This window comes from Burkholderia sp. Bp9031 (assembly GCF_003857965.1).
Taxonomy (GTDB): Bacteria; Pseudomonadota; Gammaproteobacteria; order Burkholderiales; family Burkholderiaceae; genus Burkholderia; species Burkholderia ambifaria_A.
In genome coordinates, this window is sequence record NZ_QTPW01000001.1 from 286058 (window position 1) to 343278 (window position 57221).

Annotated in this window: 50 protein-coding genes and 2 pseudogenes (2 of these 52 running past the window's edge); 18 read left to right on the plus strand and 34 right to left on the minus strand. The window is 66.3% G+C overall.

The genetic code is table 11. From position 1 onward, the window contains the following. On the plus strand, positions 1-176 hold the 3' end of the coding sequence (locus DIE15_RS01290) for an acyltransferase (protein WP_124832114.1). It extends 1051 nt beyond the left edge of the window; the window shows 176 of its 1227 coding nt (coding positions 1052-1227); its start codon lies beyond the left edge, outside the window; it ends in the stop codon at positions 174-176. A 12-nt stretch (positions 177-188) separates the two neighbouring features. Here the strand turns inward: DIE15_RS01290 and DIE15_RS01295 are convergent, their stop codons facing one another. After that, complete coding sequence (locus DIE15_RS01295; RefSeq protein ID WP_082664610.1) at positions 189-866, minus strand: hypothetical protein; 678 nt, start codon at positions 864-866, stop codon at positions 189-191. 1106 nt (positions 867-1972) lie between these two features. On the opposite strand from DIE15_RS01295, the gene DIE15_RS01300 reads away from it, so the two are divergent. Next, complete coding sequence (locus DIE15_RS01300) at positions 1973-2698, plus strand: hypothetical protein (protein WP_175824888.1); 726 nt, start codon at positions 1973-1975, stop codon at positions 2696-2698. Between the two features lie 48 nt (positions 2699-2746). On the opposite strand, the gene DIE15_RS01305 is transcribed toward DIE15_RS01300, so the two are convergent. From DIE15_RS01305 to DIE15_RS01335, 7 genes are all read right to left on the minus strand, one after another. Continuing rightward, the gene (locus tag DIE15_RS01305; protein WP_124832118.1) at positions 2747-3520 is read right to left on the minus strand and encodes an SDR family NAD(P)-dependent oxidoreductase; all 774 of its coding nucleotides are present in this window, start codon (positions 3518-3520) and stop codon (positions 2747-2749) included. 36 nt (positions 3521-3556) lie between these two features. Next, positions 3557-5143, minus strand: coding sequence for a FadD3 family acyl-CoA ligase (locus tag DIE15_RS01310; protein ID WP_124832120.1), 1587 nt, complete (start codon positions 5141-5143; stop codon positions 3557-3559). Between the two features lie 44 nt (positions 5144-5187). After that, positions 5188-6240, minus strand: coding sequence for a ferredoxin--NADP reductase (locus DIE15_RS01315; RefSeq protein ID WP_124832122.1), 1053 nt, complete (start codon positions 6238-6240; stop codon positions 5188-5190). A 15-nt stretch (positions 6241-6255) separates the two neighbouring features. Then, positions 6256-6774, minus strand: coding sequence for a flavin reductase family protein (locus DIE15_RS01320; RefSeq protein WP_124832124.1), 519 nt, complete (start codon positions 6772-6774; stop codon positions 6256-6258). Continuing rightward, positions 6774-8531, minus strand: a complete 1758-nt coding sequence (locus DIE15_RS01325) for an FAD-dependent oxidoreductase (RefSeq protein ID WP_124832126.1) — start codon at positions 8529-8531, stop codon at positions 6774-6776. Before DIE15_RS01325 ends, DIE15_RS01320 begins: the two co-directional genes overlap by 1 nt. 10 nt (positions 8532-8541) lie before the next feature. Then, positions 8542-9735 carry an acyl-CoA dehydrogenase family protein gene (locus DIE15_RS01330; protein WP_124832128.1) on the minus strand — a complete coding sequence of 398 codons (1194 nt, stop codon included), beginning with the start codon at positions 9733-9735 and terminating at the stop codon, positions 8542-8544. A gap of 169 nt (positions 9736-9904) precedes the next feature. Next, positions 9905-11044 (minus strand): LLM class flavin-dependent oxidoreductase, encoded by a 1140-nt coding sequence (locus DIE15_RS01335; RefSeq protein WP_057925051.1) that lies wholly within the window; start codon positions 11042-11044, stop codon positions 9905-9907. 258 nt (positions 11045-11302) lie between these two features. Between DIE15_RS01335 and DIE15_RS01340 the strand changes: the two genes are divergently transcribed. Further along, positions 11303-11653, plus strand: a complete 351-nt coding sequence (locus DIE15_RS01340) for a VOC family protein (RefSeq protein ID WP_057925050.1) — start codon at positions 11303-11305, stop codon at positions 11651-11653. 116 nt (positions 11654-11769) lie between these two features. On the opposite strand, the gene DIE15_RS01345 is transcribed toward DIE15_RS01340, so the two are convergent. Continuing rightward, on the minus strand, positions 11770-12639 hold the full coding sequence (locus DIE15_RS01345) for a LysR family transcriptional regulator (protein ID WP_124832130.1): 870 nt from the start codon (positions 12637-12639) through the stop codon (positions 11770-11772). A gap of 183 nt (positions 12640-12822) precedes the next feature. On the opposite strand from DIE15_RS01345, the gene DIE15_RS01350 reads away from it, so the two are divergent. Next, on the plus strand, positions 12823-14211 hold the full coding sequence (locus DIE15_RS01350) for a DHA2 family efflux MFS transporter permease subunit (protein WP_057925048.1): 1389 nt from the start codon (positions 12823-12825) through the stop codon (positions 14209-14211). A 25-nt stretch (positions 14212-14236) separates the two neighbouring features. Here the strand turns inward: DIE15_RS01350 and DIE15_RS01355 are convergent, their stop codons facing one another. Further along, positions 14237-14530 (minus strand): DUF4377 domain-containing protein, encoded by a 294-nt coding sequence (locus DIE15_RS01355; protein ID WP_260428156.1) that lies wholly within the window; start codon positions 14528-14530, stop codon positions 14237-14239. Between the two features lie 79 nt (positions 14531-14609). Between DIE15_RS01355 and DIE15_RS01360 the strand changes: the two genes are divergently transcribed. Next, the gene (locus tag DIE15_RS01360; protein ID WP_124832132.1) at positions 14610-15803 is read left to right on the plus strand and encodes a tyrosine-type recombinase/integrase; all 1194 of its coding nucleotides are present in this window, start codon (positions 14610-14612) and stop codon (positions 15801-15803) included. Between the two features lie 22 nt (positions 15804-15825). On the opposite strand, the gene DIE15_RS01365 is transcribed toward DIE15_RS01360, so the two are convergent. Genes DIE15_RS01365 through DIE15_RS01375 form a run of 3 tightly spaced genes read right to left on the minus strand, consistent with a single transcriptional unit; the run spans position 15826 to position 18663 of the window. Continuing rightward, on the minus strand, positions 15826-16044 hold the full coding sequence (locus DIE15_RS01365) for a YXWGXW repeat-containing protein (RefSeq protein ID WP_124832134.1): 219 nt from the start codon (positions 16042-16044) through the stop codon (positions 15826-15828). A gap of 58 nt (positions 16045-16102) precedes the next feature. Beyond that, complete coding sequence (locus DIE15_RS01370; protein WP_057925045.1) at positions 16103-17266, minus strand: DUF1501 domain-containing protein; 1164 nt, start codon at positions 17264-17266, stop codon at positions 16103-16105. A 2-nt stretch (positions 17267-17268) separates the two neighbouring features. Then, positions 17269-18663, minus strand: a complete 1395-nt coding sequence (locus DIE15_RS01375; RefSeq protein ID WP_124832136.1) for a DUF1800 family protein — start codon at positions 18661-18663, stop codon at positions 17269-17271. Positions 18664-18947: 284 nt separating this feature from the next. Between DIE15_RS01375 and DIE15_RS01380 the strand changes: the two genes are divergently transcribed. The 3 genes from DIE15_RS01380 (at position 18948) to DIE15_RS01390 (ending at position 21166) form a co-directional block, all read left to right on the plus strand. Next, on the plus strand, positions 18948-19871 hold the full coding sequence (locus DIE15_RS01380; protein ID WP_124832138.1) for a DMT family transporter: 924 nt from the start codon (positions 18948-18950) through the stop codon (positions 19869-19871). 137 nt (positions 19872-20008) lie between these two features. Further along, a complete protein-coding gene (locus DIE15_RS01385; protein WP_124832140.1) occupies positions 20009-20224 on the plus strand; it encodes a hypothetical protein in 216 nt (71 codons plus the stop codon). Between the two features lie 186 nt (positions 20225-20410). Continuing rightward, entirely contained in the window at positions 20411-21166 is a 756-nt protein-coding gene (locus DIE15_RS01390) for an alpha/beta hydrolase (protein WP_057925041.1), read from the plus strand. A gap of 131 nt (positions 21167-21297) precedes the next feature. Here DIE15_RS01390 and DIE15_RS01395 read toward each other — a convergent pair whose 3' ends face one another. From DIE15_RS01395 to DIE15_RS01415, 5 genes are all read right to left on the minus strand, one after another. Beyond that, positions 21298-22143, minus strand: coding sequence for a GNAT family N-acetyltransferase (locus DIE15_RS01395; protein ID WP_124832350.1), 846 nt, complete (start codon positions 22141-22143; stop codon positions 21298-21300). Between the two features lie 75 nt (positions 22144-22218). Beyond that, positions 22219-22722 (minus strand): periplasmic heavy metal sensor, encoded by a 504-nt coding sequence (locus DIE15_RS01400; RefSeq protein ID WP_057925039.1) that lies wholly within the window; start codon positions 22720-22722, stop codon positions 22219-22221. Beyond that, positions 22719-23138, minus strand: coding sequence for a hypothetical protein (locus tag DIE15_RS01405; protein ID WP_057925038.1), 420 nt, complete (start codon positions 23136-23138; stop codon positions 22719-22721). Before DIE15_RS01405 ends, DIE15_RS01400 begins: the two co-directional genes overlap by 4 nt. Then, complete coding sequence (locus DIE15_RS01410) at positions 23135-23899, minus strand: RNA polymerase sigma factor (RefSeq protein ID WP_124832142.1); 765 nt, start codon at positions 23897-23899, stop codon at positions 23135-23137. Before DIE15_RS01410 ends, DIE15_RS01405 begins: the two co-directional genes overlap by 4 nt. 217 nt (positions 23900-24116) lie before the next feature. Beyond that, positions 24117-24416 (minus strand): YXWGXW repeat-containing protein, encoded by a 300-nt coding sequence (locus DIE15_RS01415; RefSeq protein ID WP_057925037.1) that lies wholly within the window; start codon positions 24414-24416, stop codon positions 24117-24119. Positions 24417-24723: 307 nt separating this feature from the next. On the opposite strand from DIE15_RS01415, the gene DIE15_RS01420 reads away from it, so the two are divergent. Further along, positions 24724-26409 (plus strand): metallophosphoesterase family protein, encoded by a 1686-nt coding sequence (locus tag DIE15_RS01420; RefSeq protein WP_124832144.1) that lies wholly within the window; start codon positions 24724-24726, stop codon positions 26407-26409. A 194-nt stretch (positions 26410-26603) separates the two neighbouring features. Here DIE15_RS01420 and DIE15_RS01425 read toward each other — a convergent pair whose 3' ends face one another. Next, positions 26604-27236: a LysE family translocator gene (locus DIE15_RS01425; protein ID WP_057925176.1), complete on the minus strand. Its 633-nt coding sequence runs from the start codon at positions 27234-27236 to the stop codon at positions 26604-26606. Between the two features lie 131 nt (positions 27237-27367). After that, complete coding sequence (locus DIE15_RS01430) at positions 27368-28273, minus strand: LysR family transcriptional regulator (RefSeq protein ID WP_057925035.1); 906 nt, start codon at positions 28271-28273, stop codon at positions 27368-27370. A gap of 52 nt (positions 28274-28325) precedes the next feature. Here DIE15_RS01430 and DIE15_RS01435 point away from each other — a divergent pair, with 52 nt between their 5' ends. The 4 genes from DIE15_RS01435 to DIE15_RS01450 all read left to right on the plus strand — a co-directional run bounded on the left by DIE15_RS01435 (position 28326) and on the right by DIE15_RS01450 (position 30565). Next, positions 28326-28658 (plus strand): hypothetical protein, encoded by a 333-nt coding sequence (locus DIE15_RS01435; RefSeq protein ID WP_124832146.1) that lies wholly within the window; start codon positions 28326-28328, stop codon positions 28656-28658. Then, a complete protein-coding gene (locus DIE15_RS01440) occupies positions 28655-29503 on the plus strand; it encodes a sulfite exporter TauE/SafE family protein (RefSeq protein ID WP_057925034.1) in 849 nt (282 codons plus the stop codon). Before DIE15_RS01435 ends, DIE15_RS01440 begins: the two co-directional genes overlap by 4 nt. Positions 29504-29729: 226 nt before the next feature. Next, entirely contained in the window at positions 29730-29990 is a 261-nt protein-coding gene (locus DIE15_RS01445) for a hypothetical protein (protein ID WP_006760082.1), read from the plus strand. A 275-nt stretch (positions 29991-30265) separates the two neighbouring features. Then, the gene (locus tag DIE15_RS01450; protein ID WP_057925033.1) at positions 30266-30565 is read left to right on the plus strand and encodes a DUF4148 domain-containing protein; all 300 of its coding nucleotides are present in this window, start codon (positions 30266-30268) and stop codon (positions 30563-30565) included. A gap of 102 nt (positions 30566-30667) precedes the next feature. On the opposite strand, the gene DIE15_RS01455 is transcribed toward DIE15_RS01450, so the two are convergent. Both DIE15_RS01455 and DIE15_RS01460 read right to left on the minus strand, forming a co-directional pair. Further along, positions 30668-32443, minus strand: coding sequence for a diguanylate cyclase domain-containing protein (locus tag DIE15_RS01455; RefSeq protein ID WP_057925032.1), 1776 nt, complete (start codon positions 32441-32443; stop codon positions 30668-30670). Further along, a complete protein-coding gene (locus DIE15_RS01460; RefSeq protein ID WP_124832148.1) occupies positions 32440-33564 on the minus strand; it encodes an extracellular solute-binding protein in 1125 nt (374 codons plus the stop codon). Before DIE15_RS01460 ends, DIE15_RS01455 begins: the two co-directional genes overlap by 4 nt. Positions 33565-33811: 247 nt before the next feature. Here DIE15_RS01460 and DIE15_RS01465 point away from each other — a divergent pair. The 5 genes and pseudogenes from DIE15_RS01465 to DIE15_RS01485 all read left to right on the plus strand — a co-directional run. Beyond that, positions 33812-34330: pseudogene (locus DIE15_RS01465) on the plus strand (MFS transporter); the annotation flags it as partial. A 166-nt stretch (positions 34331-34496) separates the two neighbouring features. Further along, complete coding sequence (locus DIE15_RS01470) at positions 34497-35930, plus strand: PLP-dependent aminotransferase family protein (RefSeq protein ID WP_124832150.1); 1434 nt, start codon at positions 34497-34499, stop codon at positions 35928-35930. Between the two features lie 85 nt (positions 35931-36015). Next, positions 36016-36417 (plus strand): hypothetical protein, encoded by a 402-nt coding sequence (locus DIE15_RS01475; RefSeq protein WP_057925030.1) that lies wholly within the window; start codon positions 36016-36018, stop codon positions 36415-36417. A 199-nt stretch (positions 36418-36616) separates the two neighbouring features. After that, positions 36617-38401, plus strand: coding sequence for a nitrite/sulfite reductase (locus DIE15_RS01480; protein WP_124832152.1), 1785 nt, complete (start codon positions 36617-36619; stop codon positions 38399-38401). Then, complete coding sequence (locus DIE15_RS01485; RefSeq protein WP_124832154.1) at positions 38398-38859, plus strand: DUF934 domain-containing protein; 462 nt, start codon at positions 38398-38400, stop codon at positions 38857-38859. Before DIE15_RS01480 ends, DIE15_RS01485 begins: the two co-directional genes overlap by 4 nt. A gap of 73 nt (positions 38860-38932) precedes the next feature. On the opposite strand, the gene DIE15_RS01490 is transcribed toward DIE15_RS01485, so the two are convergent. The 12 genes and pseudogenes from DIE15_RS01490 to DIE15_RS01545 all read right to left on the minus strand — a co-directional run. Then, positions 38933-40213 carry a virulence factor family protein gene (locus DIE15_RS01490; RefSeq protein ID WP_124832156.1) on the minus strand — a complete coding sequence of 427 codons (1281 nt, stop codon included), beginning with the start codon at positions 40211-40213 and terminating at the stop codon, positions 38933-38935. Continuing rightward, positions 40210-42804: a bifunctional lysylphosphatidylglycerol flippase/synthetase MprF gene (gene mprF, locus DIE15_RS01495; RefSeq protein WP_124832158.1), complete on the minus strand. Its 2595-nt coding sequence runs from the start codon at positions 42802-42804 to the stop codon at positions 40210-40212. Before mprF ends, DIE15_RS01490 begins: the two co-directional genes overlap by 4 nt. A gap of 516 nt (positions 42805-43320) precedes the next feature. Next, a complete protein-coding gene (icmH, locus tag DIE15_RS01500; protein WP_082664607.1) occupies positions 43321-44535 on the minus strand; it encodes a type IVB secretion system protein IcmH/DotU in 1215 nt (404 codons plus the stop codon). An 18-nt stretch (positions 44536-44553) separates the two neighbouring features. Beyond that, positions 44554-48663 (minus strand): type VI secretion system membrane subunit TssM, encoded by a 4110-nt coding sequence (tssM, locus tag DIE15_RS01505; RefSeq protein WP_124832160.1) that lies wholly within the window; start codon positions 48661-48663, stop codon positions 44554-44556. 25 nt (positions 48664-48688) lie between these two features. Then, on the minus strand, positions 48689-49993 hold the full coding sequence (gene tssL, locus DIE15_RS01510; protein ID WP_124832162.1) for a type VI secretion system protein TssL, long form: 1305 nt from the start codon (positions 49991-49993) through the stop codon (positions 48689-48691). A gap of 2 nt (positions 49994-49995) precedes the next feature. Next, positions 49996-50277: a PAAR domain-containing protein gene (locus tag DIE15_RS01515; protein ID WP_082664606.1), complete on the minus strand. Its 282-nt coding sequence runs from the start codon at positions 50275-50277 to the stop codon at positions 49996-49998. Between the two features lie 1263 nt (positions 50278-51540). Then, positions 51541-52677, minus strand: a pseudogene (locus DIE15_RS38090) (T6SS phospholipase effector Tle1-like catalytic domain-containing protein); the annotation flags it as partial. Between the two features lie 12 nt (positions 52678-52689). Then, a complete protein-coding gene (locus DIE15_RS01525; protein WP_124832166.1) occupies positions 52690-53217 on the minus strand; it encodes a DUF3304 domain-containing protein in 528 nt (175 codons plus the stop codon). Between the two features lie 98 nt (positions 53218-53315). After that, positions 53316-53843 carry a DUF3304 domain-containing protein gene (locus DIE15_RS01530; protein ID WP_124832168.1) on the minus strand — a complete coding sequence of 176 codons (528 nt, stop codon included), beginning with the start codon at positions 53841-53843 and terminating at the stop codon, positions 53316-53318. Then, positions 53840-54304: a hypothetical protein gene (locus tag DIE15_RS01535; protein WP_244104788.1), complete on the minus strand. Its 465-nt coding sequence runs from the start codon at positions 54302-54304 to the stop codon at positions 53840-53842. Before DIE15_RS01535 ends, DIE15_RS01530 begins: the two co-directional genes overlap by 4 nt. Then, positions 54267-56024 (minus strand): type VI secretion system Vgr family protein, encoded by a 1758-nt coding sequence (locus tag DIE15_RS01540; protein WP_244104787.1) that lies wholly within the window; start codon positions 56022-56024, stop codon positions 54267-54269. The genes DIE15_RS01535 and DIE15_RS01540 overlap by 38 nt, the downstream gene beginning before the upstream one ends. Before the next feature lie 166 nt (positions 56025-56190). After that, positions 56191-57221, minus strand: the 3' portion of a protein-coding gene (locus tag DIE15_RS01545) for a hypothetical protein (protein ID WP_185734333.1). Its footprint extends 64 nt past the window's final position; only the last 1031 of its 1095 coding nucleotides appear in the window; its start codon lies beyond the right edge, outside the window; it ends in the stop codon at positions 56191-56193.

Genomic DNA, 57221 nt, shown 5'->3' on the forward strand with positions numbered 1-57221 from the left:
CTGTCGACGACACCGGTATCTGGGCGCTCGCGCTTGCGAGCGCACTGGTCGCCGTCCTCTGTTCGCTGCTGACCTACCGCTACATCGAGCATCCGTTCATCGCGAAGCGTAACGATGCGCGCCCGGCGCGCCGGGCGGTCGAATCCGCGCGCGAGCGGCACACAGTCGTGCTGTGACGCTCGTGCGGCTCAGAACCGATACGAGATCCCGATCTGCAGGACCGGATACCACCGATACCGCGACATCATGCGGTTCAGTTCGTCGAGGCCGCTCGCAACCAGGATCTGGCTCTTCTGCGGCCCGGCCGCGGCGGCCAGTTCCGGCGACAGCGTGTACGAGCAGCGCGGGATCCCGTATGCGACGCCCAAATCGGCGACGAAGCCGAGCCCTTTCGATGCAGGCCGATGCCCGTAGCCGATTCCGACATACGGCATCACGGCCGGATAGCGCGCCTGCGCGACCGCATACATCCCCGGCAGCGCCGGATAGCGCTTGCCGGCGAATACGTAGGTACCGTCAGTGGGCACCGACACGCCGCGGATCTCGTCGTCGTTGAAGCGCAATCCGATCGTCGCGCGAAAGCCGCTGCCGCGCCACGGGAAGATGTCCGCGTACAGGCCGCCTTGCCGCAGCTTGATGTCGTCCTGGTAGCGATTGCCGGCCACCGTGAAGTCATGCGTCAGATTGATCGCATTGAAATCCGCGTGCGCGCCGAGCACCGAGTTGAAGCTCACGGCCGCGCCGATGCCGACGCCCTGCGTGCCGCCCTGCAGGTAGATTTCCTGCGCGTGCGCGCCGGCGGCGAATACGATCGCCAGCGCTGCCCATTGGTTCACCGTCGTTTTCACGGGCGTCCCCCCCGACATGTGCCGGGCACACCAACCCGCCGCGCGCAGCGCATGCCGCCACGCGCAGCGGGCCCCCCGACACGACACCTTGCAAGCAAGCTTGCTGTTTGACGGACCAAACGTGCGGTGCCCGTTCGTGTCGCCGATACGACGCAGTGCGCGTCCGACACGACGGGCCGCCATTCCGCAGCTCGATCCGATCCCCGTTGTTTCGATGTTGTTTCGATGTCGTTGCGTGCCGCTCCCGCGATTCGTCGTGAACATCAGTTGCGGTTGTGACGAGCAGCACGGGGCTCATCGCAAGCGGTGTGCCATGCGGCGCAGACCGGCGCGGGACAAGCATCACCGTCAAACACCCGGCACTACGCTGCGCGAAATCGATGGAAATGTTTCAGGAACGCATCTGTTTCCAGGTACGTCATCGCTGCGCAGATGATCGAGGCGCCGCGCGGCAGGCGCGGTAACGTGCGCCGGACATGCTCGAGCGAGTCGCCGGCATGTCGGGATCGGCATGGCGAGCACTCACGCAACACGGCGCGCAGCGCGAAAAGCGTTTCATTCGTGCGACCTTGCGCCGGCTGCGGGGGCGAGCCAGTTGTGTGAATCGTGCCGTACAGGTCAGGGGAAATACTGAGGCCGGTATTTGTACATGTCTTGGCGCGTCAAACGCCTTCGGCTACCACGATGCTCTTGAGAACGCGTAAGCTGGCGAACAGCAGTCCATTGGCGACGCTCTCCGCAGAGTGAGCACCATTGCGACGCATTGATCTTCTGCTTTATCGAACGACATACGGGCAAGCCCACGTTGATACAATGCCCAACCAAGATCAAGCTGATTCGGAATGCAGGCAGGTCCGCGACTCCATTGCAATCGAAGCGGAATGCGTTTGATGTCTGCGACCGTCGGCAATTAATAAGATCAATCGACTCTCGGGGATACCGTGAAACGCATCGCACTTCTTTTGCTGGCCGCAGCTGTGGTTGCAGCTTGCGACTCGAAACATTCCGACAGCAGCGCGCAATCGTTACCGGCAAGTCCGAAATCGGCAAGCGATACTACCGTGTCACTCCCCCTCTCCCCGGCGCCCGCGCCTTCCCCGCCGCCTCCGTCACACAACTACGCGATGAGCCAGGATGGTACTTACGGGTACGAGCCAGCACTCAGCGAAGATGACGTACGAGCAGGAAAAGCGACAAAGGCGCTTGTGATGATGCGTTACGTTGGTCTGAGGGACGGAAGTTATATTTTGCTTTTGGTCGACGAGGACAATCCGAACATATCGAATCGCATTACGTGTCAGGCTCCGTGCAATTTCGCGAAATCGCAAACGATGGCCGGCGATTCGGTTCTGAAAACCGAAACCGTCAGGGTTGTGCCCAACTCCTTGATCGGCGCGATGATCGAAGACGCGATGTCCGGGCAGCTCACACCCTATGGTCAACGGACTGCAACGTTGAATCAACCGCAGCAATCTGTGATCACCTCGCCCCCGACGCAATCAACGTTGCCGGCGACCGATCCAGTAGCAAACCATCCGGCGAGCGACGTGGCTGCTTCACCGCTTCAACAAACGAGCTTCGACTGTGGCAAGGCGAAGTCCATTCCGGAGTTTCTGATCTGCCACGATCCAGATCTTGCGGCCGACGACCGAGATCTCGCCGCAACGTACCAGCAGGCAAAGGACGCTGTCAGCGACAAGACGGCGTTTGCCGAACGAACGCGGAAGCAATGGAATTTTCGCGAGAAAAATTGTCGTGACAAAGCATGCCTGACGTCCTGGTATGCATATCAGAAACGCGTGCTGACGAAGATTGCGCAAACCGGCGACGTCAGCGCCCAAGACAACTGACGCGCCCCGCTGTCGAGCCCGCTCGCCCAAGCGGGCTCCGCCCATCCCCTACAGGCCATACCCACCCGACACATTCAACTGCTGCCCGGTGATGTAATTCGCGCGATCCGACGCGAGAAACACCGCCGCGCGCCCGATATCGTGCGCCTTCCCCCAGCGCTTGAGCGCGAGCATTTTTTGCGTCTCGTCGATCCACGCCTGATCGAACTGTCCCTGTTCGAGCAGCACCGGAAACATCCCGGCCTCGATCACGCCGACGAGGATCGAATTCGCGCGGATCTCGTATCGCCCCTCCTCGCGCGCGAGCCCCTTCACCAGCGCCTCGTTCGCCGCCTTCGGCGCGACCGACAGCCCGTCGCGATCGGGCCAGCGCAGATGTCCGGCCGAGCCGAGCGTGACGAACGACCCGCCGCCCGATGCACGGAAGTGCGGCAACGCGGCCTTCGCCGCGTTGAAGAAGCCGACCGTCTCGACCTCGATCGCGCGACGCCAGTCGTCATGCGTCATATCGCCGATATGGCGCTGGTTCACGAACGGGCCGGCCGCCCATACGATCGTGTGCACGCGGCCATGCGTATCGATCGCGGCCACGAGCGCCGCATCGATCTGCGCGGGATCGGTCACGTCCGCGCGATGCGTGGTGGCCGCGACGCCTGCATCGCGCAGGCTGCGCGCGACGCGCTCGGCCACGTCGGCCCTGCTGCGATAACCGAGCGCGACCGGCACGCCGGCGCGCGCGAATTCGAGCGCGACGTCCTGCCCGATCCCGCCGCTGCCGCCGAACACGAGCACCGCGCCCTGCGGAAATCCGTTGTCGTACATGCGTTCCTCCCGTTGGTGTGGTGTCGTGCGACGCGCTCAGGCCGCCGCGTCGGCGCCCGCGCGCAGCCGGTACTTCAGCACCTTCCCGGCCGCACTCGTCGGCAATTGCTCGACGAACGTGAAATACCGCGGCACCTTGTAGTTCGCCATGTTGCTGCGCGCCCAGTCGTTCAGTGCACCGGCGTCGACGTGCGCGCCGGGACGCAACACGACATACGCATGGCCGACTTCGCCGAGCCGCATATCGGGCACGCCGACCAGCGCGACCTGCGCGATCGCCGGATGCGCGGTCAGCAGCCGCTCGATCTCGGCCGGATAGCAGTTGAAGCCGCCGACGATGAACATGTCCTTGATCCGGTCGGTGATCTTCAGGTTGCCGCTCGCATCGACGCAGCCGAGGTCGCCCGTATGCAGCCAGCCTTGCGCATCGACGGTTTCGCGCGTCGCGTCCGGCTGGTTGAAGTAGCCGCGCATCACGTTGTAGCCGCGCACCCAGATCTCGCCGGTTTCGTCCGGCCCGAGCGCCGCGCCGTCCGACCCCGCGATGCGCAGCTCGACGTCCGGCATCGGCCGGCCCGACGTGCAGGCGACCGTCTCGGCGTCGTCGCCGTGCCGGCACAGCGTCGCGAAGCCGCACGATTCGGTCAGCCCGTAGCCGGTCAGTACCGTCTCGAAGCCGAGTTCCGTGCGCATCCGCTCGATCAGGCTCGGCGCGATCGCGGCCGCGCCCGTCACCGCGATCCGCAGCGACGACAGGTCGCGCGCCGCGCGATCTGGCGCATCGAGCAGCGCGTAGTACAGCGTCGGCGGGCCGGGCAGCACCGACACGCGCTCGTCGGCGACGCGCCGCAATACGTCGGCCGGCTGGAACACAAGATGCGGCAGCACGGTCGCGCCGCTCGACAGCGCGGCGAGCCAGCCGGCCTTGTAGCCGAACGTATGGAAGAACGGATTGACGATCAGGTAGCGGTCGTCCCGGCGCACGCCGGCGATCGTCGCCCATGCCTGCGCGGCCCGCAGGTTCTGCCCGTGCGCGGTCATCACGCCCTTCGGGCGGCCGGTCGTACCGGACGTGAACATCAGGTCCATCACGGTGTCGGGTGTCACCTGCGCCTCGCGCTCGCGCACCGCATCGAGCGGCACCGCCGCGCCGCGCGCGAGGAACGCGTTCCAGGTCTCGTCGCGCGCGCCGGACGGTGGCTCGCCGTCGAACACGACGACGCGTTCGAGCGTCGCGGGCCGGTGCGGCGCGAGCATCGCCGGATACGATTCGCCGAGGAAGGTGCCGCAGCAGAACAGCAGCCGCGCGCCGCCGTCGTGCAGGATGCCGCCGACCTCCATTCCTTTCATCCGCGTGTTGACCGGCACGAGGATCGCGCCGACGGTGTGGATCGCGAGCGCCGCGACGATCCATTGCGGCAGGTTCGGTGCCCAGACGGCGATGCGGTCGCCGGCGTCGATGCCGCTCGCAAGCAGCGCGCGCGCCGCTTCGATGCGGGCCGCATCGAGTTCCGCATAGGTCAGCCGGCCATGCTCCGACTCGATTGCCGGATGCGCACCGTGGCGCGCGGCAGCCCGCGCGATCAGCGCGGGCGTGGTGAGGATTTCGTTGTCCATCGTCATGTGCATCGCAACAGGGTTGCCGCGCGCGCCGCAGGCGCCGCGGCTCAATCGGGAAACACCACGCGCAGCGCGTCGCTCGCGGGCCGCGCACAGCACGCGAGCGTCCAGCCGGCCGCGATCTCGTCGTCGTCGAGCACGTGGTTGCCGTCGAGTGCCACTTCGCCGCGTTCGACGCGGCACATGCACGCGCCACACTGTCCCATCCGGCAGGAATTCGGCGCGGGCAGGCCGGCGCGCAGCATCGCGTCGAGCAGCGTTTCGCCGGGCGCGCTGTCGAACGCGAACGCCTCACCGTCCAGCACCGTCTCGATCGCCGCGCCGTCTCCGGCCGCGGCGGCCGTTCCGGCCGTCGCGGCCGATGCCGCCGGAGCGGCCTGCTTCGGCGCATCGGGCAGCGACGCGAAGCGCTCGACGTGCACGCGCGCACGCGGCAGCCCGAGGCCGAGCATCGCGGCGAGCGCGTTCTCCATGAACAGCGCGGGCCCGCAGATGAACGTCTCCTGCTGGCTGAACGGCCGCGCGAGCTCTTCGAGATGCCGCTGCTGCGGCACGCCCTGCACGCTGTCGAGCCAGTGGATCACGCGCAGGCGGCCCGGATGTCGGTGCGCGAGCTGCTGCAGTTCGTCGCGGAAAATCACCGAACGCTCGTCGCGGTTCGCATAAATCAGCGTCAGCATCCCGCGTCCGTGCACGAGCGCCGATTTCAGGATCGACAGCACCGGCGTGATGCCGCTGCCGCCCGCGAACAGCAGCAGGTCGCCATCGAGCGTGCGCGGCGTGAAGACGCCGGCCGGCGGCAGCACGTCGAGCGCATCGCCCGCATGGATGCGGTCGCACAGCCAGTTCGACGCGCGGCCGTCGCGCACGCGCTTGACGGTGATCTTCGGCGCCGCGTCGATGCCCGGCGCGCTCGACAGCGAGTAGCAGCGCGCGACGGTCGCGTCCGCGCACGGCACGTTCAGCGTCAGGAACTGGCCGGGCCGGTATGCGAACGCATCGCGCAACGCGGCGGGTACGTCGAACACGAACGAGTACGCGTCGTCGCTTTCGGCGATGACGTCGGCAACGGTCAGCCGGTGGAAGCGCGAATCGCTCATCGCAGATTCCTCACGTCATGCGGCCACGCGCGCCGCCGGCGCACCGGGCGTCGTGTACGCGCCGTCGAGATAGACGAGCGGGTCGACATCGCCGCTCATCAGCACCTCGCGAATGCGCCCGATGAACACCGTATGCGTGCCGTATTCGAAGCGGCCGTCCTGCTCGCACACGAGGCTCGCCTGCGAGTCGTGCAGATACGGGACGCCGAGCGGCGACGTGTGCCAGTCGCCGGTCGTGAAGCGCGCCTCGCCCTTCAGGCGGCCGCTGCAGTCGATCGCGATGCCTTCATGGCGTGCGGACAGCACGTTCACGCAGAACGACGCGCCCGCGTCGAGCGGCGGATACAGCGATGCGCTGCGGTTGATGCAGATCAGCAGCGACGGCGGATCGGTCGACAGCGAATCGACCGCCGTCGCGGACATCGAGTAGCGCCGGCCGTCGTACGCGCTGCTGATGACCGTGACGGAGCGCGCGAGGCGGCGCATCGCGAGCAGCATGTCGGTGCGCAGCGGATGGGTGGTGAGATCGCTCATCATTGGACTCCGTCAAGTTCAGTCGTGGATGGCCGGGCTGGCCGGCCGTCGGCGTCGGCCGCTTGCGCGGCCAGGTGGTCGGCGGCGATGAACCCGAAGGTCATCGCCGGACCGAGCGTCGCGCCTGCGCCGGGGTAGCTCGCGCCCATCACCGATGCACTGGTGTTGCCGATTGCGTAGAGGCCGTCGACCGGCGCGCCGTCGGCGCGCAGCACGCGCGCCTGCGCGTCGGTGACGAGCCCGCCCTTCGTGCCGATGTCGCCCGCGTCGATCCGCACCGCGTAGAACGGCGCCTCGTCGACCGGCCCGAGGCACGGATTCGGCGCGTTGCGCGGATCGCCGTAGTACGTGTCGAACAGGTTGTCGCCCTTGCCGAGCGCTTCGTCGATGCCGGTCGCCGCGTAACGCGCCATGTCGCGCAGCGTGTCGTGCAGCCCGGCCGCATCGACGCCGATCCGCGCGGCGAGCGCATCGATCGTGTCGGCCTTCACGAGCACGTCGCGAAACGCGTGCGGAATCCGCGCATCGGGCATCATCGACGCCGGCATGATCGGCCCGCACGGATACTTGCGGCGAAAGCGCGCGTCGAACACCATCCACGCCGGCACGCACGCGCCGGTGCGCGCATGGTCGCGATACATCGCCGGCACGAATTCCGAATACGGCACGGCTTCGTTGACGAAGCGCTTGCCGAGACCGTTGACGATCACACAGCCCGGCAGGTTGCGCTCGACGAACAGCGCGCGCTGCTTCTCCTCCCCCGCGACGCCGACCGTCGGCGCGCCCCACACGTGCTCCATCAGCGCGAGCGCGCCACCGAGCCGATGGCCTTCGGCGATCGCGTCGCCGGTGTTGGCCGGCGGTGTCGCGCTCCATTGCATCTGCGTCGGCTGCGGCAGGTAGCGTTCGCGCATCGGCTGGTTGCGCTCGAAGCCGCCCGCGCCGAGGATCACGCCGCGCCGCGCGACGATCGTCACCGGCTGCCCGAAGCGCTGCGCACGCACACCCGTCACGCGGCCGCCGACATCGAGCAGGTCGCGCATCGGCGTGTCGAGCCAGACCGGCACGTTGCGATCGAGCAATGCGCGGCGCAGCCCGCCGATCAGCGCGTTGCCGAGCGTCAGGCGCCGGTCGCGCCGCGTGCGGCGGCGCACCCCGAGATCGAGCCAGTAGCGGCCGAACTGGGCAATCGCGAGCCTCATGAAGCCCGGCCCGCGCGAGAACAGCGTATGCGCCTCCTTCGACGTCACGGCCACGCGGCCGCCGATCAGCGTGCCGGGCGACGGCGGCCGCAGCCGGTCGAACTCGTCACCGAGCAGCGCGCCGTCGAACGGCAACGGATCGAGTGCGCGATAGCCCGGCATCGCGCCCGGCAGCTTCTGGAAATAGTCGGCGTACTTCGGCAGCGCCTGGTAGCGCACCGGCGTCTTCGCCTCGAGGTAGCGCAGCATCTCGGGCGCCTGGTCGAGATACGCGTCGAGCCGCTCGCGCGACGATGCGCCGGCCGTGCACGCGTCGAGATAGCGGCGCGCGGCCTCGCGCGTATCGGTCGCGCCGAGTTCCGCGATATGGTGGTTGCACGGTATCCAGATGCCGCCGCCCGAGACCGCCGACGTGCCGCCGTACAGCGCCGTCTTCTCGATCACGACGACGGACAGCCCGCGGTCGGCCGCGCGGCACGCCGCGAGCAGCGCGCCCGCGCCCGAGCCGACGACCACGACGTCGAACACGTATTGCTGTGCTTGCGTGTCGTTCATCGCGGCCTCGTCAGATGAAGTAGTCCGTGTTCTCGCGGCCGAGCATCACGGCGCCGAGGTTCTGGCCGAAGCGGTCCACGTTGTTCGCGTAGTGCGCGCGGGCCGCGTGCAGATCGAGGAAGCGGCGCACCAGCGGATTGCGGTGATAGATGCCGTTGCCGCCCGCATAGCGCAGAAGCGCGTTCGCGGCCTGTGCGCAGCGTTCGGCGACCTGCGCCGACTGATAGCGGAAATGCACGCGACGCTCGATCGACACGGCCGGGCCGCCCGTGACGGACGCCATCAGTTCCGCGAAATTGCGCTTGAGCAGCACCGTCATCTCGTCGATCGCGACGGCCGCGTTCGCGCACGCGTTCTGCGCGCCCGGATCGTCGGTCGTCTTCGCACCGCTGTTGGCCGACACGCGCGTGGCCGCATAACCGGTGAAATCGTCGAGGGCACCCTGCAGCGCGCCGATGCACGACGTGCACACCGCGCGCACGAAGATCTGCGCGAACGGCAGCCTGAACAGCGGCGCATCGTTGACGGCCAGGCCCGGGCTCGTGCCCATCATCCCGTCGATCGCCTTGTGCGTGCGATACGCGGGCACGAACACGTCGTCGACGACGATGTCGTGGCTGCCGGTCGCGCGCAAGCCGAGCACGTCCCAGTCCTGCTGGATCCGGTAGTCGGATTTGGGCAGCAGGAAGGTGCGGTATTCGGGCGGCTGGCCGGCAACGGCCGGCGGCACCAGTGCGCCGAGGAACACCCATTCGCACAGTTCGCTGCCGCTCGAGAACTTCCAGTGGCCGGACAGGCGGAAGCCGCAGTCGACCGGCGTCACGCGGCCGACCGGCATGTAGGTCGACGCGATCAGCGTTGCCGGATCCTTGCCCCATACGTCCTGCTGCGCGCGTTCGTCGAACAGCGCGAGCTGCCAGTTGTGCACGCCGACGACGCCGTACACCCACGCAGTCGACATACAGCCGCGCGCGAGCGCCATCTGGATGTCGAAAAAGGCCTGCGGATCGAGTTCGTAGCCGCCGTAGCGCTTCGGCTGCAGCACCTTGAAGAAGCCGGCGGCCTGCATGTCGGCGATCGTCTCGGCCGGGATGCGGCCCTGCGCTTCCGCCTGCGCGGCGCGGCCGGCGAGCGTCGGCGCAAGCGCCTCGGCCCGGGCGATCAGCGTGGCGGCCAGTGCGTTCGAATCGTTGTCGCGATGCACGAATGTCTCCTGTGATACGGAGCGCGCGCGGCGGCGCCCACCCCGGTCTCTCTATGTGGTTCGTCGCGGCCGGCGCCGCGAGCGAGGGTTCCAGCTGCCGATGGTCGGGCTCGCGCGGGTGCGCCGCATCGTCCGAAAGGACGACGGGCGCGGCGCGGCCCTGCCCGCCTCATGCGCAGGCGCGTTCCTTTTCCTTGTTGAAGAACGGGATCACGTGCTCGCCGATGTTGCGGATCGTCTCCATCTGCGCGTCGTGCGGCACCGTGCCCATCTGGCAGAGGAACAGCACTTCGTCGACACCCGCTTCCTGCAGGCGGCCCACGTAGCCGATGCAGTCGTCGACCGTGCCGTACGCGTGGTTCGGGTTCATCATCGCGAGCGCCGGATCGGCGAAGTTCACGACGACTTCCTCCGACGCGAAGCGCGAACGGATCACCATCTCGCCGGTATCGGCCTGCACGAGGTCGTCGCCCCACTTCGCCGGGTCCGGACGCTCGCCGCCCGTGTACCAGTACGCGAGCGACTCCATGAAGTAGCGCTGGCCGCGGATGCCGATCTTGCGGGCCTTCTGGCCGTCGGCCATCACGACCGTCGGGCACAGCGCCGCGAGGTGCCGGGTCGGGCGGAAGCCGACCTGGTCTTCCGGCTTGCGGTTCGCCCACGCTTCGCGATACACCGCGTTCTTCTTCGCGACTTCGTCCGGGCCGCCGAAACCGAGCACCAGCGCGCCCATCCCGCGCTGTCCTGCGCGCAGCAGCGCATCGGTGTTCGTGCACGCGAGGTACATCGGCGGATGCGGATCCTGCATCGGCTTCGGGTGGATCGGACGCTTCGGAATCTTGATGTACTTGCCGTCGTGCTCGATCTCGTCCTGCACGAACATCTTCGGCACCAGGTACATCGACTCGTCGATCATCGGCTGCAGTTCGTTGAGGTCGTAGCCGAACGCGCCCGCCTCCTGCTGGCTGCCGCCCTTGCCGACACCGAAATGCACGCGGCCGCCCGACAGGATGTCGAGCAGCGCGACGCGCTCGGCGACCTTGATCGGATGGTTCATCGCCGGCGGCAGGCACACGACGCCGTGACCGAGGCCGATGCGCGTCGTACGGCCGGCCAGGTACGCAAGGAAGGTTTCCGGCGCGCTCATGTGCGCATAGTGGGTCAGCGACGTGTGCTCCACGCACCAGATCGTGTCGAAGCCGACCTGCTCGGCCAGCAGCGCCTGCTCGACCGTCTCCTGGAACACCCGGTGGTCGCCCTCGCGCGATGCGTCGGTGGTCTGGGCTTCGTAGATGAGGGAAAACTTCATTGCGTGCGTCTCCATGTATGTTGGACGAGTCGGGGTCGTGCAGCCGCCCGCACGATACGGACGAATAGCGACGGTCCACGGATGGGAGTGTCGGCGCGCGGGCCCGCGCGGGCATCGTCTGTTTGGAGTAACGGCCCGCCTGCGGGACAGAGGGGTTTCACCGTCATCCGATCGGACTGCGTCGCGGCCGGCACCGCGCGCTAGCATCGAACGACGGTGCGGTGCGTGCCGGTCACATCACGACAAGGGAGAGAGGGAATGAAGGTATCGATGCTGCTGTATCCGGTCGACGACATCGACACGGCCCTGCCGCTGTTCGTCGACGGACTGGGCCTGAACGTGAAGTTCCGCGACGGCGACCGATACTGCGCGCTCGACGGCGGCCCGCTGACGATCGCGCTGGTGGCCGGCGACGAGCAGATCGTCGAGCGCGCGGCGCTCACGCTGCGTGTGGACGAGGACGACGATCTTTACGCGGCGATGGCGCGGGTCGTGAAGGCCGGCGCGTCGGTGCGCGTGCCGGTGCAGGCCGGGCCGCACGAATACCGCGCGGTGCTGGAGGACAGGAACGGCGCGCTGCTAGTGATTTCGCAGAAACGCGCGGCATGAGGCGCGACGTGCGGCGTGCGGCGCGTGACATGCGGCGTGCGGCCCGGCCGGCAGCCGCACGAATATAGGCTGATAGCGGGGCTGTCGGGTAACGCAGTGCGCAGTGGTGCGCGACGCTACGCGCTTCGATCGACCACGCCGGGTGCGCGCAGGTCGCTGGTTTCCAGCAGCTCGAGCAGCGTGCCGGCCGGCTGGCTGAGCCGCTTCGCGGCGAGCGCGATGAACTCGACGTCGGGTAGCGCGGGCAGCCCATCGCCGTTTACCGGCGGCGCCAGGCCGCGCGCCGACAGATACTGCGACGTCGCGGTGAGCCCGAGCCCGGCCCGCGCGGCCGCGATGCAGCCCGGCTGGCTGCTGCTCGAACACACGACTTCCCAGCCGATCCCCTTCTCCGCGAGCGCGTTCAGCACGACCGCGCGCGTGACGCTCGGCTCGGCGACCAGCACGAGCGGCAGCGGCCTTTCCAGGTCTACGACGGTGCCCGGCCGCGCGACCCATTCGAGCCGTGCGCGCAACAGCGGCGTGCCGCGCCGCTCGCCGAGCCGCCGCTTGCCGACCATCAGGTCGAGCGCGCCCGCATCCATCAGTTCGTAGAGCCGGCTGGTCATGCCGGTCGTGATCTCCAGCGCGACGTCGGGGTGCGCGGTGCGAAACGCCGCGAGCACGTCCGGCAACGCGACCAGCGCGAGATCGTCCGATGCGCCGAGCCGCACGCGGCCCTGCAGCCGCGGCTTGCGGAACTGCGATTCGGCGCGGTTCAGCGCCTGCAGGATCACGTTCGCATGCACGAGCAGCGCCTCGCCGTCGGCCGTCATCGCGATCGAATGGGTGTCGCGCACGAACAGCCGCCGGCCGACGCTCTCTTCGAGACGACGGATGTGTTCGCTGACGCTCGACTGGTTGAGCCCGAGCTGCCGGCCCGCTTCGGTGAAGCTGCGGCAATTCGTGACGGTCGCGAACGTCTTGAGCCAAACGGGATTGAGCATCCCGCATTGTCATCGGCAATTCCGATGACAGTCAATGCCTTAAGTCGGCTTCCCGATGACTACCGGAATCGGTACCATCAACGCTTGTAGACCGGCCGTACGCCGGCGCGAGCCTGCCGAACCGAGCCGGGCCGCGTCGCCCGTCACGTCGCCCTCGCCGGTCGCCGCACCGCCAACTTCGTCATGTCCCGCGAACCCTCACACTCCGCGCTGCTGTGGATCGTCGCCGCCGCGTTCTTCATGCAGTCGCTCGACACGACGATCGTCAATACCGCACTGCCGTCGATCGCACAAAGCCTGCATGCGTCGCCGCTCGCGATGCAGCCGATCGTGGTCGTCTACACGCTGACGATGGCGATGCTCACACCGGCGTCCGGCTGGCTCGCCGACCGGTTCGGCACGCGCCGCGTGTTCTCTGTCGCCATCCTGGTGTTCTCGCTCGCGTCGATCGGCTGTGCCGCGTCGCACACGCTCGGCCAGCTCGTCGTCGCGCGCGCCGTGCAGGGCATCGGCGGCTCGATGCTGCTGCCGATCGGGCGGCTCGCGGTGTTGCGCCGCGTGCCGGGCGAACGGTACGTCGCGGCGATCGCGTTCGTGTCGATCGCCGGGCAGCTCGGCCCGATCGTCGGGCCGACGCTCGGCGGCTGGCTCACGCAGGCGATTTCCTGGCACTGGGTGTTCATCGTCAACGTGCCCGTCGGCGTGGTCGGCTTCCTCGCGGTGCAGCGCTTTCTGCCGCACGACCAGGCGACCCAGCCGCCGCCGTTCGACTTCGTCGGCTGCGCGCTGCTGTCGGTCGCGATGATCGCGCTGTCGCTCGCGATCGATCCGCCAATGCCCGCGCACCGCACCGGCTGGGCGATCGGGCTGGCCGTGCTCGGCGTGGCGAGCGCGCTCGCGTACCTGCCCCACGCACGGCGCCGCGCGCAGCCGCTGTTCCGGCTCGGGCTGTTCCGCGAGCCAAACTTCGGCTCGGGGCTGCTCGGCAACCTGCTGTGCCGGATCGGCACGAGCGCCGTGCCGTTCATGCTGCCGCTGCTGATGCAGGTGCAGCTCGGCTATACGCCGTTGCAGTCGGGGATGATGATGCTGCCGGCCGCGATCGCCGGCGTGATCGCGAAACGCTGGATCGCGCCGCTCGCGAAGCGCTTCGGCTATGCGACGTTCCTGGTCGTGAACACGGGGATCGTCGGCTGCGCGATCGCGGGGTTCGCGCTGGTATCGGCGCGGCCCGCACCGGCGCTGGAGATTGCGTTGCTGATCGTGTTCGGCGCCGCGAACTCGATGCAGTTCGCCGCGATGAACGCCGTCACGCTCAAGGGGCTGTCGCATGCCGACGCCGGCAGCGGCAACAGCCTGTTCACGATGATGCAGATGCTGGCGATGGGGCTCGGCGTGTCGATCGGCGGCGGGCTCGTGAACCTGTTCGCCGCGCATTGGGGCTCGATGGCAAACGGCTTCATGCTGTCGTTCGTCTGCATGGGCTCGGTCACGCTGCTGTCGTCCGTCGTGTTCCGCCGGATCGATACCGCCGCGCCGCCGAGACCGGTCGCGCCGCGACCGTCCGCGTAAGCGGCGCCGCGGGCGGGCGCGGCCGTCAGTTCACCTGGCGGCGCTCGACGACGCGCTTGAGCACCCAGCGGATCGACGAACCGTCAGCCGGGGGGTGTGCGACGCGATATTCGTCGACTTCCAGCACATATTGATAGCCGGGCTGGTACGCAAAGCCCTCGATGCCCGCGTACCACGGGCTCCACGGCTCGGCCGGACTGCTGCGCACCTGCAGGCAGTCCATCGGCGCGACGCCCGTGCTGCGCGCCGGCAAAGACACCGCGCACGAAATTGCACCGCTCGGCGCGCGCTTCACCGCGTACCGATCGTGTATTACCATCGGCGCTTCCTCGTACTCGTATGCTTCGCCGCGTCGCCTGTGCCCGCCTGGCCACGGGCGAGCGGCGCCCCCTGTTCGCATGACCTCACCCGTTCCGTCCGGCGCCGCGCTGCGGCCGCAGCCGATCGATGCGCTGACCGTGCCGGCCGCGCTCGACGGACGCGCGGGCACGAACCGCTCGACCAGCGCGCATCCGCAGATCGCCGCGACCCATGATCTCGACGCCGTGCGCGCATGGCTCGCGCGCTTCGTCGATACGCCCACCACGTTCCAGAACTACCGCAAGGAAGCCGAGCGCCTGCTGCTGTGGGCCGTGATCGCATGCGGCAAGCCGCTGTCGTCGCTCACGCACGAGGATCTCGTCGTATACCGGCAATTCCTGCTCGCGCCCGCGCCGGCCGACGTGTGGTGTGCGAACGGCGGCCGCAAGCATCCGCGCGGCGACCCGCGCTGGCGGCCGTTCTACGGGCCGCTGTCGGCGGCCAGCCAGCGGCAGGCGATGGTGATCCTGAACGTGATGTTCTCGTGGCTCGTGCAGGCCGGCTATCTGGCCGGCAATCCGCTCGCGCTGTCGCGGCAGCGGCAACGGCGGCCCGCGCCGCGCGTCACGCGCCATCTCGGGCCGCCGCTGTGGCAAGCAGTCAAGGACGCGATCGCCGCGATGCCGCGCGACGATGCGCGCGCCTCCTTCCATGCGGATCGCGCGCGCTGGGTCTTCACGCTGCTGTATCTCGGCGGGCTGCGCATCACCGAGGCAGCCGATACGACGATGGGGCAATTCTTTGCGCGGCGCGACGCGAACGGACGCGACCGCTGGTGGCTCGACGTGACCGGCAAAGGCGGCAGGCAGCGGCTCGTGCCGGCTACCACCGAAATGATGGCCGAGCTCGCGCGCTACCGGCGCACGCACGGCCTGCCCGCGCTGCCCGCCGACGGCGAGGACACGCCGCTCGTGCTGCCGATCGGTCACACGCGCAAGCCGCTCACGCGCGCCGCGCTGCACCGGATCGTGAAGCAGGTGTTCCGGTTCGCGGCTGACCGGTTGCGCGCGCAAGGGGATGCCGGCGAGGAACAGGCACGCGTGCTCGAGCAGGCATCCGCGCACTGGCTGCGCCACAGTGCGGGCTCGCACATGGCCGACGGCCGCGTCGACCTGCGGCTCGTGCGCGACAACCTCGGACACGTATCGCTGACGACCACCAGCCAGTATCTGCATGCGGACGACGACTGGCGGCACAGCGAAACCGACGAGAAGCACCGGATCGGCTGGTGAGCAGCGCGCCGTCCGGCCCGCTTCAATACACGGCCACCCAATGCCCGGGCACCCACGCCCAGTGGTTGCCGGCCCAGCGGTAATGGCCCTTGGCCCAGCGGTAGCCGGGGGCGGGCGGCGGCGGCGCCACCTCGGCGACCGGCGCGGGTTGCGGCGGCCGCGCCGGCTCGACCACGCATGCGGACATCAGCGCGGCGCTCGCCGTCACCAGCACGGCAAGCGATACGGATCTAATCTTCATCGTCACTTCTCCCTGTTGTGTAATCGGTTGGCGGATGCAAACGCACGCATGCCGTGCGTCACGCGAATCCGCGAATGAGGCCGGTCATCGGCCGCGTCGCGCCGCTTTCCGCGAACAGCGTGGACGCGGTGCGGCCGGGATCGAGTCGCAGGCTTTCGGCAGCCGCGCCCGCGATCAACGCGTCGAGCGATGCGGTCGGCTTCAGGTCGCGCCCTTCGTACAGGTCGCCCGGCCGCAAGCCCGGCCAGTCGGCGATCACGCGACCGCCCGCGACCGCCCCGCCCGCCAGCATCGCGACCGACGCCTGCCCGTGATCGGTACCGCCCGTGCCGTTCGCGGCGGCCGTGCGGCCAAACTCGGTCGCAACCAGCACCGTGGTCTGCTGCCACACGGGCCCGAGACCATCGCGCAATGCGGCGAGCATCGTATCGAGCGCCTTCAACTGGTTCGCGAGCCGTGGGTTCTGCGCGCTATGCGTGTCCCAGCCGCCCGTCTCGATCATCGCGATTCGCGGGCCATCGTCGCGCGCGAGAAACGTCGCCGCGAGCTTGCCGACGCCCGCCGGATCCTGACGCGCATGTGCATCGCCGGCGAGGCCGCGCGCGGCCATCGCCGATTCCCACAGCGGCCCGAGCTGCGCGTCGGCCTCGTAAAGCGCCGACACGCGCGCGAGCAGGTCGTCCGGCGCGGCCGGCAAACCGGACGCCGCATACGACGCGGCCTGCACACCGCCGCGCAACGCGAGCGGCACCGTCGGCGCGAACGCGATCGCGCGCTCGCGCGTCGCCGGCAACATCGCGGCGAGCCGGTTCAGCCAGCCGTCCTTCACTTGGTACGGCGCGCGCCCGCCCGTCTCGAGCACGTTCTGGCCGTCGAAATGCGAGCGGTCGCGATACGGCGATGCGATCGCGTGGACGAACAGCGCCTGTTTGTCGCGAACCAGTTGCGCGGTCTGCACAAGCGACGGGTGCAGCGCGAACGTGCCGTCGATGCGTGTCGCCGCCGCTGCGTCGATCGCCAGCGGGCCGCGCAGCGACGCATACGCAGGTTCCGCATACGGGACGACGATGTTCAGCCCGTCGGCCGCGCCGCGCTGGATCACGAACACGAAGCGCCGGTCTGTTTCGACGTTCGCGAACACGATGCGCGGCGCGACGAGCATCGCCCCGGCGCCGGCCGCGGCGATGCTCAGGAAATGCCGACGGGTAAGGGATCGGGCCATGTTCATCTCCGTTGGAAATCGGGCGACACGAGCAGCAGCGCAAGCGACGTGGTCGCGCTTTCGGCACGCGACAGCGCGCTCGCCGTCGGTGCACTCAGCGAGCCGGCCAGCAGCGTGTTGCCGAGCGTGCGTGGATCGAGCCGGTCGCCCGTGCGCGCGGCGAGCCGCTGCGCGATCTCGACGCGGCGCACCAGCGCGTCGGGCGCGGCCCAGCTCGCGGCGACGTCGTCGTAACCAGCCGGCGACCCGGGCCGCCACACCGGCTGGCCGAGTTGCGCGAGCAGCGGCGCGGCCTTCAGGTCGCCCACGTCGCGCCAGCCGAGCCCGCGCAGCGACGACACGGCCCACTCCCACGGCGTCTTGAACTTGCGATTGACCGGCGACCATGCGTCCGGTGCATCAACGAGCGCGCGATAGACGGTCGGCAAATCGCCGCCGCTCGTCTCGAATGCGCGGGCGAGCCGGTCGGTGAGCGCGGGCGGCGGGTTATCGGCGACGAAATGGCGAGCAAACTGGAACGCGATATGCCGGCCCGTCGCCGGCGCACGTGCGAGGTCGCGCAGGATCGCGCGCGCCTGCGCTTCGCCCGGCTGGTCGTAGGTGCGTCCCATGACCGTGCGCACGCCCGGCTCGTGCAGCTTCGGGCGAAACACGAACGCGCCGGGCGCCGCATCGCCGGGCTGCGGCCCGCGCCCGCCGGCGATGCTCCAGCCGGTCAGCGCACGCGCGAATTCCGTCACGTCCGCCTGCGTATAGCCGGTGCGTACGCCGAGCGTATGCAGCTCCATGATTTCGCGCGCGAGGTTCTCGTTGAGACCGCGCCGCGCTGCGGGATTGCGTGCTTCGGCGCGCAGCGCGGCCGGACTGTCGGGGCCGACCGAGCGCGCCTGGTCGAGAAACAGCTGCATCGCGGGATGCTGCTCGACGGCGACAAGCATATCCTCGAAGCGGCCGAGCACATGCGGACGGATCGCATCACGCTCGAATGCACCGGCATACGCGGCGACCTGCCCCTTGTCGACCGATACCGCGAAATGGTTCGCCCAGAAATGCACGAGCCGCTCGACGAACGGCGCGGGCGTGGTGAGCGCGCTGTCGAGCCGCGCGGAGACCGCGCTGCGATATGCATCGTAGCCGTCGCGACGGATCGACTGGGCGGTCGCGCGCCTGGCCGCCGCGTCGTCGCTCGTCATCGCGTTGCGCGTATTCGCGAACCGGGTTGCGAGCGTAACCGCATCCGGTTCGGCGGCCCATGCGGCGGGACGTGCGTCGTAACGGTCGAATTGCGCGATGAGCGCCGCCTTCGGATCCGCAGGCGGCGCTTCGTCGGCCCGCGCGCCGAGACCGAAGCGGTTCAGCGCGATGGCAGCCGGTGAGATGTCGTTCGGATGGTCCATGACGGGGGCTCTCGCGATGCGTACCTGTGTTTAACGGAGGCCGGCGGGAAATCCGTCGCGAGATGCGCGAAATATTTTCGCGTCGCCGTACCGGAAGCGCATGCCTTTCCGTCAGCTTTCAAGCGACGGCGACGGGAATTCGCCAGGCCATGCCGAGCGCGCATTGCCAGGGGCGCGAAACATGATGTCGCGATCCATCGTCGCGATGCCGATTTTGTTCTATCTGCCGCTCCGTCATCCTGATTAACTGACGATCAATCTCGTTAGACGAAATGGCGGGCGTCATGAAACTGACCAGGATCGCTTTCGTTCTGCTCGGCCTGATCTGGGGCTCCAATTTCATCTACATGAAATGGGCCGCGGCCTGGCTCAGTCCGATGCAGATCGCCTTCTTGCGCGTTCTGTTCGGCTTCCTGCCGCTCGCGTTCGCCGCCTGGCGCCAGCGCGCGATCCAGCAAAGCCAGGCCCGCCATTTGCCGCACTTTTTCGTCATGGCGGCTGTCGCGACGGCGCTCTACTACGTGGCCATCGTGAAAGGCACGGCGCTGCTGCCGTCGGGGATCGCGGGCGTGTTGGGCGGCTCGATCGCGATCTTCACCGCGATTTTTTCGCTGTTGTTCCTCCGAACCGAGAAAGTGAACGGGCTGATGACAGCCGGCGTCGTCGTGGGTTTCGCCGGCATCGTGCTGATTGCGCGCCCGTGGGAAGGTGCGGGAAATCCGGTCGATCCCGCGGGCGTCGCGTGGATGTTGGCAGGCGCGATCATCCTCGGGCTGTCGTACGTCTACGTGAAACGCTTCCTGTCGCCGTTCGGCCTTCAACCTCTCGCGCTGGTGACGTGGCAGATGGGCCTGGCATTGCTGATCCTTGCCGCGCTGACGGACTTCACCGGGATCGCTCGCATCTTGCACGACTGGCGCGCCGCATCCGGTGTCGTCGTGGGACTCGGCCTGCTGGGGACCGGCGTCGCTTACCTGCTCTATTACTTTCTGCTGCAGGAACTCGGGCCGGTAGCGGCGTCAGGCTCGACGTACATCACGCCCACGGTTGCACTCCTGATCGGCTGGGCCGCCGGCGAACGCGTGGGCATGCTGGAAGTGAGCGCGATCGCGCTGGTGCTTGTCGGTATCGCGATGTTGCAGATCGGCCGGCAACGATCGGCGCGCGCGTTCGCACAATCGGCACGGGCCGCGAGCGCTCGAACCTGAAGTCGTGGACCGTCGTCACGCGCGTCAACGGCATCGATCCGGCCGGCGCAAGCCTCGCAGGAATCGGAACCCGGCGACATGCCGGCTCGTCGCCTGCTTGCCCTTCCCGCAAAGCCATCTAGACTCAAAGGAATGTGTTGCCTCCGCAGCACGGAAGTCTCGTCTCGCCAAATGGCGGCGACTACGGTTTCAAGTCGAGCCGGGGGGGTGCCGCCCACGGCGACCGGAAAATCGAAAACGGCAAGCTCTGCAGCAAGGCCCTGTACTTAAGCAACGACGTGCGTGTGAAAGGAGAAGATCTCTACCGCGAGCGCGCTGACGGCGAGATCGTTCAGTTTGTCGAATCGCATTGACCGCCGCGCCTCGCGTTGCAGTGGCGACATGACATTGACCAGGAGAAATCGCCGCCATCCTGCCGATCACGGCGGGATGCAGCGGCCGCAGCCATGATGCCTCGTCCTTCCGTGCGGTTTCGTCGGCCGTCTCCCGCGTGTGCGCGGTCACACCACGCGTGGGCGTGGCTGCTCGCCATTGCGTTGATGCTCCACGGTTATGCTGCGCACGCGCAGAGCCAGCCCAGGGTCGTCGACATTCCGACCCGTCCCGGCGTCACGCAACGGTTTCTCTTCATCGCGCCGGAAGCGCCGAAGGTCGCGGCCATTCTCTATGCGGGCGGGCATGGCGGGCTGCAGATTGACCCGTCCGGAAAGTTCGGATGGGGGGAAGGCAATTTCCTCGTGCGCACCAGAATGCGCTTCGTCGACGACGGCATCGCCGTCGCGGTCATCGACGCACCGAGCGACCGGCAATCGGCGCCCTATCTCAGCGGCTTTCGGCAGTCGCGCGAACATACCGACGATGCGCGCGCCGTGATCGCATGGTTGAAGGAGCAACTGCACGTACCGGTCTGGCTGGTCGGGACGAGCCGCGGCACGCAGTCGGTCGCGTCGATCGCGATTGCCCTCGCCGGCAGCGGCGGACCCGACGGTATCGTGCTGACGTCCACGATCCTCCGTGAGGATCGTGGCAGAACCGCGGTTCCGGACATGGATCTCGCCAGCATCAGGATTCCGGTGCTGGTCGTGCACCACGAGAAGGACGGCTGCAAGTATTGTCCGGTATCCGAAACGGATTCGCTGATGAAGAAGCTGAACCAGTCGGCGAAAACCGATCTGATGGTCGTCACGGGCGGCGCATCGCGCGGCGATCCATGCGGCGCGTTCGGCTATCACGGCTTCAATGGCGTGGAGAGCAACGTGGTCGATGCGGTCTCCGCCTGGATGCTCGCACGTTGAGTTCGACGGCGTGTGCCGTTTCCTGACGCGGACAATCCGAACCCGATGACGCGCGTCACGCATTTTCCGCGTTGCCGCATCCCGTTGCGGTAGCGGGCCGCACGGCAATCGTCCGGGCATGCCCGCGACGATCACCCGAGCTCGAACGACGTCACCCCAAACACGCGGTCGATCGCAATCGCGGGCGCTTCCTGCGTATACATCCGTGCGGTTTCGAATACGCTCGACATGCCGTGCCGTTCAGCCAGCGCGACGGCCGCGGGGTTCGTTTCAGGCACGTCGAGCACGATCACCTCGCCGGGCATGCGCGACGCCAGCGCACGAAACAGCCCGGTGGCGATGCCCGCGTCATCGGCGAAGAGCGGGCCGATCTTGCAGCCCGACTCGCAGCGCCGCACGACACCGTACCCGGCGACACGGCCGGCCTCGACTGTCGCGAGCGCAACGGCATCCGGCTGCGCGATCCACGCGGAAACGAAACGCTCGCGCGCCGCGGGAAAGCACCGGCGATCGTAGGCAAGCAACTGCTGGAACGGCACATCGGCCACGGACGCGACATTCGCGCACCCGATACCGTCCACGCGCCCCTGATAGCGGATGTTGCGATACGCGAGCCGGAACCCGGACTTCCTGTAGTTTGCCTGCTGGGCCACGACGCCATCGAGACCGACATTGCGGTTTCCAAGGTAGCGCATGGCGTGCTGCCAGACGCGCATGCCGAAGCCCCGACCGCGAAACCCGGGTTTCACGATGTAGAGACCGATGAAGCCGAACCGTTCGTCATAAGCGACGGCGGAGATGCACGCGACCGGCTCGCCGCGCAACACCCCGACGAAAAAGCCGGCCGGGTCCGCTTCCCTGAAACACCGCGGGTCATGTCGGCCAGGGTTCCACCCTTCGGCAGCCGCCCATTCGACCGACATGACCACCTCATCGGCCGACATGGTGCGCACGATAAAGTCTTCGCTTCGATTCATGGTTCGCCCCCATCGCGGCACTCGAGATTGCCGCCAGCCGATTCTCGAACGTCGCGCGTCGTCACGCAACGCCGCTTACTGACTTCCCGCCGCGTCGCGTTTCCTCTGCAGCCTCGCAGGCAACCGCCAGCTCCCGCTCCGCCGCAACCCGTCGACGAACTTCGCGCGTTCGTCCGGCGTCAACGTCGCCGCGAAATCGACGACACTGCGCTCGACCTGCCCGCGCAACGCACTGTCCGCCGCCCGCGTCCTGTCGAGCGCCGCATCGATCGCCGGACGATCGAGCTGCGGCGCGGCCAGCAGATCCAGCACCGTGATCCGCCCGTCGCGCCCTTCCCGCGCAAAATCCCGGCCGTCCTTGCGCGCCGCCTTCAGCGCCGCGGCGAATTCCTGCCGACGCGCATCGGACAATTCGTCCGCGGCGAACCGCAACGCCGTACGCTGTCCGGGCATCCCTGCGCCATGCAGATCACGGTGGGTCGCGAACCACTGATACGCGCCGCCGCCGATCGCGCCGAGCATGAACACGTTCAGCACGACGGACCCGACGAGAATGAATTTCCAGCCGCGCTCGCTCACTCATCGCCTCCGTCGATACTTGGGCCGCCGAACGTCGTCGTCAGGTAGCCCGGTTCGTGTTGCGCGATCGGCGCGCTGCCGAGCATCAGCATCGACACGGCCACCGCGCCCGCCAGCGCGCCGGCCAGCCCGACGCCCGCGAACGCCGCGCCCGACCACCACACTTTGCCTCGCCGCCGCGCACGTTGCGGCGCGGGCGCCGACGCGACGATGCGTTCGACGAGCGCCGGCGCTGGCGGCGCGGCCGTATCCTGCATCAGCCATGCATCGAGCTCGGCGGCATCGTCGAGTGCCTGCAGCGCGTCGCGCGGATGCGCTTGCGCCCACGCTTCGGCCGCCGCGCGTTCGTCTTGCGGCCAGCGCCGCGCATCCGAGCCGTACGCGCCGACGATGGTACGGAATCGTTCGGGTGTCATCGCTTGTCCTCGGTAGGTGGGTCGCCGGCCAGTTGCGCGCGCAGGTTGCGCCTCGCGCGCGCGAGCAGGCTTTCCAGCGCTTCGACGGTGATGCCCATCAGGTTGGCCGCTTCAAGGTTCGACATGTCCTGATAGTACTGGAGCACGAGCGCTTCCCGCTGCCGGGGCGGCAACGCGGCGAGCGCCCGACGTACGCTCGCGTCGCGCGAGCGCAACTCCGCGTGAGCGGCCGGCTCCGGTTGCGTATCCGGCACGTCGGGCAGCACGTCGACCGGCTCCTCGCGCCGCCCGCGCAGGCGGTCATGACACAGGTTCAGCACGACGCGATGCAGCCACGTGTCGAAGCGCGCTTCGCCGTCCCGCCAGCGCGGCGCGTGATTCCAGATCCGCAGGAAGGTTTCCTGCGCAACGTCTTCGGCTTCGCTCCGGTCGCCGAGCATGCGCGTCGCGAGCGCGAGCAATCGCGGCAGCTTGCGTGCAACGAGCACGCGCACGGCCGACGCGTCGCGCGCGCCGACTCGCGCGACGAGTTCCGCGTCCGGATCGGCGTCGCTCAATGCGGGCGGCTCCGCAACGTGCCGTGCGAACGCCGCATGCTGCCGGCGGGTACACCCGCCGTCCCGCTGAAGCTCATCGTCGTGCTCTCCTTGCGTGCGTCGGGCCGGCGCCGGACGGCGCCATGCCGGCGCGTCGGCCACGCGCGGCGCGCCGCACCCGGGATCGGCCCGGTCGGTTTCGTCGACATCCGGTTCGAACGGCATATCGATCCTGTCGATCGCCCGCCGGCCGGCGCAATCAATATACGACGACCGGCGCAGGCCGGTAATACACCGGACGCGCCGGCACCACGACACAGCCAGCCAGCACGACGGCCGCGGCTGCCAGGATCACGAGGGTTCGAAAAGGCATGACTCGACTCGAGAGGTTGCGTGGAAGTTCTGCCGCACGGGCGCTGCGCACCGCGCGGCACGGTGCGCGTCACGCCCAGTGACCCGGCACCCAGCGCCAGTTCGGGCCGCGCGCGGCCCAATGCCCGGGCACCCAGTGATAACCGGCACGAACCCCCTGCCAGTGCCCGGGGATCCACACGTAGCGACCATGCCGCCAGTGCCAGTGGCCCTGATCCCACACGTAGCCCGCGCGCGGCGCCGGCACCACTTCGACGCGCGGCGGCGGCGGTGCGACCGGCGCGACGATGACGGCCTGAGCGAATACGGCGGACGTCGCCAGCGCAGCCGCGCACCCCGCGGCAAACCGTAATGAAACAGAAAGTTTCATGCAAGACTCCGAAGCGTCGTGTATCGAACGTTCATGGCCGGAAGTGGCCGTTCATTCGTTAAACGGCGCATGCAGCGCAAATCCGTCGCGATACCGGCAAAAAAATTTCGGCCGCACCGGCCACGCTGCGCGCGCCCATCGACGCATCGGGCCCAGGCATCGATTACCGTCTGTCACACCCCGGCAAAACTGCGCTTCGACAATGCGTGTCACCGGGATCCCGCTCGTTTCCGGCCCACGCCCCGACCGCGCTCGCGCACGGCCGGGCGGTTCCGCATCTCGCGTGTCATCCAACGAAAATACGATCATGTCGAACCAGGACAACTTCCCCGCCGAATCGAACGAGCCGGCCGCTTCCGTGTCGCGTCGCGGCTTCCTGAAACTGGCCGGCGTTTCCGGCCTCGCCACCGCCGCGGGCGGGCTCGCGGCCGCCCGTGCCGCCGCATCGAACCCGGACGGCACACCCGAACAGGTGCACCTGACGTGGGGCAGCGACCCGACGTCCGAAGTCGTGATCTCGTGGGCGTCTCCCGCGCCGGCCGTCAATCCGCGCGCGCGCATCGCCGCCGACGGCGAGCCGGCACGCACCGTGCACGGCGTGCAGCGCCTCTACACCGATGGCCTGAACGGCGAAACCGTGTTCACGTATCACGCACGCGTGCACGACCTGAAGCCGAACACGCGCTACCGCTACGAACTCACGGCCGACAACGACAGCAACGCCGCGCAGCCATTCGCCGCAACCTTCACGACCGCACCGCGCGGGCGCGCACCGTTCCGCTTCACGAGCTACGGCGACCTCGCGACGCCGAACGGCGCGTGGGTGCTGTCGTCGCCGCAAAGCCGCTTCGCGGTGCAGGCCGTCGAGCAGTTCCAGCCGCTGTTCCACCTGCTGAACGGCGACCTCTGCTACGCGAACCTGAACCCCGCGCACCAGCCGGAAGTGTGGCGCGACTTCGGCAACAACAACCAGACGTCGGCCGCGAACCGCCCGTGGATGCCCTGCCCCGGCAATCACGAGATCGAATTCAACAATGGTCCGCAGGGGCTCGACTCGTATCTCGCGCGCTATACGCTGCCCGAGAACGGCACGCGCTTTCCGGGCCGCTGGTACAGCTTCCGCGTGAGCTCGGTGCTGTTCGTTTCGCTCGACGCCGACGATGTCGTGTACCAGGATGCAGCCGCGTTCGTCGGCGGCCCCGATCCACTGGTGCCGGCCGCGAGCACCGGCCGCGCGCCGATCGAGCCGGGCACGTCGTTCTACGTGCGCGGCTACAGCAACGGCGAGCAGACGCGCTGGCTCGAGCACACGCTGCGTCATGCGTCGCACGACGACGACATCGACTGGATCGTCGTGCAGATGCACCAGGACGCGCTGAGTTCGTCGAAGACGGGCAACGGCTCGGACAAGGGCATCCGCGAGGCATGGCTGCCGCTGTTCGATCGTTACGGCGTCGATCTCGTGCTGTGCGGTCACGATCACGACTACGAGCGCAGCTACCCGGTGCGCGGCTGCAATCACCGCGCGGGCGTCGATGCATCGACCGGCGAAGTCGTCGAAACGCTGCAGCCGCGTCCGGTCGGCACGACCGATCCCGACCGCACGACGTTCGACACGAGCCACGGCACGATTCACCTGATCCTCGGCGGCGGCGGCACCAGCGCGCCGCTCGACGTGTACGGCGAGAACCCGGCGACCGGCTATGCGCAGGCCAAGGTCTTCACGAAGCCGAACCGGCCGGTGCCGGGCACGACGGCGAACACGTTCGTGCGCAAGCCGGCCGATGCGCTGGAGGATGCGATCTGGTCCGCGCGCCGCGATACGGGCACGGGCTACGGAATCGCGGTGTTCGATCACGATCCGGGCAAGCCGGGCGGCCACACGACGATCACGATGCGCTACTACCACGCGCCGGGCGCGGATCAGCACCCGAGCGCGCAGTACGAACTGTTCGAGACGATCGAGTTGAGCAAGAAGCGCGGCGAACGCTGATGCGGCGGCTGCCCGCAGTGCGTGATCGCGCGACGGGCGGCCGGGGCTGGCTCGTGCGGGACATCGTGCGCCATCCGCCTACGGATACGGCGAATACGTGACGGTCTGCGTCGCGTGGATCGGCTGCACCTGTTCGTCCGCCGCACATTGCGTGCACATCGGCGCGCCGGTTTCCACCGCGAGCCGCGTTGCCGCTAGCGTCGCGATTCCAGCGCGATACGCACCGCCAATCCCGCCAGCACGCTCCCCATCAACCAGCGCTGCACCCGCGCCCAGACCGGCCGGTCGGCAAGAAACCCCGCGATCGAGCCGGCCATGCTCGCGATCAGCGCATTGACGCAGACGCTGACCGCGATCTGCACGCAGCCCAGTGCCAGCGATTGCGCGAGCACGCTGCCGTGCCCCGGTGAAATGAACTGCGGCAGCAGCGACAGATACATCACCGCGATCTTCGGGTTCGCGAGGTTCGTGACGAAGCCCATCGTGAAGAGCTTCGCGCCGCTGTCGTGCGGCAATTGCCGGACCTGGAATGCCGAGCGGCCGCCGGGCTTGAGCGCCTGCCATGCGAGATACGACAGGTACAGCGCGCCGGAGAAGCGCAACGCGTCGTACGCGTACGGCACGGTCAGCACCAGCGCGGTAATGCCGAATGCCGCGCAGAACATGTAGAACACGAACCCCAGCGCCACGCCGCCGAGCGACACCAGCCCCGCGCGGCGGCCCTGGCAGATCGAGCGGGAAATCAGGTAGATCATGTTCGGGCCGGGCGTCAGGACCATGCCGAGCGACACGAGTCCGAAAGCAATCAGGGTGGGCAAGGCCGGCACGGCGGTCTCCTTCGACGCAATGAAATCAGGTGGGATGCTCAGCAATGTATTGCATGTCGACGGCTGTCGGCATGAATAAACTGCAAGTCCCACATGAGTGCGCTTCATCGCCTCATTGCCCTGTCGATGCGCTACTTTCCTTTTTTCGCCCGTGCCTGAATCGCCTTTCCGGCCTTTCCGGCCTTCGCGCGTTGCGCGTCGACCAGCTTCACGAATGCGTCGGCGACCGCATTGCCGGTCGCGTTCCACGACAGCCGCACGCAACGATGCAGCCTGGGCGACAGCTCCAGCACGCGGCCGCCGAACCGTGTGTAGGTGAGCGTGATGCGCGGAACGATCGACACGCCCATTCCCGCCTCGGCCATCGACAGGATGGTCCGCATCTCGACCACGTTGAACGCCGCGCGAAGCGACGCACCGTTGCGCGCGAAGTAGTCCGCGATGACCGGCCCGCACCCCGCCTTGGAGAAAATGAACGGCATCGCGGACAACAGTTTCGCCGACACGCTCTTGCGGCCGTCGAACATGCCGTCGGCCGCCACCGCGACGAAATCCTCGTCGAGCAGCGGCAGGCTGTTCGCAAAGGTCTTCGTGCCAGCGACCACGCCGATGTCGGCGGTGCCGTCCTCGAGCCACCCCTCGACTTCCGCGTCCGTGCCTTCGAGCAGCACCGCCGTGACGCCCTCATGCGCGGCTTTCAACGCCTCGAGCGCGGGGACGACGAACGCGAGCGATACGCTCGGCAGCGACGCCACGACCAGCCGCCCTTCGAGCTTGCCGCGCGCCAGGCCGAACTGCTGGCGCAGCGTCTGCGCTTCCCGAACGACGTTCTGCACGTACGGCCACAGCCGTTCGCCGGCGGCGGTCAGGACGACCGGCTGGCGGTCGCGCAGCAGCAGCTTGACCTCGGTGATGTCCTCCAGTTCGGTCAGCGCGTGACTGATCGCGGACTGGCTGCGGCTCAGCCGGTCGGCCGCGGCCGTCAGCGAGCCGAGTTCGACGACGGCCGCCAGAGCCTGCAATTGCGCAAGCGTCATCTCGCCTCCTTGTTTCGGTCCATGTATTTTTCACATGATAAGGTGACGCGTCATGAACCGGATCGAAGCCGGCCAACGCTATTCGGCGGCGCGCGGAATCCGGGCCACGCCCGATGCCCCGCGCCGCGCTCGGGTAAGATTCAGCCTCGAACCGTATCGAACGCCGTCGCCGTCGCCGTCGCCGTCGCCGTCGCCGTCGCACGCGCACGCTTGCGCCAACGCGGTAAACGGCAAAGCTTGGCCCGTCGGATACCGACGGCAGTCGACGCAACCGGACGACCGGTTCGACCTGAAACCAAACAATAGCGTGCGGCACCGCACGCATCGGCAGCGGGTGCCGTCGACCGCACCCGCTGCCGCTTATGTCTCGACCTGCTCCCGATGACTCATCTCGATCTGACTGATGGTGTGCTGGTTTCCAGCCTGCACGGGCTCGCGCTGCTCGACCTGATCGGCATCGCCGTCGCGCTGCTGCTCGGCGGAATGGTCAAGGGAATCACCGGTATCGGCGTCCCGCTGGTGGCCATGCCGATACTCAGCCAGTTCCTGCCGATCCGGCATGCCGTGCTGCTGCTGTCGATGCCGATCATTCTCGGCAACATTCCGCAGGCGCTGGAAGGCGGCGAGGTGCTCGCCACCGTGCGGAAAATCGCCGCCCCGATCGCGGGCACGGTGCTCGGCAACGTGATCGGTGTCGCGATCCTGCTGTCGCTGAATCCGGGCCACGCGCAGGCCGCGTCGGGTGCGCTGCTGATCGTCGCCGCGACGCTGATGCTGAGTGCGCCGAAGCTGAACCTGCCACCGGCATGGCAGAAGCCCGTCGGATTTGCGCTCGGGTTCGGCGCGGCGCTGATGGAGAGCATCGCGTCGGTGCCGGGCCCGCTGCTCGCCACCTACCTGATTTCATCCGGCGCGACCGGCCGCGCCTTCACGAAGCAGATCGCGATCATCCTCGTCGTGTCGATCGTCACGCTGATCACCACGTTCAGCGGCGCCGCGCATGCGAGCGGCGCCGACCTCGCGGTCTCGGCGGCGGCCAGCCTGCCCGCCATCGCCGGCATGTGGCTCGTTCGCCCGCTGCGGGACAGGATGTCGCCGCGCATCTTCCGGATGGTCGTCCTGCTGTTCGTGCTCGTCGCCGCGTCCCAGATGATCTGGAAGTCGGGGGTTTTCCGGCACGCGGCACCGCCCGCCGCCCATGTCGATGGCGGGCACGCAGACACGAAATGACGGAGATCGGGTCGCGCAGGCAAGCGGACTTCCGCGGCGCAAGCAATCCGTAGGCGGAAGCACGGCAAACCGGATTTTCCTGTCGATGGCCGCCCCCCGATCGATTCACAGTCCGGCATGGCACGCGGCTCACGACCGGTGCAATCGGCCGCATCGCGCCCGCGAGTCCAGTCCCCGCCCGGTGCCCGGCTCTGCCGCGATCCCCAAGACACGTTAGACTGTCCCGATGGAACAATGCCGTTATTGCCAGAGAATCCGCGATGAATGGGATTGCCACGGGGACGAATGCCGCCGGGCAATCGCGAAGGCACTGCGCCGGCAGCGCGCGGGCCTGCCGATGGTGCCCGATCGCATCCGCAACGAGTTGCCGTCCGGCGCACCGACCCAGCAGGTGATCGCGGTCCTGTCGCGCCAGCGCCTGCGGGCGCGCCGCGGCAACGAGGAACGCCGCGAGCGCAAGGAGATCGACGACGCCGACGGCGTCTGATCCGGCTTCCCCCATCCCGCCTCACCTGCCGGCGGCGCCACGCCGCTGCGCGCGCCCATACGCGGCGCGTCCGCGGCCCGTCACCGCTCCCGCCTGTTTGCGATTCCCGCAACCCATGACAGGGACCGATCCAATTTATCTCGAAATTATTGCCTCGCTTGCAATGATCTTTCGCTGGAATCCACGTTTACCCTAGCTCGGTCGAAGCCTACGATGTAATCAATCGCTTACGACATGGTGTCGACAGCGAAGTCAATAGAACATCGGAGGTCATCATGAAATCGCTCGTTTCCGCAGTCGTTGCCGCTGTCGCCCTGTCCGCTTCGTTCGGCGCATTCGCCCAAAGCACCGTGACCCGCGCACAAGTGCGCAACGAACTCGTCCAGCTCGAAAGCGCCGGCTACAAGCCGAGCCAGTCGAGCCCGTACTACCCGGCCGACATCCAGGCCGCGCAAGAGCGCGTGCACGCCGCCGACAACAGCGGCTACGGCGCACAAGCGGCCCCGGTCGTCCAGGGCGGCGCACCGGCAGCCAAGGTGCTGAACGCACGCGACTCGGTCTACTTCGGCCACTAAGCCCGCCGCTGCGCGCGCAGCGCGCAGTCCGCCGCAAGATGCAGCGAGCCCGTCCCCGGACGGGCTCGTCGCGTTTGTGCCGCCCGCACGGCCGGCCCGCCGTCAGCGGCTGCCTCCCGCCGCCACGCGGCCCTCGGTATCCGGGCCGACACCGCCGCCCAGCAGCTCCTGATAACGCACGCATGCGAACTGCGCAGACGCCTTCGCCGCATACATCGCCGCATCGGCCTTCACCAGCAGCTCCTCGGCCGACGCGCCGTCGGCCGGATATTCGCTCACGCCGATGCTCGCGCCCACGGCGAGGTGCCGGTCGCCGAACTCCAGCTCTTCGGCCATCACGATCTGGATGCGCGACGCGATATCGCCGATCAACGCCGGCGAGCGCACGTCCGAAATCAGCACGATGAATTCGTCGCCACCGAGCCGCGCGGCCATGTCGCCGCTACGCAGCACGTGGCTCAGCCGTTTCGCGACCGCGACGAGCGTGCGATCGCCGGCCGCATGCCCGTGCTGGTCGTTGATCTGCTTGAAGCGGTCGAGATCGACGAACATCACCGCCAGCCCCTCGTGCACCTCGGCCGCATGCCGGATCGCGGCATCGAGATGCTCCATGAACAGCAGGCGGTTCGGCAGACCGGTCAACGGATCGTGACCGGCGAGGTGCGTGAGCTCCAGTTGCTTCGCACGCAGCATCGCGACCTGCGTGCGGATCTCGACGCGCATGCTGTCGAAGCAGCGCGCCAGCACGCCGATCTCATCGGCCCGCGCGACGGGCAACCGTTCGGCGACCGGATCGTCGAACACGTGGGTCGCCGCACGCGCGAGCATCTGCAGCGGCCGCGTCATCGCGCGTGCAAACAGGATCGCGAGAATCACCGCCGCCACGCTCAACAAGAGCACCATCCGGATGATCCGTTCTCCGAGAATCCCGGCCGGCGTCAGCACGTCCGCGAGCGGACGCGCCATGCCGAGCACGACGAACCGGTTGCCCTCGTTGCTCCCGAACGGCATGCGCACGAACGCGAACATCTGTCCCGGTACATCGTCGGGCTGCGCGAGACCGTCGATCTCCACGTTCGGGCGCGTACCGGCGAACAACGCCCGAGTGGCGGGAAAGCTGTCCTGCATCAGCACGCGCCGCCCGCGATCGAAGCCGAACGTCTGCGACGGATCGGGATGCACGAGGAAGTCGCCCCACTTGTTCGCGAGGTATACCGCATAGTCTTGGGGCAGATCTCGCTCGAGCCGATCGAACACGCGCGAGAGCTCGACGTCGACGACCAGCGCGCCGACGACCTGGCCGCCCGCGTCGACGACCGGCGTGCCCACGCGCAGGATCGGCAGCCCTTCGGCCGCATGTGAACCGGTCTCGTGATTGATCACGATCGGCGACAGGTAGATATGGCCGGGGGCCGTCGCCAGCGTATCGAATACGTAGGAAAACTGCCCTTTCTCCTGGAACGCGCTCTCCGGCAGCACGACAATGCCGTGCACGTCGCGATCGACGCGGATCCGCTCGAGCCCGAAGTTGCCGGCTGCGATCAACCGGATCTGCTGGTACTCGGGGTGATTCCTCATGAAGCTGCAATACACCTGCTCGAGCCGCGAGCGCGGCGTGCGATCGGTGCTCTCGCTACCCACGACCAGCGCCGTCGATGGCAATTGCGCGAGCACGAGCGCATCGTCGGCCACGTCGGACAGCGCAGTCGTGAAGCGCTGCCCGAGCAAGTGCGTCGACATCAGCAGGCTGTGCTGTGCTTCCTGCACGAGCATCGTCCGGTTCGCGCGGTACGTGTAGTAGCCGGTCGTGCCGGACGCGATCACGCCGATGCACACGAACAGCACCGACAGCTTCCACGTAAGCCCGAGCCTGATCATTTTTCGAATCGCTCCGGACGGTCGCCCGACACGATGCGACTCCACAGCGACTCGCGCCGCGTGATGTCCTCGACCGGCTGGATCCAGACGAGGTGCCGGTGGCCGGTCTCGAGACCAGGTGGCGATTCCAGCGTGTTCGCGAGCCCCTGGCGCCCTGTCAGCAGCGCGCCTATTGCCGGTTCGAGCATGTAGTTGATCCACGCGAACGCGAGCTCGCGATGCGCCGCGCCGCGCGTGACGCCCCAGCAGTCGAGCCACGCGAGCGCGCCTTCGTCCGGAATCACGTAACCCACATCCGCACCGGCGCGACGTAGCTGTTCGACCTGCTGCGTGCCGTAGTTGCCGAACATCAGCGCCGCACGATGCTGGACGAACAGCGCGGTCGCTTCTTCCGGAAGCGTGTAGTAGGTAAGCAGGTTGCGTCGCAAGTCGACCAGCTTGTGCGCGACGGCAAGCGTCTGCGCGGGCGACAGGTGAAACGGATCGGAATAGCCGAGCGCGAGCGCGGCAAACGAAAAATTATGCTGCGCGCTGTTGAAGTCGAGCACCTTGCCGCGGTAGTGAGGATTCCAGAGCTCAAGCATCGAGTGCGGCGCGGCCGGCACCTGCTTGCGATCGTAGATGAGCCCCATCGACGAATACGTGAACGGAATCGCGTAGGTCGAACCGTTGTGCACGAGCCCGCCGATCGTCGCGAGCTGCCGGAAGTTCGGCAGTTGCCGCCGGCGGTTCGGGATCCGCGACAGGTCGATCGGCGTGAGCAGGTCTTCGCGCGCATAGCGCTGGATTTCGGCCGTGTTGGCCGCGAGCACGTCGTATGGTGGCGGCGATGCGCTGTGCATCCGCGTCCACAACGCTTCGTCGGAGTCGACGAACGTCACTTCGACGCGCACATGAAACTGCGTCTCAAATGCATTGACGACATCGTTGTCCGCATAGCCTGGCCACGCAAGAACACGCAGCACAGTGTCGCTGGCGGTTTCGGGAGAAGCGGCGAACGCGGGCGGGCATGACAAGCCCAGCGCCAACAGGACGAGCAATCGACGGACGGCACGAAGCCCACGCTCGCGCGCGCCCATTCCCCTGATCAATGGAACCCCGTACGACTGGCCCGACTGCATTCGCCGTCCTTTTTCGAATCGACGCGTTATCCTGCAACGAGACCATAAAAAATATCGCGGCGCAATTGGAACAAGCCGCACGCGCACCGTGTCGTCCACATGCGGTGGACGACATGCGTGCGCCCGTTCGATCGCATGTCATCGCGAGCAGACGAACCCACGCGCGCGAACGAACAATGATCAGGAGAAAGTCGTTACGCGATGTTGGCCGCGCATGGCATGCACTGCGCATGCATTCGATGCGCCCGGCACGTGGGGCATGCTGCCCGCGCTGCTGGCGATTCCCGGCGGCCGGCTCGGCGGCTGCGTGTCGGACAGCCTGTTCCGGCGCGGCTGGAGCGCCACCGCCGCGTGCAAGACCGGCCTCGTGCTCGGCATGCTGCTGGCGTCGTCGATCGCGCTGTCCGCGTTCGTCGAGAACGTTTGGGCCTGCCTCGCGCTGTTCGCGCTCGCCTATGCGAGCCTGTCGTCCGCTGGCGCGAACATGTGGACGCCGGTCGGCGAAGTCGCGCCGACGCCCGCGCACGTCGCGTCGCTCGGCGGCATCCGGAACTTCGCGGGCAATCTCGCGGGCATCTTCATCACGACGTTCACCGGCGTGATGCTGTCGATCACGAAAGGCTCGTTCGTCGTGCCGCTCGCCGTTGCCGGTGCGCCGTGCGTGGTCGGTGCGTTGTCGTACCTGATCGTCGCCGGCAAGATCGGGCCGCTGCCGCCGCTGCGCAACGGCGCGAGCGGCCGCAACGCGGAGCCGAACGCGGCCTGACGCAGCGCAGGCATCGGCAGCGCGGGGAAAGCGCGACGCGTCGCGGCCCGTCGCGCTTTTCTTTTCGAGCCGCTCGTCGGACAATGTGGGCCGCGCGGGCCGCGCCCGCCGGCGCGGCGCCGCACCGGCCTCGCGCGCGGCGGGCCACGTGCTCCCATCCGCACCGATGAAACGCTACGAAACCCTCGCCCACACGATCGCCGACGAAATCCGCAACGGCAACCTCGCGGTCGGCACGCGCCTGCCGTCGCTACGGCAGATCATCGCGCAGCATGGCGTGAGCCAGTCGACGGTGTTTCGCGCGTACTACCTGCTCGAACAGTGGGGGCTGATCCGCGCGCGCGAGCGCTCCGGTTATTACGTCGCGCCGGGCGCGGGCCCGGCCGCGACCCCGCCCGCGAAACGCCGCGCGAGCCGCGCCGGCGTGACGCGCAAGGTCGACATCAGCGATCTCGTGTTCTCGGTGCTCGACGCCGCGACGCAGCCTGGCATCGTGCCGCTCGGCTCCGCCTTCCCGTCGCCGCAGCTGTTTCCGCTGCCACGCCTCGCGAAATCGCTCGCGCAGGCGACGCGGCTCGTCAGCCCGTGGAGCACGGTCGTCGACCTGCCGCCCGGCAACGAGGCGCTGCGCCAGCAGATCGCACGGCGTTATCTCGCGACCGGCGTCGCGCAGCCCATCGACGAGATCGTCGTCACGAATGGCGCGCTGGAGGCGCTGAACCTGTGCCTGATGGCCGTCACGCGGCCCGGCGACGTCGTGGCGGTCGAATCGCCCGGCTTCTATGCGGCGCTGCAGGCGATCGAGCGGCTCGACCTGCGCGCGGTCGAAATCCCCGTCGATCCGCGCACGGGGCTCGATCTCGATGCGCTCGCGAACGCGCTCGACCGGCACGACATCCGCGCGTGCTGGTTCATGACCAATTTCCAGAATCCGACCGGCGTCACGCTGTCCATCGACAAGAAGCGTGCGCTCGTGGAGATGCTCGCCGCGCGCGAGGTGCCGCTGATCGAGGACGACGTCTACGGCGAGCTGCATTTCGGGCCCGACTACCCGCTGCCCGCGCGTGCCTTCGACCGGCACGGCCTCGTGATGCATTGCAGTTCGTTCTCGAAGACCCTCGCGCCCGGCTACCGGATCGGCTGGGCCGCCGCCGGCCGTTTCGCGGAAAAGGTGCAGCGGCTCAAGCTGATGACCACGCTGTCGGCGAGCATTCCCGCGCAGGCCGGCATCGCGAACTATCTGGAGCACGGCGGCTACGATCGTCACCTGCGCAAGCTGCGCGGCGCGCTGCAGACGCAGCTTGCCCGCATGGACGACGCGCTGCGGCGCTGGCTGCCGCCCGGCGTGGAATGGGTGCGGCCGGACGGCGGGTATTTCCTGTGGCTGTCGTTTCCCGATGCGATCGACGCGATGGAACTGCATCGCCTGGCGATCGCGCGCGGCATCAGCTTCGCGCCCGGGCCACTGTTCTCGGCCGCGCACGGCTTCGAGCGCTGCGTGCGCGTGAACTTCGGCCATCCGTGGAGCCGCGACATCGAACGCGCGATCCGCGTGCTCGGCGAGCTGGTCGCCGAGCCGGCGGTACGCAAGGCCGGTTGAGCCGCACGCAAGCCGCCGCGGTGCAGCCGACGCGCACACAGGTTACATTGCAAGCCCCTTCGCTCCTTCGCACGCCGCCCATCTCATGAGTGCATTGCCCTACCTCGATCACGCCGCGCTGCTGAAGCTCGCGGCCGAAGCCGCCGGCGTCACGCAGCCGTGCATCTGCACCAACACCCCGCTTGCCGGCTGGACGAGCCTGCCGCTGTCGCTGCAGGGCGCGCAGCTCGCCGAAGTGGCGACGCTCGCGCCGTCCGGCGACCCCGAGCCGACCTACGACGAATACCATCCGGCCGGCACGCGCTACTGGTCCGACAACGCGCCGATCGCGCCGCGCCACTTCCCGTACAACCGCTGCAACGTCAGCCGCTGCGTGTCGTGCGGCCGGCTGTATCTGCGCTACCAGGAAGGCGGCGGCTACTTCATCGACCAGCGTATCCGCGCACTCGATCCTGCATTGATCGTCGACGCGCAGGCGCAAGCCTGAGCCAGACGCGGGCATGCGCAGCGCATGCCCGACGTTCGCCGGCACGCCGTCGAACTGCTGCGCCCTTTTCGTCCCGATCTGCTGCTTGTCCCGCCGCCCCGCGTTCCCTACGCTGTCTCCGGTTGCCTGACACCCGTCGCAACGTCCCCTCCCGAGCGGCGCGCCTCCCCGCGCCGCCGCTCCTCTCGCGTATCACGTCATGTATCGATATACCGATTTCGACCGGGCGCTCGTGTACAGCCGCGCCGCCCAGTTCCGCGACCAGCTCGAACGCTGGCAGCACGGCACGCTGAACGAGGACGCGTTCCGGCCGTTGCGCCTGCAGAACGGCTGGTACGTGCAGCGCCATGCGCCGATGCTGCGCGTCGCCGTGCCGTACGGTGAACTGTCGAGCGCGCAGCTGCGCGTGCTCGCACGGATCGCACGCGACTACGACGTGCCCGACGACGCCACCTATCGCGCCGCGTGCGACACGCAGGCGCTGCTCGGCACGCTGCGCCTGCCGACTCGCAACGCGCACTTCACGACCCGCACCAACGTGCAGTTCAACTGGATTCCGCTCGCGAAGGCGGCCGACGTGATGGACTTGCTCGCGACCGTCGACATGCACGGGATCCAGACGAGCGGCAACTGCATCCGCAACATTTCGTGCGACGAGCGCGCGGGCGTCGCGCCGGACGAGATCGCCGATCCGCGCCCGTTCGCCGAGGTGATGCGCCAGTGGACGACGCTGCATCCGGAATTCGCGTTCCTGCCGCGCAAGTTCAAGATCGCGATCACCGGCGCGGCCGAGGACCGCGCGGCGACCGACTGGCACGACGTCGGGCTGAAGCTCGTGCGCAACGACGCGGGCGAACTCGGCTTTCGCGTGAGCGTCGGCGGCGGCATGGGCCGCACGCCGCTGATCGCGACGCTGCTGCGCACGTTCCTGCCGTGGCAGCACGTGATGAACTACATCGAGGCGATCGTCCGCGTGTACAACCGCTACGGGCGGCGCGACAACAAGTACAAGGCGCGCATCAAGATCCTCGTGAAAAGCGAGGGGCAGCGCTATATCGACGACGTCGAGGAAGAGTTCTGCCAGATCGTCGAGCACGACGGCGGCCCGCACACGATTCCGCAGGCCGAATTCGACCGCATCGCGGCATCGTTCGTGCCGCCGCGCCTGAAGTCGCGCACGCTCGACCTGGACGACGCCGACGCGCGCATGGCCGCACACGCCAATCGCCATCCGGCCTTTGCGCGCTGGCTCGCACGCAATGTCGCCGCGCACCGCGACCGCGCGCTGCGCATCGTCACGCTGTCGTTCAAGCGCCGCCTGCAGGCGCCCGGCGACGCGTCGCCCGAGCAGCTCGACGCGCTCGCCGAGCTCGCCGAGCGCTTCTCGGCCGGCGAGGCGCGCGTCACGCATGCGCAGAACGTGGTGCTGCCGTGGGTGCACGTCGACGACCTGTTCCTGCTGTGGGAACATGCGCGCGCGGTCGGCCTTGCCAGCGCGAACGTCGGACTCCTGACCGACATGATCGCGTGCCCGGGCGGCGACTTCTGCGCACTCGCGAACGCGCGCTCGATCCCGATCGCCGACGCGATCGCCGAACGGTTCCAGGATCTCGACATGCTGCACGACGTCGGCGACATCGACCTGCACATCAGCGGCTGCATCAACTCGTGCGGCCACCATCACAGCGGGCACATCGGCATCCTCGGCGTCGACAAGGACGGCGCGGAGTGGTATCAGGTGACGCTCGGCGGCTCGGACGGTACAAGCGCGAGCGGCCCCGCCCGGCCGGGCAAGGTGATCGGCCCGTCGTTCTCGGCGGACGAGATCGTCGACGTCGTGGACGCGCTCGTCAACACGTATCTCGACGCGCGGCTCGATGCCGACGGCCGCAGCGAACGATTCATCGACACGGTGCGCCGCATCGGCGCCGAACCCTTCAAGGCGGCGGCGAACGACGCACGTCACCACGCGGAGCATGCATGAAACCGACCGACGAACCCGCAAGCACGAATCCGCGCATCCGCCTTCTGACGCCGACCGAACACGCCGACGACGCGAATCCGCCCGACAGCGCGCTCCTGACGACCTTGACGACCCTGGCGATCGGCAACGACGAGGAACTGCCGCCGCTCGCCGCACGGATCGCGCAGGCCGCGCGCATCGACCTGCACTTTCCGTCCTTCACCGACGGCCGTGCATACAGCCAGGCGTACCTGCTGCGCAAGCGCTTCGGCTTCGCCGGCGACCTGCGCGCGACAGGCGACGTGCTGATCGACCAGTTGCTGCTGATGGAGCGCACCGGGTTTTCGAGTGCGGTGCTCGGCGCCGGCACCGATCTCGCGGCCGCGCACCGGCAGCTCGACCGGTTTCCGGGCTTCTACCAGCGCGATGCGAGAACGGCGACACCGCGGCAGGACGCCGCCACGCACGCGGAGAAGTAAAAACGGGCGGCCCGCAGGCCGCCCGTCCGATGAACCGCAAGCGCCGCGCCCGCCACGAAGCGGGCGCCCGCGTTCAGCGCGCCGCGACCGGCTTGCCGAACGCACCGAGAATCTTCCTCTCGAGCGCGATGTAGTCGTGGCCGAAGTGGTGGTCGCCCCCCGTCTTGATCACGTCGACACCCGTATTCACGAGCGCGGGGCACATCGTGTCCGTCTCTTCCGCGCCGTAGAAGCACTGCACGAGCGGCGGCGGCACCTTCGCGATTTCCGGCGCGACCTTCATCGCCTTGTCGCTCGCCGGCATCCCGAGCCAGCCCGTCACGCGAATCTGGAAATCCGCCGCCGGCGCGAAGCCGAGCAGCGACATCACCGAGACCTTGTCGCGCAGGTCGGCCGGCAGCCGGTTGTACGCGAACGGCATCACGTCCGCGCCGAACGAGTAGCCGACGAGCGCCACACGGTTCGCATGCCAGCGCGCCATGTACGTGCGCATCACGCGCGCCAGGTCGCGGCTCACCTGTGCGGGCGGCTTCTCGCTCCAGAAGTAGCGCAGGCTGTCGATGCCGACCACCGACACGCCGTCGCGCTGCAACGCCTCGGCGATCGTCTTGTCGAGATCGCGCCAGCCGCCGTCGCCCGAGATCACGATCGCGAGGCGGTCGCTGCCGCCCTTGGCCGGCAGCTCGACGAGCGGCAGGTCCGACACGTCGAGCTCGTCGCTGCGGCTGGTGTCGTGCAGGTGCGACGCGACGAGCGACACGAGCTTCGCGGTGTCGCCGGCCGCGGCCGTTTCGACGAAGCCAGGCATCGCGCGGCGCACGATCGTCGGATCCGGCGGACACGGCTTGAAGCGCGCATCGAGCTTCGCGGCCGGCGCCACCGACGCGACGCCGGCGATCGTGTTCTCCGGCGCCATCGACAGGATCTGTTTCGCGATCGCGCCGCCCTGGCCCACGCCCGCGACGATCGGCGTGTAGTAACGCGCCGATTGCGCGAGGCGTTCGAGCTGGTGGCTGACCGCCTCGGCGTCGCCGTCGAGGTGGTGACAGGTTTCCTGCTTCGCGGCGAGGTTCGCCGCATAGCGCTCCGAATCCACGCCGACCGTCATCGCGCCCGCTTTCGCGAGTGCGTCGGCCGCCTGCTGGTCGGCGGCGCCCCAGCCGCGCTCACGCGAGTACAGCACCACGAAGCCGCGCAGCGGGCCGCTCGGCTTCGTCACGGTCACGGGGCCGTAGCGGCCGCCCGACACGGTTTCCGGTTTCGCCGCCGCCGGCTGCGCCGCGAGCGCGGCGCCGGCCAGCATCATTCCCGCGCAGGCGACTGCCGCCTGCGCGATACCCTTCTTCAACATCATGAACGCCGACCTCCAGCCAGCAGGGACAGATCCGCGAGCGTGACGAACACGCCAACCGAGCCCGAGGCCGCGAGATAGCGCGGCTCCCAGTGCGGCTCGAACTTGCTCTTGAATGCACGCAAGCCACGGAAGTTGTAGAAGCGGCCGCCGAAGCGCCAGACCATCAGCCCGAACCGGTGCCATGGCGACGGCATCTTCGCCGCCCCCATCCCCGAGAACGGCGCGATGCCCAGGCTCAGCTTGCGGAACCCCGCTTCCTTCAGATGCAGCGCGAGCTGCGTAAACAGATACTCCATCGCATACGGCGACGCGTCCGGCAGATGGCGCATCACGCCGACCGTCGCCTCGGTGTTGAGGTCGGTCGTCATGAACGTGACGAACGCGATCGGCTTGTCGGCCTGGCGCACCAGCATCACCGACTGCGTCGCGAGATAGCCGTCGTGGAACGCGGCCACCGAGAAGCTTTTCTCGCGCGCGTCGCGGCTGTCGAGCCAGCCGTCCGAGATGTCGCGCAGCGACGGCAGCGCAGCCGGCACGTCGCGCGGCGCGATCACCTCGACCGTCAGCGCGTCCTTGTCGCCGCGGCGCAGTGCATAGCGCAGGTGCGACCGGTTCGAGCCCTTCAGGTCGAACCGGTCGAGCGCGATGTGCGCTTCCTCGCCGAGCTTCATCAGCGTGAGCCCCGCGTCGAGATACAGCGGCAGCGCGTTCGCGCGCACCTGGTAGAACGCCGCGCGGCCGCTGTGCGCGTGCGCCAGCGCAATGAACTTGCCGATCAGCGCCGGCCATTCCTCACGCGGGCCGACCGGGTCGTGCAGCGCGGCCCACGTGCGGCCGTTCTTCGCGTACATCAGGAACGCGCGGCGCGATTCGGAAAACAGGAACGACTTGTCGCCCATCAGCGCGAGGCCCGCATCGCTGCATTCCTGCGCGCGGATGATCTGCTCGGCGTCGAGCAGGTCCTGCGCGACCGGCTTCACGAAACGGCCGGGTGCGGGACGCAGCAGCTGCCATAGCGCGAACATCGCGACGAACACGCCGGCCGCGAGCGTGGCGCGCAGCGCCCGCGGCGCGCGCTCGTCGAACGCGAAATGCGACCACAGATCGCGCGTGTACGGCACGTCGCGGAACGCGAAGCACAGCACCCACACGGCGAGGACGAGCACCATCGTCACCGACACGAACCAGCTCACCGTGAAGCGCTCGGCGAGCAGTGACGAGTGACGGTTGAAACGGCGGCGGCTGACGAGCAGCAGCACCAGCAGCGTGCCGAGCACGCCCGCCTCGACGAACGCGAGGCCCTTCGCGAACGACAGCGCGAGGCTCGCGAGCGTCAGCGCGAAGGTCATCCACCATGCGCCGTCCAGCCGCCGCAGCAGTCCGCGCGCGACGAACAGCAACGCGACGCCCAGCACGCTGCAGATCACCTGCGAGCCTTCGAGCACCCACAGCGGCACGATGTTGCGCAGGATCGCGATCCGGTGCCAGAACGCGGGCGTCGCGCTCGAGATCACCAGCATCCCGCCGACCGCGAAGGTCACGAGGCTCAGGAACAGCGGCGCCAGTTGCGACACGCGCGCGGCCTGCCGCGACACGAGCCGGCGCCGCAGCGCGCGGCCCTCGAAACCGGCCAGCAGGCCGGCCGACAGCACGAGCGGCACGCCGAAGTAGATCGCGCGATAGGCGATCAGCGCGGCGACCATCTCGTGCGCGGGCACTTCGCGGCCCAGCGTGAAGACCATCGCGGCCTCGAACACGCCGATCCCGCCCGGCGTATGGCCGATCATCCCGAGCAGCAGCGCGGCCGCGTACACGGTGATGAAGGTCGGGAAGCCGACCGGCGCGGCCGGCAGCAACACCCACAGCGTCAGGCCGGCGGCCACGACGTCGAGCACCGCGTACACGACCTGGGCGACGAGATCGCGCCGCGCGGGCACGTCAAACGATAGCCATGTGAAGCGCGTGACGACCGGACGCGCGGTGTTGCCGCACATCGCGGTCATCACGGCGAGCAACGCAAGCAGCGCGGCGCCGCTCCACGTGAGCACGCCGGGCACGACATGCAGCATTGCTGCGAGCGTCTGCGGCACGCAGACCATGCCGAGCGCCGTCATCAGTACCAGCGCGAGCGCGAGCGTGCCGCTGGTGAATACCGTCATCCGGCCGATCTGCGCGGGCGTGACGCCCGACACGCCGTACACGCGAGCGCGTACCGCGCCGCCCGTCAGCGCGCCGAAGCCGGTCGCGTTGCCGAGCGCGGAGCCGGCGATCGCGCCGATCCACAGCGCGGCACGCGGCACCTTCGCGGCGACGTAGCGCAGGCCGACCGCATCGCGGGCGACGAGCGCGAGATAGCTGAGGGCCGTCGCGGCCAGCGACGCGCCCCATTCGCCGACGGACATGTGGCGCAGTTGGCGGATCACCGACCGATAGTCGACGGATTCGGACAGGTGCTGGAAAACCACGATCAGCAGCAGGCCGATGCCGAGCGCGAGCAGCGGCGACAGCACGCGCTCGTTGCGGATCAGCGTCGACACACGGGCGATCGCCGTCGCGGCACGGCCGGGCGGACCAGGGTGGCGGGAAGACATAGATTGTTCAGTGGTGGCGCATAGCATGTCGCGGCGCGGGACGGCCGGGCGGCGACGCATCTGGTTGTTCTGCGTGGGCGGTCGGCCTGCGACGGAGGCAGGCGGCGCCTGGATCAGAAATTACGAGTATACGGAATTTATATTACAGAATCTTTCGATCCCGCACCGGGCGGTTCGGGCGCGGCGGGCGGATCGGGGACGCATCGAATTCATGCGCAAGGTGCGCATCATACAGGGGACCACCGCGGATTTTTCATCGGATGAATGACTTGTGATGCTTTTGGGAGAAATTCTCCCGGCTGCGCGGCGCGAGCGAGGGAAAAACCGCGAGCGGGCACGGGTTCGGGGAATGGGGACGAATTGCCGCGCCCGCCTCACGGGCCCTTCATCGCTCCGTCATCGCGCCCGTCACTTCGCCCGCTCGTGCTCCGCCAGCCCGACCGCCTTGTCGCGCGAGTCGGTGCCGGCCCGCTCGCGCAGCACGTCAATGAGCGCGCGCACGTTCGCAATCAGGCATCAATCTGTAATGGTCACTTCGACGCGACGATTTCTCGCCCTTCCCGACGCGGTGCCGTTGTCCGCCAGCGAATCGGCATCGCCATTTCCCTCGACGTTGATGCGCGGCGCCGGTACTCCTGCCGCAACGAGAATTTGGGCCACGCGCCGTGCTCGCACTTCGGAAAGCGCCTGGTTAGATGCTTGACGTGTCGAACTGATCGGTGTGCTATCCGCGTATCCCGCCACCCGGACGGTCGCGCCCTCGGTCACAGCCGCGATTTCTCGGCCGGCCGAAGCCGCCACCGAAGCGCCCCACGGCGCCACCGTTGCTTCCCCGGGCCCAAACATTCCGCTGAATCGGAGCGTCAAGGCATTGCGCCCGGCGTCGCGGATCAGTTCGACATTCCCTGCAGCAACTTCATCGCGAAGGCGCAGTTCCAGATTGCGAGCCAGCGCATCGAGCGGCGACGCCCGGAGCCTCTCTTTCGTGCGAACCCAACGGTCTACGGCGGCATATCCCCCCGCTCCCAGCAGCAACGCAACCGCGAGACCTCCGACGAACCTCGTTCGCGACCGACGCACCGCCACCGGACGTACCCACGGATCGACCGTCTGTCGCCGACGTTTCAGCGGCTCGCTGATGCGATTCACGCTCTGCCCACCCGACATAACCACGTCGTGTACGTGTTCGCGAATGACCTGCAAGCGCTTTTGACCACCTGCTTCGAATCGGTATCGCCCACGAAACCCGAGATCGAGTATGTTCTGGTACAACTCAATCAGATCGAGGTTCTCGCGCGGATGGCGCATTGCCTCGTCGATCAGCTGGAAAACACGGTCGCCGCCCTGACGATCATGCCCTAACACACTCGCCAGGCTGTTGTCCTGCCATTCGACGCCGGTTGTTTCGCCCTTTCCCCAAGACGTCTGCATCGCCGCCTCGTCGAGCGCGGAGCACAGACAATAGCTTGCGCACCGGACGTGCTCGGGTCGGACCTGGAACTCACCGCAGATGCGGGTGAAGAGAAGAATTTCCTGGCCCAGCCATCGACGCCACCGTGCAATAGCGTCGGCATCGAGCGTTTCAGGCGTATTGGACAACGCCTGCAACAGGATGCGCGACGCTTCGAGCAGCGGGTTGATCGCCTGCTCCGCTGCCTTGAGCCGTGCGGCAACAGGCGGCGACGCCACGGCCCCTGCGTGGCCCTGCGGATCAGTTGTCGAAAGAGTCATCGATCGATCCCTGCCGGTTCAGTGGAAAGCGCTTCCCGCGCTCGCCGGCAACATGCCTCGCGGCAACCCCGGCGGCGGGCCGCTGTCCGGCAGGTTGAACGCCGACATCGTGCTGGGACACCGGAACGTCTTCAGCACGTCGCTCGTCAGCGGATTCGCGACACTCCCGGCGCTCACGACGTCGAGCGCCGCTTGACGACCGTCGAAACTGAACGCGACGCGTGTGCGGCCCGGCGTCGCCGTCTCCACCACACGACCCGTCTGGAGCAGGCGCATCAACGCCCACGGTCCGTCCGCGGCGATCGTCGACGTATCCGGCCGAATCCGCGGACTGGCCGTGATTTCCGTGTGGACGCCGCCGCGCGGCCCCGGCCACGTGACCGTGAAAGGCGCGACCGGACCGTGTTGATAAAGCGTCGTCTGTCCATCGATGTCGAGCGACAGGCTCATGATCGTCGGGTCGAGCTCGGGAATCCGGATGTCGGCCTTCCAGGTCAGTTGCTTGTGGCCGGGATCGTTGAAGAAGACGTCGCGGATTGCCTTCGCATGCTCGAACGGCTCAAGGTCCGGCCCCTGCATGGGTTCGGTCGCGCCCGGCAGTGTCCGGTAACGCCAAGGCTTCGCGGCCGTATCGACGAACGGCGCAAGCGTTTTTGCGAAGAAGTCGTCGATCACGCCGCCCTGCGCAAACACCCGGGTGAAATCGTCGATGCTGACATCACGCTTGCTGTCCGGTGAAAACGGATAATTGCCCTCGACAATCAGCCGACATGTGTCGCCGACCACCGCCTGCATCTGGCGCGACAGCAGTTGGCCAATCCCCTGATTGACTTCGCGCGAACCATCCGCGGCGAGCTGCAGCAATACCGCGCGGAACGGCGCGGGCATCGTGTCGGCCGTCATCTTCAGTTTCGCGGCTACGTCGCTCGCCGGTGGCATGCTGTTGTTCGACAACGCATTGTCGGCAACGGTGAGCGTCGTGTAATAGTCGTTCAGCAGGTTGGTGACGCCGTCCAGCCCCGTCTTGTCCGCCTGCGTGGCGGCAGGCTGCGGATCGGATTGCGCATCCACGCTCCCTGTCACGACCTCGCGCAGCGCCGCAAAGTGATTGTCGACGAGTTCCCGTTCGACGCGTTCCGACGCTCGAATACCCAACGCCTTGTCCGCCTTCTGATTGAGCTGATCGGCGGCCCGCTGCAGCAGCGAACCGTCCGACGCGGCCATCGACTGCGTGAGCGTCGTCTCGTGCACGGCTGCGCGCGCAAGCCGCACCAGCGGCGAATCGGGCGCCGCGAAGCTGCGCAGCACCTTCAGATTGAACGCAAGGCTCGTGCCGCTCACGGTCCGGATGTCGTCGAGAAACGCGTCCCACTGCTGCGCATATTCCATCAGGTATTCGCGGCGGACCGCATCGGTCAACGCATCGTCCGCGCCGGTCGCGTTGCTCACGATCTCAGCCGTTTTTTTTTGCGCCGAATCCGACAACCTCGCCAGATACGAGCGTCCCATCACCCACGCATCGTCGTCTCGCGCGATCTGCACGAATTCCGGCAATCGCTTGTCGAACAGGTTCCGATAACCTTCGTACGTGAACAGACCCGACACGCCGCGCGACAACGGCGCGTCACTCGCCCGCGTGAACACCGTGCCGGCCTGCGGGCCGACCGCGCGCAGGAGCGTAAACTCGTCGGGCGCCTCCTTGAGCATGGCCGCCTTCGCGCGCTGGTAAAGGCGATCGGTTGCGTTGCTACCGTCGAGAAACGCGCGCGCCTGCTGCATCAGCGCATCGTTGCGGATCAGCGGCGACTGCACCACGCGCTCTCCGGAGAAGAGCTGCTGCACGTGGTCGATCATCGACGCACGTCCACCGAAAACCGCCGCGCTGTCGGTCTTCGCCCAGTCGTCGAGCACCCATGCCTTGACGTCATCTGCATTGAACTTCGCCTTGTCGTACAGCATCAGGTATACGCGCAGCGCATCGTAGGCGGCCTTCGGATCCTTGCTGGCGATCGCACCGGACATGACGTCTTCCAGGCGGCGCACGATCTGCGGCAGCAGCAGGTTGTCCTCGAGCGCGTCGTAGGCTTGGCGGCTTTCGGTGGCGATGTCCGTTGGCGTATAGAGACCGTAGCGCCACGTACTGTCCGGGCCCGACAGGTCCAGGCCCGGGAAGGTCGGCAGATAGCGTGCGTCGGTCAGCGTGTCCGGCACGGTTTCCAGTTTGGGTTCCTTGTAGAGCTGGGTGACGCGAGCCGTGAGCGCCGTCACCTTGCGGCCAATCGCATCGAGATAGTCGCTGTTGTGGCCGAAGCTCGCGCGGAATCCGATTGCCAGCCACACGAACAACAGCAGGGCCAACGTGTGGCCGATCAGGCGCAAAAGCCGGTAGCGGTATTCCCAGCGCAGGTTGGGGCTCACCAGATGCGCTTCCGGGAACACGACACGGGTCAGGAGGTCGTGCAGGAAGAAACCTTGGTTGCCCTCGGCGGCCCGAGCCGACGAAACGGGAACTCGGTCCTGAGTCGACAGAAGGCGTTGAACGACTGTACTGCGCTCAACAACGATCTCGCCGTCCTGTTGCCGCGCACTCGCGAAATACACGCCGCGCAACGTCGAATGGAGCTGGGTATCGTCGTAACGCGAGTCGAGAAACACCCGGTCGATCAAGTCGAGCAGCGGTCCGAGCAGCGCGGCAAACTCCTCGGGCAAAGCGGCAAGCGATCGGCGCTTGCGCGAATCGTGCTCATCCTGCAGATGCGTATCGATCGAACCGCTAAGCCGTTGCGCGAGTTCGGCGAGTTCCGCCTGGCAGCGCGCGCGCAGCCCTTCCTTTGCAACCGTTTCCTTGCCATATGGAAGCGTGAAGCCCCACGCCTGCGCCCGCCCCTCAGCCGCCAGCGTCCCGAAATACTCGGCGAAACCCGTCAGACGATCCATCTTCGTGACCATCACGTAGACAGGGAAACGAATACCCAACTCCTGTCTCAGTTCGGCCAGCCGCGCACGCAACGCGGCAGCCTCAGCCACACGCGCCTGTTCGTCGGCACCTGCCAACGTGGCAAGATCGATCGTCAGCAACGCGCCGTTGATCGGCGCGCGAGGCCGATGCCGGCGCAGCATGCCCAGAAATCCAAGCCATTCCGCGCGATCGATCTTCTGTCTGCGTTCACCCGCATCTTGACCGGGCGGAACGACATGGCCGCTGGCGGTCGACACGGCGGCGGCTTTCGATTGCGCTGCCTCATTCCGCTTCGCATCGTCTTTAGCCTCTCCAGCCGGCTGGACATCGGCGCCGTTCTTGCCCGGAACGCCGGTTGTCTGCTTTGCCGTTTCCGCGACGGGCGCATCGACGTCCTCGGCCGTCGACATGCCATGACGCGTGTAGTAGCCGGCCGTGTCGATCAACACCGCGTCATTGGTCAGCCACCAGTCCACCGAGGCAGCGTCGCCGACAGGCATCCCGGCCGCGCGCTGCATCTGCTCGGCAACGGGAAACACCAATCCGCCGTTCATCAGTACGCTGGTCTTGCCGGCCCTTTGCGATCCGAGCGTGATGTACCACGGCAACTCGTACAAATAGCGCTTGCCCTGGAACAGCTTGCCAAGACCACGCGCGCCGGTACGCATCGATTTGAGGCGCGTGAGCGCGCTCGTCACGATCCCTTCGATTTTCTGCAAGCGTGGGGCAGCAGGCGATTCATCCTTGCGGCGATCCATGCGCAGCATCTTCTTCATGAACGCATCGTCTTCGCGCATCTTTTGCCACAGGCGGACGATCCAGAAGAGGGCAAAAGCGGCCACGACCAGTGCGATCGCGGTGAGTCGGGCCGACACGGGCTCGAGCGGCGCCGTATGGCCGAGCGACAGCAGCGGCGCCGCATACCAGATCAGCAGGCACAGCAACGCGACAAACACGACGCTCGTCGACAAGCCCACGAGCCAGAGCAGCACACCGGCGAGCAACAGCGCGATCAGCAGCACGCGCATGCCGGCGCCGGCGAGCGGCTTGAGCCCACCGAACGCGAAAAACGGGCCGACGAACCAGATCACCAGTGCGACAACGATCAGTGCGAGGAACGCGAGGAACTGGCGCGAGGCCAGAAACGACAGGAACTGGAACTTCTTCATGTGTTATTCCGGAAACGGATCTGGCTTAGCGTGCGACGTCGATCTCGACGCGCCGGTTTTGTGCGCGCCCCTGCGCGGTGCGGTTGTCGCCGACCGGATCGGCATCGCCCTTCCCGACGGCTTCGAGCCGGTTGGCCGGCACCCCGGCGGTTTGCAGCATCTGCATGACCTGGGTGGCGCGCTCTTCCGACAGCACCTGATTCGATGCGAAATGCCGGCTGCGAATCGGCACGTTGTCTGTGTAGCCGATGATCGTTACCTTGCCCGGCACCTTGGCGATCTCTGCGGCTATCTTCGAAATCAGCGGATTCATCGATGCCTGAACCGAAGCGCCGCCGGGCTTGAACATCGCGTCGCCGCGGAACGTGACGGCGCTGTGGCGGGCGTCTTCGTCGACGCTGACAGTGCCGGCAGCAATTTCATCCTTGAGCAACTGCTTGAGGTGCAACTGTGGCGGCGGTGCAGGCGGCGGCGTCATGCGGGCGATGTTGGCGATCTGCTTCTGAACATCCGCGCTACGGCTGAACAGTTCGTACTTGAACCATCCGAAAAGTCCGAGCAGGATTACCGACAGTACCGTTACGGTGATCCATACCGGAAAATCGGTGAAGGCCAAGCGCTTGCCTTTCGCGGTCGATTGCCAGTGGGGCGACAGCGTCAGCGGCGCCGGATCGCGCTGCGACGTAATCACGTTGTAGAGCCGCTGACGAATCGCGTCGTGCTTGCGCTTACCGTCGGTCACGCCCCGGTAGCGGCCTTCGAAACCAAGACTGAGAATCCGGTAGATCACCTGAAGGAGGTCTCGATGCTCGTGAGGGTCCTCCAGCAAGCGGCCGATCAGCAGGTAGACCTTGTCGCCGCCCTTGAGGTCTCCATGGAAAGTGGTCGCGAGTCCACCTTGGATCCATTCGATCGCCGACGAGCCCTCCTTGCCCCATGCGGTTTGCGCGACCGCTTCATCGAGTGCCGTGCACAGGCAGTAGCTCGCGCCGATCATGTGGTCGCGACGGATATTGGTCTGCTCGCATAGCCTCTCGAACACGCGGACCTCCTCTGCGAGAAGCCTCCGCAACAACACGACCGCGTCTCTCGACTCAAATCTTTCTGGCATGTCGGCCTGCGCACGCAGCAACACGCGGGAAGCCTCGAGCAACGGATTTGACGCGACCTTGACCTTGGCCAGACGCTGCTCGAAACTTTCGGGAGGCGCAATATCCAGGCTGGCGGGCGTATCGTCCCCCCGGTTCAACGCTTTCTCCAATGTTTCCTCGCCGTTCACGGGAGTTTGCGCGGCGCCAAACGGTGCACTGGATTTCCTGGGTGTCGACATAGTTAGCGCCCCACCTTGGCCGTTGAAGCGGCAATCAACCGACAGCCGCATTCGGTGCGGTGCCCATGTAATGCAACGTACCGCCCGCCGACGCTGAGCGTAGGATGGGCTTCGATAATCTTGTTGATCCCGTGCGGACGTCCGTCCGGATAGGTTTCCGGACAATCGACAAGATCGTGCAGGCGGGCAATTTTCTTGCCGCCGATTTTGTGCGTATCCGAGCCGGTAATGATCCGGCCGCCATGGTCGGTTGTGTCCCCGACGACTGCGATGCTGGTTGACATGGTGCTATTCGTAGGCTGGCGCGCTCAATAGCGCGGAAAGGTGCTGAAGTCGACTTTCGCTGGCGGCGGTAACGTCCGGAACTGCTCGGCGAGGTAGTTGCCGCGATCCGCCGCCGCCACCCTTGCACGTTCGGCGGCAATGTGCGCGGCATCGTCTTTCAGGCCGAGCGATCGCACGCGCCTGTCGTCGCCGACGAAGACCGTCCGTGCCCAACCGTAACCGCCGGGTGCGTATTCATGGAAATAGGGCACGCGGAACCATGCGCGGCTATCGTGAACATAATCGTCCAGCAAGCGGATCGCGGCGCGAGGCAGCTTTCGCACGGCCTCGTCAGACGTGTGCTTAAGCAGGAACGGCAGCATCTCCTGCGTCGGCGTGAGAACAAAATCCAGGGTCGGCTGATACTCGGCGACGGTGCCGAATAGCATGATCACCCGGTCACGGTCCCCCATCCAGGCAGCCGTGGACCCTTGCCTACGGTGCGTAGCGACATCCTTCCGGTCGACCGTCAAGTAATACGCCTCGGCGTTCTGCTCCAAGGGAACTGCCTTTCCGATAGGCCCCTTCTTCAGCGTCACCGTGTCTGCCGGTGGTAGTGCCCAGTACACCTGCCAACGCCATCGTTGATCGGGATACAGATACGCCAGCAAGAGCCGGAACTCTTCCGCGGCTTCCAGAAGGTCGGTCTTGTCGTTCGTCATCACGTCCGTCGTGCCTTCGCCAGGGCGAGGCGGTTTCCCCGCTGCGGCCGCCAGGATGTCGGCATCCTTTTTCTTGATTTGCTCGGCAAGTTCGGCCGCCTTTTTCTTGAACGGATTCGCGAGGGCCGGAATCGCAGGCATGCTGAGCGCTGCAGCTTCAAGATCTGCCTTTTGCTTCTCGAGCTGTTGCTTCTCGCGCTTCAAGTCGTCAAGCCGCGCAGTCGATGTGGCCTTGCTCGCGATTCGCGTTTCCAGTCCGTAGGGCGTGACCTCGTGTTCAGGCGCATGTTGGAAGAATTCCTGCGACGTGATGTAGGCCTGCGGATTTCCATAATCCGCACGCAAGGTACGCCATGCGAGCGACTGCCCCATGCCGATGCGAAGTGCCGATTCGACGCTGTCGAGGGGTTTCTGATTGACGGTCGAGAGCCAGTCGTTAAAGGCGCGGGCAACGTTTGAAGATATACGGAAGTCCTGCTCCACGATCTTCGGAAGTGGAGTTTTATCAGTCTTTACTGCTAACGGCACCCCGGTCTTTAGTGCCTCGATATACATGTTGTGCAAGGCGATCTGACTCAGCTTGCTACCATCACCATCCCGCGACTTGCCTTCTTCGTTGAACGCATAACCGCCCCCCACATCCGAATGCACCCCCGGATAGGCCACCTCAATCCTGCGCGGCGCCCCGACCGGATAGGCTTGCTTCTCTCGAATGGAATCGAGCGGAAAACTCATCCGCTGTTCGTGAATCGAAAAAAAATGCACACACTTCTTGACCGACGCGGGGATGTTGAGGGCACCTTCCGCCGTCCATGCCCAGTGCCCGTCAAGGTCGACCAAATTGACCGCAGCGGTAACGGTATCCGGCAGTCCAACCGATGCCACCGTGTCAAAAATTCCCAGGAAATTAACTTCGTACTGAATCGAACCAGCAATCATTCCACCCGGTGCCCAGGTGTTGATGAGGCGGTTGACAAATACACGCGCGCTCGCCGCGCCACGGGAGAACCCAAAAACGTTCAGCCATACTTTCTTGATCGAACGGTTGAGTTGGCCGCCCGGCCCGCTATGCTTCTTCTGAAGCGCGGACAGCTCCCCGTGGAGACGTTCCAGCTTCGCTCGAGTCTTGTATCCGTAGTGCATCCGTGAAGCGGTTGCGAGAGACCCCGCCACTGGAAAAACCGTTGACGCCCTTCCAACGATCCGGGTCATCGTGTCGTTCGAAGCGATGACGTCAGCGTCGATCAGCGAGCACAAGGCGCGGGATTCTGTGTGATCCAGCAGCGCGCTACCTGTCATTGCCTGATGCAGCGCGTTCAGCAAGCGGGTGTACCCCCACGCCACGCGCATGCCGAAACCAAGAGCAAATGCCTTGCCTTCCGACGAGAATGCCGCTTCGCCAATCTCATCAAACGGAGTGCCAACGCCTGCAATGTAAAACGCATATTCCCCGACCTCGCGATCGTCACTGCAGGCGTTGAACAACCGTGCGACGTTGCTATGCGTGGGTCTTTTCTTGTCTTTAACATCCCATTCTTTGTTGTTATTCGTACCATCGAAGAACAGATTGACGTGCAGCGTCTTCGCGCAGCCCGGCGTGTCCTCTGCCAAGGCACTTTTTCCTAGCAATCTGGCAGCTTCCCCTTCGGCAAGACGCCCTTGCTCGCTGAATGATTCTGGCCAACGAATTACGCTCATCGCATCTTCTCCTTACTTCTCGTTCAATTCAGGGTCCAGCACGCCCTGCACAATGTAGGGATCCTGCTCAGCTGGTTTAACTGGCATTGGCGGCTTGTCCTGAATCTCAACGCGGATACGGTCACCCGGAAGAAAATGCACCCAAAAACCATAGGTTCTCGGCCCATACGGCGGCACTTCGGTGGTCGCAGTCAGCCACTGATCGCCACTTCGATCGTCGTCGTAGGGGCGCGTATCTCGTCGCCACTTGACGACGAGTTTCATGTCAGGCTGCCATTTCGAAGGAATACCAATGCAACAAACGTATTTCCCTCCTCCAGAACGTTCCGCACCTGGCTTTTTCGGAAAGATGTTTGGTCCGCTCGCTGAAAGCTCCTGACCTTCATTTCCGACACGAAATCCCGCGATGTAGGAGTCGGTATAGTTGTAGCCACTCACGTCCGACGGGTTAACGTCATTCGCATCCGAGCAACCCACCAACATCAACGTCAACCCAACAACGAATAGCGTAGCGAAACGCTTCCAGACAAACATGATCATTTCCCGACCTCCGGTTCTTGGAGTGCCATTGCATTTTCAAGACGACGGTATTCGCAGAACGGCTCAGGCCAGCGGATTACGCTCATCGCATCTTTTCCTCATTTCTCGTTCAATGCTTGGTCCAGGACACCCTGCACGACGAAGGGATCACGATCATCTATTTTGGGGAGCACTCCTTTCTCGCCCCTGATCTGGATACGAATTCGGTCACCAGGTAGAAAGTGCACCAAGAATCCGGCCGTACGCGGCCCGTATGGCGGAACTCCTGTCGTCGCAGTAAGCCACTGATCACCGCTTCGATCGTCGTCGTAGGGATGCGTGTCACGTCGCCACTTAACTACGAGCTTCATGTCAGGACGCCATTTGGAAGGAATACTGATGCAACGCATTCCCCCGCCACCACCCGAGCGAGACTCGCCATGTCGTTTCGGAAAAATGTTTGGCCCTCCCGCCCAAAGATCTTGACCTTCAATCCCAACACGAAATCCTGCGATGTAGTAGTCGGTATAGTTGTAGCCGCTCACATCTGACGGATTGCTCTCGTCCGCATCTGAGCAACCCGCCAGTGTCAACAACAAACCAACGACGAATACCGCGGCGAAACGCTTCTGGACAAACACCATCATTTCCTAACCCCCGGTTCTTGAAGTGCCGTCTTGTTCTCGAGGCTACGCATCAACTCCCGCCAGACATAGGCCGGAACCATTTCGAACGATTGCACCAACGGAGCCCCGCTGGCGATACTCGATCTGATCGCCAATCGAATTTCATCGTGGCGCTCGAAAGACTCTCCATACTGGTACGAGGCCACACAGAATGCGTGGCGGTCCGCACGTGAAGTCAGCCCCCACTCATCTGCACGGTTATAGCGTCGAAGGAAATCCGCGTATCTGGCTGCATACGACTGACTCGCGTCGATCAAACCAACGTCGCTCAACTCGCTCATGAGCGCATGCGGTTCATCATGCCGTTCCAACTCATCGAGCTGCTGTTGACTGAAGGACCGGGGAAACTCTCCCGCGTCTGCGGCCGACGCGCGCTCATCGATTTCAACGCGTTGCCACTCCGAGCGGCCACCCCGGTACATCCACATCGCCATCGGACGGGTGAGTTCGGCGTGCGCCGCCTTCCCCCAGACCTCCAGAATCGACGGAAGCGAACGCGGGTCGAACCAGCGGAGCAGTACCTGCATCGTCGAAGGCGAGCGTATTCGCCCGACGACCACCGACCTCCCGGCTGCGATAGCCGGCCAGCGTCTGGTTTTCCGGCAATGCGAACGGCGGCATGTTGAACGCATTGGTCGCACTACCTACGATGATCGGCAAGTCCGGATCGCCGTTGACGAAAGCGACTTCGACCTCATGCCCACGGCGCGGCAGAAAGATTCCGCCGAATTGATCGCCATGCCACGCACCGGCCACGCGCACCCAGCAACTTGAACGCTCGTCGTTATTGCCAAGCCGGTCCCAAAGAAACTGGAGCTTCACCCGCCCGTATGCATCGGTCCAGATTTCCTGATTCTCGGGGCACGTTACGACGGCATATTCGACGCCGTTCATGCGCGGCTTCGCAATCGTACGAAGCAACCGGAATGGTTCATTGGTCGGCTGCACCGTAAAATCCGCTTCGCAACGGTATCGCTGGCCGGATCCCGACGCTTCGCCAATCTCCTCGATCGTCAGCTTGCAGGCGATCACCGCATACTCGCGATTCGCCGCATCCTGCGGATAGTGCGACAGCACGAACGTCTGGCCGGTCACCACGCCGCGCAGGTTACCTTTGCAGTAGGCCCTCAGCCCCTGACAACGCCAAGCCTCCATCTGCACCAGCGTCAGGTACTCCGCTTCCGTGCGCGGCTCGTTGTGATCACCGGAGAGCCCAGCCGCGCCAGCTTGCGGCTGCGCGTAATCGCCCCATGTGTAATGCTCCTGGTGGGCGAGCCCCGTGTCGCGAGGATCTTCGTGCATCACCGTCAGGTCCGCACGCGGCAACGTATAGTCGTAGTCGACGCTCGTCACCGCGCCCGTGGTCAGCGCATGGGAGACCGAGAAGTCCTGAATGTGTTCCTCGTCAAGCCGTCGACCGGTCGGCGGCTCGTAGCGAAGCGCAGCATAAGCGTCACCAAGCGGTTTGAGCGCGCCGGTCGAGTCGCATAGCACGAGCCGATGCTTGCCTTCGCTATGCTCGAAGAAGTAGTAGATGCCCCACTCTTCCCACAGACGCTGCAGGAACACCCAGTCGCTTTCGAGGTGCTGGCGTTGAATGTCCCGCTTGGGCCATGCCTTGTTCGGTCGCGGTGTGGTGAGACGCTTTTCGACCGGGAACGGATAGGACGAGAGCACCGCATCGGTGATCTCGACCACGGACATGTCCTGAAAGATTCGGCAGTCGCAATTCTTTGTTGCATGCCAGAGCCACGGCCGCAGTGTGAGCGCATACACGATCGAACGACCATCCTCGCGCACGATCGTCGCGTGGCTGACGATACCGGTGATCTCGCGTGCGCCCGCACCGAGATTGGCCATTCCGGCATTGCCGGCCAAGCCGGGGATGAAGCGGCCCTTGCCCTCGAGCTGAATCGATACGGTCACTTCCGTGCCGATCAGCTTGTCGAGTTTGACGTTCGCCGCGATGCTCTGCGAAAACCCGAGCGCATCCGGCGTTTTCAGTTCGAGCGTGTACTCGAACAGGTCTCCGATGGTTTCGCGGCCGGTCAGCTTCACCGGAGTGAGGATCGACTGTCCGCCGTACATCGGCAGCGCTGCGCCGGAAACCGACAGCGTCCGTGGTGCATCAAACAAAGCCATTACGGGATCTCCGTTGAATCGATCGGATCATTGATCGTCTGTCATGTATTCGGCACGTGACGGATGCCCTACCTTACTTCCAACTATTCGCGTGAAGACAACCCGACAATATCGCCTAGAAGATTAAATAAGCGATCGTGACCGCGGCCTTCTTGAACATATTCCATCACTTATGTTGCCTCGAATTCTGATCGCGAAAACTTACCAAAAGAATTTCCCGATCTGTAACTAAAAACTGATAACTACGCAAGAAGGATTCGTCCATCCCCGTCCCGCGCCAACCTCGATCTTTCGACCAGACAAAAAATTCCCAGCGATCTTCCTCGCTATACATACCGAACACTGCCGAGCCATCGGACGACATACCTAATGCATAGGACTTGCTTCCTTCCGGGCCCAACTTCACCATTCCTTCCTTCGCAGTCCAACGAAATACGTGGCTTGCATCTCTTCGATTGGGGCCGTCAAACGTGGTGCCGACAACAACTGATCCATCTCGTGATACGCCCATCCATCGAGGGAAATTGTCTTTCCCTCCCGCGTCACCGATAATCTGCATGCCCGCCGTCTTGGTCCAGTAAAAGACCGATGCGTGATTCCGATAAAAATCGGAAGCCCACCCCACAATCGTTGAACCGTCACCGGAAACGCCAAGCGCCGCACTATCGGTCAGACTTAAAGCGTTGAATACCGGATTGTCTGCAAGCGACTGCACTCCCTCCTGTTCGGTCCAATAGAACGCTTTCGGATCGAAGTCTCGCTCCCACGACGTGCCCACAACGACCGTGCCGTTATCCGAAATACCCGACGTTTCGACCTGACGCCAACCCACCCCAAACTTCCTCACCCCTCCCTTTTTTGTCCACCGAAACCCTTGTGCTCCGCGCCCCTCACTACGAGTCGCTCCGCTGATTGTCGATCCATCCGCAGAGAGGTTATAAGCACGCGTTACTTTTGAGCCGGGTATACGTAGATACTGGAACCCCGTTTGAGCGGTCCAGCGAACCGCCCTTGATGTTTCACTTGACTCATCCGACCGGAACCCGGCAATCACGCGTCCGTCAGCCGACGCCGCAATACAAGCCGCCGCATTCGCGTGACGTGGAGGATCGAGGACAACCAACCTAAACGACCACGGGGATGTATCAACAGTCTCTTCACCGGCGCTCAAATTACCCGCGCCAACGAGAATGGCGA

Bases quoted from the DNA above. Each gene is read 5' to 3' on its own strand.
- tssM (WP_124832160.1), bottom strand. From the start codon at position 48,663: ATGAAGAAGTTCCAGTTCCTGTCGTTTCTGGCCTCGCGCCAGTTCCTC.
- DIE15_RS01370 (WP_057925045.1), bottom strand. From the start codon at position 17,266: ATGGCCCGATCCCTTACCCGTCGGCATTTCCTGAGCATCGCCGCGGCC.
- DIE15_RS01390 (WP_057925041.1), top strand. From the start codon at position 20,411: ATGCTCCACGGTTATGCTGCGCACGCGCAGAGCCAGCCCAGGGTCGTC.
- DIE15_RS01445 (WP_006760082.1), top strand. From the start codon at position 29,730: ATGGAACAATGCCGTTATTGCCAGAGAATCCGCGATGAATGGGATTGC.
- DIE15_RS01305 (WP_124832118.1), bottom strand. From the start codon at position 3,520: ATGTACGACAACGGATTTCCGCAGGGCGCGGTGCTCGTGTTCGGCGGC.
- DIE15_RS01440 (WP_057925034.1), top strand. From the start codon at position 28,655: ATGACTCATCTCGATCTGACTGATGGTGTGCTGGTTTCCAGCCTGCAC.
- DIE15_RS01345 (WP_124832130.1), bottom strand. From the start codon at position 12,639: ATGCTCAATCCCGTTTGGCTCAAGACGTTCGCGACCGTCACGAATTGC.
- DIE15_RS01455 (WP_057925032.1), bottom strand. From the start codon at position 32,443: ATGATCAGGCTCGGGCTTACGTGGAAGCTGTCGGTGCTGTTCGTGTGC.
- tssL (WP_124832162.1), bottom strand. From the start codon at position 49,993: ATGTCGACACCCAGGAAATCCAGTGCACCGTTTGGCGCCGCGCAAACT.
- DIE15_RS01420 (WP_124832144.1), top strand. From the start codon at position 24,724: ATGTCGAACCAGGACAACTTCCCCGCCGAATCGAACGAGCCGGCCGCT.
- DIE15_RS01540 (WP_244104787.1), bottom strand. From the start codon at position 56,024: ATGGCTTTGTTTGATGCACCACGGACGCTGTCGGTTTCCGGCGCAGCG.
- DIE15_RS01530 (WP_124832168.1), bottom strand. From the start codon at position 53,843: ATGATGGTGTTTGTCCAGAAGCGTTTCGCCGCGGTATTCGTCGTTGGT.
- icmH (WP_082664607.1), bottom strand. From the start codon at position 44,535: ATGACTCTTTCGACAACTGATCCGCAGGGCCACGCAGGGGCCGTGGCG.
- DIE15_RS01315 (WP_124832122.1), bottom strand. From the start codon at position 6,240: ATGAGCGATTCGCGCTTCCACCGGCTGACCGTTGCCGACGTCATCGCC.
- DIE15_RS01430 (WP_057925035.1), bottom strand. From the start codon at position 28,273: ATGACGCTTGCGCAATTGCAGGCTCTGGCGGCCGTCGTCGAACTCGGC.
- DIE15_RS01470 (WP_124832150.1), top strand. From the start codon at position 34,497: ATGAAACGCTACGAAACCCTCGCCCACACGATCGCCGACGAAATCCGC.
- DIE15_RS01485 (WP_124832154.1), top strand. From the start codon at position 38,398: ATGAAACCGACCGACGAACCCGCAAGCACGAATCCGCGCATCCGCCTT.
- DIE15_RS01525 (WP_124832166.1), bottom strand. From the start codon at position 53,217: ATGATCATGTTTGTCTGGAAGCGTTTCGCTACGCTATTCGTTGTTGGG.
- DIE15_RS01535 (WP_244104788.1), bottom strand. From the start codon at position 54,304: ATGTACCGGGGTGGCCGCTCGGAGTGGCAACGCGTTGAAATCGATGAG.
- DIE15_RS01300 (WP_175824888.1), top strand. From the start codon at position 1,973: ATGAGCCAGGATGGTACTTACGGGTACGAGCCAGCACTCAGCGAAGAT.
- DIE15_RS01515 (WP_082664606.1), bottom strand. From the start codon at position 50,277: ATGTCAACCAGCATCGCAGTCGTCGGGGACACAACCGACCATGGCGGC.
- DIE15_RS01340 (WP_057925050.1), top strand. From the start codon at position 11,303: ATGAAGGTATCGATGCTGCTGTATCCGGTCGACGACATCGACACGGCC.
- DIE15_RS01395 (WP_124832350.1), bottom strand. From the start codon at position 22,143: ATGAATCGAAGCGAAGACTTTATCGTGCGCACCATGTCGGCCGATGAG.
- mprF (WP_124832158.1), bottom strand. From the start codon at position 42,804: ATGTCTTCCCGCCACCCTGGTCCGCCCGGCCGTGCCGCGACGGCGATC.
- DIE15_RS01490 (WP_124832156.1), bottom strand. From the start codon at position 40,213: ATGATGTTGAAGAAGGGTATCGCGCAGGCGGCAGTCGCCTGCGCGGGA.
- DIE15_RS01295 (WP_082664610.1), bottom strand. From the start codon at position 866: ATGTCGGGGGGGACGCCCGTGAAAACGACGGTGAACCAATGGGCAGCG.
- DIE15_RS01335 (WP_057925051.1), bottom strand. From the start codon at position 11,044: ATGAAGTTTTCCCTCATCTACGAAGCCCAGACCACCGACGCATCGCGC.
- DIE15_RS01320 (WP_124832124.1), bottom strand. From the start codon at position 6,774: ATGAGCGATCTCACCACCCATCCGCTGCGCACCGACATGCTGCTCGCG.
- DIE15_RS01435 (WP_124832146.1), top strand. From the start codon at position 28,326: ATGAACCGGATCGAAGCCGGCCAACGCTATTCGGCGGCGCGCGGAATC.
- DIE15_RS01325 (WP_124832126.1), bottom strand. From the start codon at position 8,531: ATGAACGACACGCAAGCACAGCAATACGTGTTCGACGTCGTGGTCGTC.
- DIE15_RS01375 (WP_124832136.1), bottom strand. From the start codon at position 18,663: ATGGACCATCCGAACGACATCTCACCGGCTGCCATCGCGCTGAACCGC.
- DIE15_RS01480 (WP_124832152.1), top strand. From the start codon at position 36,617: ATGTATCGATATACCGATTTCGACCGGGCGCTCGTGTACAGCCGCGCC.
- DIE15_RS01355 (WP_260428156.1), bottom strand. From the start codon at position 14,530: ATGGTAATACACGATCGGTACGCGGTGAAGCGCGCGCCGAGCGGTGCA.
- DIE15_RS01365 (WP_124832134.1), bottom strand. From the start codon at position 16,044: ATGAAGATTAGATCCGTATCGCTTGCCGTGCTGGTGACGGCGAGCGCC.
- DIE15_RS01405 (WP_057925038.1), bottom strand. From the start codon at position 23,138: ATGACACCCGAACGATTCCGTACCATCGTCGGCGCGTACGGCTCGGAT.
- DIE15_RS01460 (WP_124832148.1), bottom strand. From the start codon at position 33,564: ATGCAGTCGGGCCAGTCGTACGGGGTTCCATTGATCAGGGGAATGGGC.
- DIE15_RS01350 (WP_057925048.1), top strand. From the start codon at position 12,823: ATGTCCCGCGAACCCTCACACTCCGCGCTGCTGTGGATCGTCGCCGCC.
- DIE15_RS01415 (WP_057925037.1), bottom strand. From the start codon at position 24,416: ATGAAACTTTCTGTTTCATTACGGTTTGCCGCGGGGTGCGCGGCTGCG.
- DIE15_RS01380 (WP_124832138.1), top strand. From the start codon at position 18,948: ATGAAACTGACCAGGATCGCTTTCGTTCTGCTCGGCCTGATCTGGGGC.
- DIE15_RS01450 (WP_057925033.1), top strand. From the start codon at position 30,266: ATGAAATCGCTCGTTTCCGCAGTCGTTGCCGCTGTCGCCCTGTCCGCT.
- DIE15_RS01360 (WP_124832132.1), top strand. From the start codon at position 14,610: ATGACCTCACCCGTTCCGTCCGGCGCCGCGCTGCGGCCGCAGCCGATC.
- DIE15_RS01410 (WP_124832142.1), bottom strand. From the start codon at position 23,899: ATGCCGTTCGAACCGGATGTCGACGAAACCGACCGGGCCGATCCCGGG.
- DIE15_RS01475 (WP_057925030.1), top strand. From the start codon at position 36,016: ATGAGTGCATTGCCCTACCTCGATCACGCCGCGCTGCTGAAGCTCGCG.
- DIE15_RS01310 (WP_124832120.1), bottom strand. From the start codon at position 5,143: ATGACGATGGACAACGAAATCCTCACCACGCCCGCGCTGATCGCGCGG.